Source organism: Marinicella gelatinilytica, assembly GCF_026410405.1.
Taxonomy (GTDB): domain Bacteria; phylum Pseudomonadota; class Gammaproteobacteria; order Xanthomonadales; family Marinicellaceae; genus Marinicella; species Marinicella gelatinilytica.
In genome coordinates, this window is the sequence record NZ_JAPMLN010000004.1 from 1 (window position 1) to 57,671 (window position 57,671).

The following is a 57,671-nucleotide window of genomic DNA, read 5'->3' on the forward strand; positions in this document are numbered from 1 at the left end:
CTGAAATCTACCGCCAACTACCCAACGCCAAAACAGTGGAACAAATAGAACAGTTGTTGCCTGAAAACATCCAGCTCGATTAGACACCCACACACAGCTAAACTAAACTATCAACCATGGGGTTCGCTTGGCGCTTACAATATTTTGCCCTTTAGGCTTTTAAATCATAAAATATGCAATTTGATTAGACAATCAGAATTTAAATCCTAGCCTCATAACTCAATGAAAACTGGTTATTAATAAAAGATAAATTAATGAATTCTATTTTTATTAAATAAACTGACAAATTTTTACCATCGGTAAACCTAGCCATAATAGCTAATGACAATAAGATAATTACCTAAAGACATCACGTTATTCACAGCTTATTCCTAGGTTGTATTTCATACAAAGTGCAAATTATTTGTAACCATCAAGATCGATATTGAAGCTACTTGAAAAATTAATAACAACTCATCTTATATCCAACGGCATACATTCTAGCCCATCGATTATTGCCATTGCATGAAATACATTTTGAAACTACATCTTTTTCTTCTAGAGAGTAGCATCCATTTTTTCCATTTACACACACTGAGCGAAGACCGTTATCATTTGCCCAGTTATCAAGTGAATAACAATTACCTAGAATTATATTTCTGGCATTTTCACTTTTAGTTGAATATGCATTTCCTAAACAAGCTTGTACCGCTGAGTCATTGTCTGAGATTTGATAACAAATATCATTTGATGTATCTCTAGACCTTGCTCTTCTTTTATTTTCTTCTTCTCTATCTGTTATGATTTTTGATACCTTATTTTGAGTTTTTTTACTTTCTTTTAGAAAAGTTTTTATATCAATTGTATTGTTACTGTTATCGTTCTTTTCAACTGGTTCTTCAAATAAACTATCTATATCAATTTCTTGACAAAAAGTTGTAGTAGAGAAAAATATTGATAGGATTGTTAATATTTTCATTTATCTATCAACTCAATATTTTCAAATGATATTTTTGTGTTTATTTTAGTTAATTTTCTGGATGAGCTAATCCCTAGAATGGCACCTTGAGTTTTATTTGTTATAAAACCTAAATCAAACTTTTGTTTTGAAATGTAGTTATTACTACTATTTAAAATTACTTCAAAGGTTTTTCCTATGTGTTTAGTTTCAGGTTGGCTAACCATAAATGCGGTAACTTGATATGTTAATGCAATGTCGAATTTAGCAGTTATTTTATAATCACCATACTTTGGTTGTATTTTTGGTTTTTGTCTTGGTTTGATAATCAATGAAACTTCTGATTTATCACTGGAGGTTATAAACTTTAATAGCTTTTCTGAAACGTCATTCCTAACATCAGATTCTTTACTATTCAACTCGCCTGTTATTGAGAATACTGAATCAATTCCGAAGTTTTTGATAATGCTTATTTCTATTTCTGACTTCTCTTGACTGGTATTTGCTAATTCATAAGCTTCTTTTAAATGCTCTTTATTGCCAGTAGCATTAAATGCAGATAAATAGCCTTTAAAAGTACCCTCCTTAATGAAGGATTTTGATAGCTCTATTTGTTTAACTGCATAAGATTGAACATCTAAAATACAACGAAATGCTAATTTAAAAACATTTCGACATCTACGAAAATCATCTTCTTTTGGATAGTCAGAATCAATACAAAAATTACAATCTCTCATTCCTAATATGCCAAAGCTACGATTGCCGCAATAACCACTTGCAACATAGTCTGATGAACTATTATCAAATCTTGCAATATAAGAAAATAGGTTTGAACTCTTTTCAGGAAGTAAGGCATATTCATCGAGATTTGGAAGCTTCCAATCCGTGCTGCCTAAAAGTTCTAAATTATTACAAATATTTTCTGCTTCACTCTTAGTAACATCTTGAGCATTTATTGGTTGATCTTGCCAAATTATTCCGCTTATATATTTTGCTCCAATAAGTGACTTAGTTTTCAATGCGTCAATTGTCTTGTTAATAATATCATTTTGTTTTGCTATGATACTTTTATTTAAGTCGTTAACCGTTGAATCTGATAACTCGTCATGACTCCCATTTGTATTTTCTAAATAGTTTTTCAAAATATTATGGAAATCATTACTAAAATCAATTTTTTCCTCCATTTTATGTTTTAAATGATTGTTATAAAACCTTTCTGAAATCATGTATTGTTGGGCAGTATTGTTTGATACTTTAAAGGCTCGAAGCAAGTCATCAAAATTAAGTGTTAAATCGTATTTCTTTATTAAATAATCAAAAGTGTTAAAAGTATTATATTTTTCAATTAGTTTATTTTTTATAGCCAATTTTATATTGTTTTTTAATTCTCCTTGATGCATTTTTTCTAATTGTGAAATCGTAAGATTCTCTAAATTGTTATTGTTGTTCAGAAAATTGGCTACTTCTATTTTGGACTCAACAACTGCGATCAGGTTATCAGCATTTACCTTTTGTAAAATTTCTCTTGCTACATTTAACTCTTTAACCCTATTTAAATTATTAAGCTCTTCTATGGTAAAGTTCGAGATAAGATATTCTGGTATTGATTCTAATTCGTCTGTATTCGATTGATTCAAGTTAAGAAAACTGTTTTTGAACTTAGATATTAACTTTCTATAATCAGTTATCTCGATTACGTCTATTAAATGATATTTTCTATTTCTCTTTTGTTCAAATTTAACAACAAACCCATTTTGGTTAAACTTTTTGTTAACTTCATCAAAATTACTTTTAGAAAGATCTCTTATCAGAGGTCTGAAGTTTACAAGTCCTTTTTTATCCACTAAATAAACAAGATAACAAAAATAATCACCCTTTACCATACTGTATGATTGGCAATCCTTTTTCATATAAAACTCATAAAATTCCGGGCTATGCTTTTTTAGTTTAGAGTTTTTATTTAATTTAGGTAAGTATACTTTTCTGACTTTGGCTTTTCTGAAAATGTTATTAACTTTTATATATTTGTCGCCTTTTTCATAGGTAACAAATATCAATTCATTATTAATTTTGTCGAACAAGATAGTATAAAAATCTTCTCTAGTAATACTATTTTTACTGTTTACAAATTCAATAACTCTTGACTCTTTAAAAGACTGAGAAGTTTTCTTTTGTTTGGATAATACACAGCTTGAAAAAATTATTAAAAAAAAGAACAAGATTATTCTATTATAATCAGTCATTAAAATACTCCATACTTTATTATTCAGCTTAGATATGGAGTTCAGGGAAGTAAATATTATTGCATTATTCATAAAGACTACCTTTTAAATATTTATTATTTTATTTTGGTTTGCTAACTAAATACCAAAAAACACCAAACATAATTGGAGGCACAAAAAGCGCAGGTAAAACAAACCACAGATATTCAGATTGATAAAAACACAACTCTTCACTACATTGACTAATCAATCTAAAGTAGACAGCTAAAGTTATAATTAGAGTTGGCGGGATGATGTATGCATACAATAATCTAATATTTTTACGCTGATAGATGATATGCATTGGTATCCCAATTATGATTATGACTATATATGAAATTAGCATCAGCGTAATTCCAAACATTAACAACTTTATTAATAAACTAGCCCCAGAATTATCATTTTTTGCAATAGTCATGAAAAATACCACGCCTATTAAAATTCCTATAAAGAACGTTGGTACAGGGGATAGCAATACTGCCTTAAGTGTTCTAGTGTTTTTTATCATGATTTTTCATTTTTCTAATTCTTATTTGTTTTATCTATGAATATATTTAACATCCGTATTTAAATTACTTACAAAGCACATATATGTTTTTAGTAATAAAGCTTATTATTGACAACCTTAACTTAAATTTAGTTATATTAAACTAATAATTTACCAATTAAACACCCACGAAAAACAAAAACAATTTTTCAAAAAATATTATCTGTTCGAAGTAGGACGGGTAATTTTCTAACAGAATTTTAGCTTTATGCGGATACATGACGGGGTGAAGCTACTGAGAAACCATCTCTAAATTAATTTAAAAATCTTTCATACAATTGCATTTGAGATGGCTAATGCACAGAGTTATTAGTATAGCCAATATTAAATGTTTGAAATCGGATGCGATTTTAGTTGCTAATTGTGCAGTTGACTTGTATCGCGACGTTCGTCCGGTTTAAGCAGAACAGGTAGTAATAATGAAAATTGAAAACAAACAAAATTAAGCAAAAATTTCTTACTTAGATACAGGAGTAAAGATAGTGCCATAACGCTAATATGAAAATTACTTTAATTAGAGCTACTAACATTAAGCAAAAAACTGATAAGCTAAGCATATTATAACTATTATCATGTAGCCAGCATATTGGGAGGCTTTATTCGTGATTTATTTTGAACATAGGATAGAAATCAATGGAGTCATTTCTTCTTATTTTATTAGCACCGCCTTAATTATTTCTGCTTGGATGATACATGAGCAATGACTCCAATTTGACAACTTTATTATTTTCCTGGGCTTCTGGAGACGCTTGTAGTGGTGAACGCTTAAAAACGCTCATCTATCATCATTGTCATGTTATTTGTAAAAATCATATCAACAACAAACGCAGCAAGAATGAGTCCTCTGACAAGGATATTTTAGATTCTTTAAATACCACCTCATTATTACATAATGCCTTGTTAAGCTTAGTACCTCCAAAAGAATTATATGAGAATCGTGACCAACTTTTTGATTACCTTTCAATTTTTATTCGAAACTCGATGGTTGATGAAATCAGAAAGAAATCAGCGCAAAAACGTGGGGGAAACCTTGAGCATATATCTTTAACATCTTTTATGGCCGTAGGTAAGCAAGATGAGTTTCTGCAGTTAGATATGGCGCTCAACAGTTTAGCTAAAGAATCTAAAGAATGTGCTCGAATATTAAATTGGCGTTATTTTATTGGCCTATCAGTTGATGAAATTGTTGAATTAACCGGTAGTAAGAAGAGCCATATTTACAAGCAAATCAAAGCCGGTAAGGCTTTCGTAATTTCTGAAATGAATAGCTCATGACTTTACATACTCTGTACTTATGGTGTTTATGCTTAAACATCCATTCAATCGTTAGATTCTATTATTTTCGCACTATCCAATTAGCACATATAAAAGTGCTTAACCACCATACTTAAACTTTAAACAAAATCTTGTAATTGACTTATGAAAAAATATAAAAATGCATATCAATTATTTCTTCATTTAGTTGATGAAGATACGTCTTTGTTAAAACGAAATTTAGATGAATTGGTAGATAGAAGTGAGCCCTTGTACAACGAGACCCTTAAGTTAATTAACATCCATATCAAACAGAAAAACGACACCCTGATCGCCCCTTTGATACATCGCAATGCAACTCAGTTATTGGGCGATAAAGAAATTGAGCACATGGAGGGACAGCAACTCGGCGTTTATCAGCTTGAAAAAAAACTAGGTGCTGGTGGTATGTCTGTTGTTTACCTTGCGAAACGTAATGATGGCGAATTGGAGCAGATGGTCGCTATAAAAGTTATTAAACCTTCGGTTTTAAAGCTAACAGGAATCAATTTCTTAAATCGGGAAGCTCAAATTTTAGAAAACCTCAAACATCCCAATGTAGCTACAATTCATAATATTGATCGAACTTCAGAAGGTTTACCATTTATTGTTATGGAGTTTGTCAATGGCCTGCCCATTGATGAGTTCTGCGAAATGAATAAATTATCTTTCCAAGAGCGACTTAAAATTTTTAAAACCTTATGTGAGGCCGTTGAAGCCGTCCATGCAAAAGCCATTATTCATGCTGATATTAAACCATCCAACATATTAGTTAATAATAATGGCGTTCTTAAGCTCATGGACTTTGGGATCGCAAGAGGCTTACAACGAGATGAACAGCACGTTGAAATTGCAGCAGCGAGTATAAATTATGCGAGTCCAGAACAGTTACATGGGCTCCCATTGTCTACAGCATCGGACGTGTTTAGTTTAGGAAAAGTTGCAAATAAAATATTTTTAGAATGTGAATTTGAAAATTTTCAATCAAAAAGAGTTTTAAAGTGGCTTATTGACCAGGCAACATCTAAACAGCTTTCAGAAAGAAAAATAACCATTGAAACTTTAATAAAAGCAATCGACGCTTTACAAAAAAATAAACGGGTTGAAAACTATCCATACAATAGACATGAAAAAGTTTCTTTTTTGATAAAAGCTAATCCATTAAAGATAGGTCTTTCTACATTAATTTTTGTGTTCCTTGCCAGCCTGTCCGTAGTAACTTACTCAAAAAATAAAATGATTAGGCATGAAAAAAATATAGCAGAAGAAACAGCAAGCTTCCTGGAATCAATATTTCAATTCGCAGATCCTTCTAATGGGATTGCATACGATGTTTCACTTGAAGAGTTATTAGATAAAAGCAACATTAACTTAGTGACTAAACACTTTAGTGACGATAAGTCAGAACAAAGAATTCGGATTGCACTGGCAAATGCGTATTTAGGTTTAGGAAAGACTGAAAAGACAAAAGAGCAAATTGAGTTGATGGGCAAAGACATAACTTCTCATGATTACCTTAGAACAGTTGGGCGTTTGTATTTAAGAATTGGCGATTATACTGAGGCTGTCAAAATCTACGAAAACCTTTTACTCGAAAAAGATCTAAAGCTTCCAGTACGATTAGATGTATTTGAAGGTTTAATCATAGGACTAACTTATCTTAATGAGTTAGAAAAGGCTGAAAACTATATTACAAAATTAGAAAAAGTAGTTAGAACATACAATCCGGAAAATGGGCGAGAAATCATTCTCAAAGCGTCTGCTTATGTTAGTGTAAAGAAAGCTGACCACCAGTTAACAGTTGAACTATATGAGGAGTTACTTAAGGTTATAGACCCTTCCAATCGTGCTGAGATATCAAAAACACTATTTCATTTAGGTTCTTCTTATGAGGAGCTTGGCGATTTTGAAAAGTCACATGAAATGTATAAACAAGCCATCAAGCTTGACGAAGAAATATTTGGTAAAAATCACCCTGTTACTGCAATGGGATACAGTTCAATCGCTTATTTACATGAAACGATGGGACAATCTGATAAATCAATTTCAACGTATCAAAAAGCAATTGACATATTTAATGATGCTTATCCAGACGGACATCCCGAATTAGCAAATATGTTGAATAATCAAGCGTACTCTTACAAACAATTAGGGCAGTACGAGCTGGCATTTCAGCTGCAACTATCAGCTCTTGAGATGATAAAGAAGTTTTTAGACGAAAGTCATCCACGAATAGCCAATATACAAAACTCAATTGGTGTAACGCTAAATCAGCTAAAAAAATATGATGAATCTGCTAAGTATTACCAGTTAGCTTATCAATCTCGAATTCAATCATTAGGTGCAGACCATTTAGATATTCACATAAGTCATATTAATTTAGCGCAGGCAGAGAAATCCAGGAAAAATTTTGATGAAGCTCATCGTCATATCGATCGCGCTATTGAGATAGTAACAAATAAGCTTGGTTCGGATAATTATAAACTGATCAATCCGTTGTCTGTAAAAGCCAGTATATTTCGAGAAACAGGAAATTTAGACCAAGCGATACAGTTGGAATTGCATGTTGTTGAAGTAGCCAAGAAATCTTTAGGGGAAGAACACTGGCATATTTCATTATATTTCAATCAGCTTTCACTCAGCTATTTTAAGGCCTTAAAATTTGATTTGGCAATAGAGGCAATAGAAATGGCAATCCAAAATTTACAAAAGCAAAAAAAGTATGACGAGACTCTGCTAGGTGATTTTTATGTCAATAAGGGAAAGTACTTATTCAAGCAGGGTAAAACCTCTCAAAGTTTAAGCTGGCTAGAAAATGGCTTAAGACTCTATCAAGCAAACAAATCAAGCAAAATAGAGAAAACCAAAGATTTGATTAACCAGGTTTCTCAAGCAGGGACACAAATTAATAAGATATAAAGATTAACTGATAATGTCAAGATTCAAAAGCACTCCAAACTTTATGATAGTGAGAATTAGTTAGGAATCTGCTGTGATATTATTTTCTTGTCACACACTTTATAGTCAATGATAATTTTTGTAATGTCAGGGTGGTGAAAAATTCACTCAAGATTCTAACTAATAAAGAATGAAGTTCTAAAGTACTGTATAGAAGTGATAAATGGTGCCCGGTGGCGGAATCGAACCACCGACACGGGGATTTTCAATCCCCTGCTCTACCGACTGAGCTAACCGGGCTAAGGTGTGGTCAGGCTGATGCCTGATTTGAGAACGCGAATTATAGTAAGCTGTTATAACGGTGTCAAACTATAATTGTTTTTTGTTGTTTTATAGACTGTTTAGTCTTCACTGAAACCTTCGGGTGTAACGTCTTCGCCTTCAAACAAAAAAGCGCGCATTTTATCTTCTAGAATTTTGCGGTGCTCAGGGTCAATGGGCGATAGATGGTTTTCGTTGATAATCATGGTTTGCAGCGTCAGCCATTCTTGCCAAAATTTAAGACTGATAGTGTTCTTTATCTTTTCGCCCAATTCGCCCGGATAGGGTCGATACGGGATTGGTTCCTGGTCTGCGCCATATTTAAGGCAAGTGATGGTTGTCATAGTAATCCAAAATATGTGTTAAGGCTGTTGGGTGGGGTAATGTTACCAAATTATCGCGTTCAATGGGGGTTTGTCGGGCTTTATCGTCGGCAGAAGTGAACACATGCAGTGTTAAACGGCGATGGGTTAAAACATGCTTTAAACTGGCCAGATGTTGACTTTGGGGGTGCTTGTTTTTAAGGGCTTGTTTGGATTTAAATTCAGGCAGAAACCACATGGCTGACCAGATTCCGCGCTCAGCGCGTTTCACTAATTGCGGTTGATTGCCCACAAAAGACAAATGCAAGAATAAATCGACTTCCTTGATTTTGGATCTTTTCTTTTTCTCAGGGTAGTGTTCAATCACGTCGTCTTGATAAGCCAAACAATGATTTTGGACCGGACATTGAAGACATCGCGGTTGGTGCTTAGTGCATAGGGTGGCGCCTAAATCCATTAGGCCCTGGCTGTAGGCCCGCGGGTTTTCTGATGTTTGCTGTTGCTCAGCCAGTTGCCACAGTTTTTTTAATGTTGGGCCACTGTTGGGCTCGCCGGCCACTTTAAAATAACGCGCCATAACGCGCTTAACATTACCATCGAGTATCGGCTCGGGCTGATTGTACGCCAGTGACATAATGGCGGCGGCCGTGGTTCGGCCAATGCCGGGCAGCGCCATTAATTCACTCATCGTGTCAGGCAGTTGTCCGTTGTGTTTTTGTTGGCACAGTTGTGCGGCTTTGTGTAGATTGCGGGCGCGGTTGTAATAACCCAAACCCGACCACAAGGCCATCACGGTTTGCTCATCAGCAGCTGCTAATTCATCTAAAGTCGGAAAAGCTTTAATAAAGCGGTTAAAGTAATCAATGACTTTAACCACCTGGGTTTGCTGCAGCATGATTTCTGACAACCACACATAATAGGGATTATCGCCTTGCCAGGGCAAATGGTGGCGGCCGTTTTGTAATTGCCAGGCAATAATCCGGGCACTGAAACTGTCATCAGTTACCTTTACCATCAATCTATAATGGCGCTGACGAAGTCCTCTGCCTGATAAGGTTTTAAGTCGCTGCTGCGTTCACCGACGCCAATATAACGTACCGGTTTGCCGAATTCATTGGCCAGATTGAACAACACCCCGCCTTTGGGCGTGCCATCGAGTTTGGTAATCACCAAACCGGTGAGTTTGTTGGCTTCGTTAAAAGCACGGACCTGAGAAATGGCGTTTTGGCCGGTACCACCATCAATCACAATCAGGGTCTCATGGGGTGCGCTGTCGTCGTTTTTCTTGATCACGCGGGTAATTTTCGCCAGCTCCTGCATCAGGTTGGCCTGGGTATGCAAACGCCCTGCAGTATCCGCAATCAGAACATCCATACTACGCGCTTTGGCTGATGTCATGGCATCGAAAATAACGGACGCTGAATCAGCCCCGGTTTTTTGTGCCATCACCGCGATGCCTTCGCGCTCACCCCAGGTTTTTAATTGCTCAACAGCCGCCGCCCGGAAGGTATCACCGGCGGCCAGCATGACATTATGACCTTCGGCTTTATAGCGACGGGCCAATTTGGCAATGGTGGTGGTTTTACCGACACCATTCACGCCGACGACTAGAATCACATAGGGTTTTTTACTGACATCAATAACCAGAGGTGCTTCCACTTTTTTGGCCATGACCGTTAATTCTTCACGCAGGGCTTCCAGCACCGCATCAGAGTCCGATAAATTACGCCGCTTTAAAGATTTACGCACCTGTTCCAAAATCTCCATGGTGGCATTGGCGCCAACATCGGCCATCAACAATGTGGTTTCCAAATCCTCAAACAGGTCTTCGTCAATTTTCTTTTTAAAAGAAAACAACTGTTTCATCTTTTTGCCGAAGTTGGCTTGCGTCTTTTCCAGTTGTTTTTCTAAATCCTGCGTACCATTCGCTTCATTATTTTTAAGCGGTTCGGCATGCCGATCAGTTTCGCAATTATCTGTAGCCAGTTCGTCTGTGACCGGATTCACTGATTGACCTACATCTGCTTGATCTTCAGTGACTTCTTGGGTTGATTGCTCTTGAATAGACTCGCCAGGTGATTCATGTTTGTCGTGCTTTGGCGGCTTATTTTTGTTTTTTCGTTTAAAAAATTTCATGGTTTGGGGTTATGCTGCAGATTCCGTTAAAATATGGCGTTTAGTTTAGCAGATTCAAGTCAACCAAATCAGGCTTTCATAATCAATTCATGCACAGAAAAACACAAGGAAAAATCCGCATCATTGGTGGCAGTCACCGCAGCCGTTTGATTACAGTGGGAAACCAGGACGACTTACGGCCCACAGGTAATCGCATTCGAGAGACCTTATTCAATTGGTTGGGTCCGAATTTAACCGGTTGCCGGGTGCTGGATCTGTTTGCCGGCAGTGGAATTTTAGGCTTTGAATCTTTATCACGCGGGGCGCAAGAAGTGACATTTGTTGACAGTAGTCATCGGGTCATTAAGCAATTACAAGAAAATGCCCAAGATCTGACATTTGATCAGGTGAACATTGTTCAGAGTGACGCCCTGTCGTTTTTAAAAAACACCCGGCAACATTATGACATAATCTTTCTTGACCCGCCGTTTAGCAGCGATGCAATAGCAGCAATCAATGTTATAATGCCTGATGTAACGCAACCAGGTGCAAGGATTTACCGTGAATTTGCAAAACAACAACAGCCGCCACCTTTGGACGCCGCATATTTTACATGTTTAAAACAAAAAACCAGTGGTCAAGTCAATTACGAACTTTGGAAACGATATGAATGATAAAATCGCAGTTTATCCGGGAACATTTGATCCCATTACCAATGGCCATTATGACCTAATCAAACGCGGCTCTGTTTTGTTTGATGAATTGATTGTCGGCATTGCTGACTCGAAACGTAAAGGCCCTTTATTTTCTCTGGCAGAACGCATTGAATTGTCAGCGGAAATATTGCATGATTTTAAAAACGTTCGGGTGGTTGGTTTTGATATTTTATTGGCAGATTTTGCCACTGAGATGGGCGCCAAGGTGATTTTACGTGGTCTTCGAGCGGTGTCAGATTTTGAATACGAATTCCAATTGGCCAGCATGAATCGCCACCTGATTCCTAATATTGAAACCATGTTTTTAACACCTGCAGAGCAGTACAGTTTTATTTCTTCCTCTTTGATTAAAGAAATTGCCATGCTCAACGGTGATGTCTCTGAATTTGCCCACCCGATTGTGCAGCAAGCCTTAAAAGATAAATTTTCCAAGCGAGCGTAATCATGGCTTTAATCATCACTGATGAATGTATTAATTGCGATGTCTGTGAACCGGTATGCCCAAATGAAGCGATTTACATGGGCCCGGAAATTTTTGAAATTGATCCGGATAAATGCACCGAGTGTGTGGGTCATTTCGATGAACCACAATGTGCTGAAATTTGCCCGGTTGAATGCATCCCCAAAGATCCCAACCACGAAGAGACTGAAGAACAACTTTTACAAAAATACCGTCAATTGACCGAGTCACTATGAATAAAACTTTATTGTTAATCTTGCTACTGGGCAGCCCCTTCAGTTTTGCCGAAAAACCCCAACAAGCCGGTATTGCCAGTGCCCACCCTTTGGCTACGGCAGCCGGTCATGAGATGTTAGCCCAAGGTGGCAATGCCTTTGATGCGGCCATTGCCATCAGCGCCACTTTGGCCGTGGTTGAACAACAGTCTTCAGGTATTGGTGGCGGTGGCTTCTGGTTACTGCACCGTGCTCAAGACGGTAAAAACATCATGATTGACGGTCGCGAAACCGCACCTGCGGCGGCGCACAGGGATATGTACCTCGATGAAAATGGTGATGTCAATCGCGATCTGATGCTCTATGGGCCGATGGCTGCGGCCATTCCGGGAGAAATTGCCGGTTTCGCACATATTGCTGATCATTACGGCAAGTTGCCACTCAAACAATCTTTACAACCGGCCATTCGGGCTGCAGAAGATGGTTTTAAAGTCTATCCTAGATTAGTTAAACACATTAACAACAAACAAAAAGTGCTGGCGCGCTACCCCAGTTCCAAAGCCATTTACCTGCCACAAGGACAGCCTTTAAAAGTCGGTGACATTCTGGTACAAAAAGACCTGGCTGAAACCTTAAAACGCGTTGCAGAAAAAGGTCCTGAAGGTTTTTATGAAGGTGAAACTGCTGAAAAATTAGTGGCCGCAGTCAAAGCCAATGGTGGTATTTGGACCTTAGATGACCTGAAAAACTATCAAGTCAAAGAACGCGCTGTGATTACCACCAATTATCAAGGTCAACAGCTGATTACCGCACCGCCACCTTCCTCCGGCGGTATTGCGCTGGCCACCATGCTAAATATTTTACAGCCCTGGGATTTAGCGACAATGGCTCAAGCAGACCGTGTTCATTTGGTTACTGAAGCCATGCGCCGCGCTTACCGCGATCGCAGTCTCTACTTAGGTGATCCTGATTTTGTCAGTATTCCGACACAACGCCTAACCCACCCTTATTACGCCGCCGGATTACGCGCCGCCATTAACCCTGACAAAGCACTGCCATCTGAATATTTACCGGGTGTTGGTGATTCGCCCAAAGGTGAAAATACCACCCACTTTTCGGTGATTGACGCCGAAGGCAACCTGGTGGCTGCCACCTTAACAGTTAATACCGGCTTGGCTTCGGGCTTTATTGCTGAAGGTACCGGGGTATTATTAAACAACGAAATGGATGACTTTTCAGCCAAGCGAGGTGTGCCAAACGCCTATGGATTGACCGGTGGCGAAGCCAACCAAATTGAAGCGGGTAAACGACCCTTGTCCAGCATGACGCCCACTTTTGTGGTCGGCGATGATGGTGTGGCGGTGTTGGGCACACCCGGCGGTTCACGTATTATCACCATGGTGATGCTGGGTATTCTCGATTACTTTGATGGTCATGATGTTAAGTCATGGGTCACAAAACCACGTTACCACCATCAATATTTACCGGACGCACTGTCATCAGAAAAAGGCACGTTTGATGCCGATACCCTCAAAGCCCTCAAGGCCAAAGGCCATACTGTCAAAGTTTATGATGGACAATGGGGTAATATGCATGCCGTACATTGGGATAAAAAAACCGGCGAAGTTAACGCCGCCAGCGACCCCCGTACTGAAACCGGCTCGGCGGTTGTTAAATAAGAACCCATTCATATGGACATCTTATTGGTGTTTAACGATAATAATCTGACTATTTAACAGGATAAAGACCATGCTTATCGTCACTGCTTTATACGCTTCTTTACTGGCGCTTATTGTTTTATGGCTGAGTTATAACGTCGTTAACTTCCGGCGCAAAAAACAGGTCGATTTGGGTGATGGCGGCCACGATGAAGGTATTCGTCACATCCGTGCCCACCAAAACACCTTGGAATATGTACCCATTATTATAATTTTAATGGCTGTTTATGAAATTAATAACGGATTACCCTTACTTTTGCACATCTCAGGCATTGTGTTAGTCATTGCGCGTATTATTTACCCGCTTGGACTGGTGGCTAAAAAAGGCGCCAGTTTTGGCCGCTTTTATGGCACCTTATTCACTTGGCTGGTACTCTTAACCCTTATTATTGTTAATTTATTCAAAGTAATTTCAGCATGGCTATAAAACAAAAATTCATCCGTATGAGTATCGTTTGTGTCGCATTAATGGCCTTAACAGCCTGTGCCGGCGCTGAAATCAAACCAAATTTAAGCAATACAAAAGCAGTCACGCAAACCAATAATAACTGGTATCAAGCCGGTGAAGCTAAAATCAAAGCCTTACAATCGATTCCAACATTTCCCAAACAAGCCAAAAACGTGATTTTCTTTGTCGGTGACGGCATGAGCCTGGCCACGGTCAATGCCGCCCGTATTTATGAGGGCCAGCAAAAGGGACAGCCCGGTGAAGAAAACCTACTCAGCTTTGAACAGTTTCCGCATACTGCACTCTCCAAAACCTATAACACCAACTTACAAACACCGGATTCAGCCGGTACCATGAGCGCCATGATCACCGGCGTCAAAACCAAAGCCGGTGCCATCAGTGTTGATGAACGTGTCGCTATTGGTGTGTGTGGCGATAAAAAATACCCTGTCCTTTCTTTGTTATCCCGGGCTGAAATGGCCGGCATGAATACCGGCGTGGTGACAACCACCCGATTAACCCACGCAACTCCGGCGGCGACTTATGCCCATGCCGAAAGTCGCAGTTGGGAAGCTGACAGCGATTTACCCAAAAACGCTGATAACTGCCAAGACATTGCTGCACAGTTAATCGATTATCCCCATGGTAATGGTTTGGAAGTGGCTATGGGAGGTGGTCGCCGTAACTTTATCCCAAACACCTATGCAGATCCCGAATACAGTATGCTAAAACCCGGCAAACGTGGCGATGGCCGTGATTTAACGCAGGAATGGTTAAACAAATACCCCAACGCGGCCTATGTCTGGAACCATCAGCAATTTAAAGCCCTTGATTTAAGCCAAACCGACCACCTGCTCGGTTTGTTTGAACCATCACACATGCAGTATGAAATGAACCGTTCTAAAGACGAAGCCGGTGAGCCTTCGTTAACAGAAATGACCGAGACTGCTATCAAAATGTTGGCACAAAAAGACAAACCGTATTTCCTGATGATCGAAGGCGGTCGCATTGATCATGGCCACCATGCCGGCTATGCCAAACTGGCATTAACGGAAACCGTGGAATTTTCCCGGGCCATTGAAGCAGCTTTAGCGCATGTTGATCTCGACGAAACCCTGATTATCGTCACTGCCGATCACGCCCATACCATGACGTTCAGTGGTTATGCGCAACGCGGCAATCCGATTTTAGGTAAAATTGTGGTCCCTGATGATGAGGGCAATCCATCGAATCAATTACAACTGGATGCCCAAGGCAAACCCATGACCACACTCAGTTATGCCAATGGTCCGGGTTATGTCAACGGCGATCAACGTCCCGATTTAACCCATGTGGACACCACGGCCGATAACTACAAACAGGCGGCCACCATCCCATTAAAATCTGAGACCCATTCCGGTGAAGATGTTATTATTTATGCCACCGGTGCCGGCAGCCAGCTGGTGCGCGGCGTGCTGGAACAAAATATGATTTATCACATTATGAAAACTGCCTTGACCGAACAACTCAACCGTAATCTAAAATAATACCCATCAAGCGGCTCATGTGCTAAATTATAAAGACCCTCACATGAACCGAGATCATGGAATGGTTTTTTAAAAGCCCCGAGCATGCCGCATTTAAGAAAAAGTTCATTGAAAGGCAACTGAACTATGCTCGAAAAATGGCTATTTTTGCAGCCTGTTATTACTTCGTTTTTGGTTTTCTGGATTTTTACCTGGCCGATGAAACCACCTGGCAACTTCTAAAAATCAGACTGCTTGTCACCCTCATATTATTGCTACTGATTCTATTAACCTTTCATCCACGAATAAAACACCATTGGCAAACAATTATTGGCTTACTGGTATTTATTGCCGGATTAGGTGTTGTCTTTATGTCCGCCTATGTACCTGGTATTTATAAACCCATTTATGCCCAGGGTTTACTTCTGGTTATCTTCTACGGCTATACCATGAATAAGCTCATGTTGAAGCCGGCTATTTTGGCCGGTTCTGGTGTTACACTGGCCTACTTTATCAATACCTTTTACTTTTCCGACGTGGCTTCAGAGTTTATGGTCACCAGCCTGTTCTTCCAGATTTCCACCAATACTTTCGGTGTGTTTGCTGTTTATTTTATGCAAAAGAATGCTTTTGATGTCTATGTTAAAAATGAGGATTTAAAGAACCACAATAAACGATTATTAAAACAAAGTGAAACCGATGGTCTCACCGGCATTGGTAATCGGCGTTATTTTAACAATCATTTTGAGCGTTTATTTGACGCCAAGATCAGATCACTGGATTACCTCAGTTTAATGTTATGCGACATTGATTATTTTAAAAATTATAATGATGCTTATGGCCACCTCAAAGGTGATGACGCTTTAATAAAGATTGCTAAAATCTTGTCGCAGCAAGTGCCTTTAGAGAAAGGTTTTATCGCTCGCTTTGGTGGTGAAGAATTTATTTTGGTGCTGTTTAATCATGATTCACAACAAACCCATCAGTTCATCAAAAACATTCAACAAAAAATTAAATCCGAGAACATAGAGCACCTCGATAATAAAGCCGCTGATTGGCTTACCCTCAGTTTTGGCTTTGTCACATTGGACGTGAATAAAACATCACCCAATCAAGCCTACCGACAATTAACCAAACGTGCCGATCGCTGCCTCTACCAAGCCAAACAACAAGGCCGCAATCAAATTGTCGGTACTGAATTTAATTAACTTTTAACCAATTCTGATAAATCCGCAATCGAACCGGTTAAACGACTAACTTGAGTCAGTTGAGCCAAACGGTTTAAACGAATTTTTTCATCCTCAACATTCACCATCACGCCTTCGAAATAGTCATCCAACGGTTGTGCCAAGGTCGCCAATAATTGATAAGCCTCACTGTATTTTTTATCATCGACCAATACCGTAAATTTCGGTGCGATGACCTTAATTTTTTCATCAAGTTGTGTTTCCAAAGGCGAATCAAAAAGACTGACATCGACCTTTTCTAACTGCTCTGCCGGAACATTTGCTTTCGCCACAATATTGGTGGCGCGTTTATTGGCTTCAATCAGTGATTTGGCATAATCCTGCTGTTTAAAATCTTCGGTGGCCTGAATGCGCTGATCTAAGTCGGACAACACAGTCGCATCTAAGGTATGAGCGGCATTAAAGACATCGTGCGCCACGCCCTGATTAATATAAAAATGGCGCAAGCGTTCAATAAAAAACTGCCGGACACTTGTTTTCGCTACCTCACCCGCCGCCAAATCACTGTTTTCCGCCAATACAGCGAAGCAATAATCAATCAACTCCGTATAACTGACCTGAATCTGTTTATCTTTTAGAATACTGATAATGCCCAAAGTCGCACGCCGTAAAGCAAACGGATCTTTTGAACCGGTGGGTTTTTTACCGACCGCAAAAATCCCCACCAGGGTATCCATTTTGTCGGCCATCGCCAACGCCTGACCCAGCGCATTTTCCGGTAATTGATCACCACTAAAACGTGGTAAATATTGATCACGAATGGCGTTGGCGACTTCCCTGTCCTCACCCTGGGCAGCGGCATAATAACCACCCATCAGGCCTTGTAAGTCAGGAAATTCGCCCACCATATCAGACATTAAGTCGCATTTCATTAGCCTGGCAGCTTGTTCACCTTGCTTCATGCTAAAGCCCATTTTTGGTGCCAGCCAATCCATAATATGCTTAATACGATCGGTCTTATCAGCATAAGAACCCAGGGATTTCTCAAAGGTCATTTTCGCAAGCAACGGTAAGTTTTCGGCAAGTGGCCTGGCTTTGTCTTTTTCCCAGAAAAATCGCGCATCCGCTAATCGTGGTGTAATGACTTTCTCAAAACCTTTTTTCACCAATTCCGGTTGTTTTGAATCGATGTTCGCCAGCGCCACAAAATGCGGCATTAACTCACCCTGATTGTTTTCCACTGGAAAATATTTCTGATGGGATTCCATCGAAGAAATCAGCGCTTCTCTCGGCACCTTTAAAAATTCTGAATCAAAATCGCCCAATACAGCCACCGGTTTCTCAACGATACTGGCCACTTCCTGCAGTAAAGCCTGGTTAATTAAAGCCCGGCCTCCGACCGCTTCGGCCTCCGCGTTTACCTGTTGTTTAATCAACTGCTCACGTTCTAAATGATCTACCATCACGTCAGCTTGCTGTAAAACCGCTTTATAATCCAAAGCACTGTCAATACGCAGCCAACCCGCGTGGTGAAATCGATGTCCTTTCGTTTTGTGATCACTTTGATGGCCGAATAAGTCCATTGCAATCACATCCTTGCCATTCATTAATACCAACCAATGCACCGGTCGGATAAAAGCGTAATCATGGTTACCCCATCGCATCGGTTTTGGAATCGGTAGTTGCTTGATGGCTTGCTCAATCATTCCGGGCAACACATCATTAATATTCAGGCCTTTTTCCACCACCTGATAAACCAAATACTCGCCTTTGTCGGTTTTAAGGGTCTGCAAATCATCCACTTCGGCACCCACGGATTTGGCAAATCCGCTGGCTGCCGGTTTCGGCTTACCATTCTCATCATAAGCCACCGCCACCGATGGGCCACGTTTTTCGACTTTTTGGTCGGCTAATTGCTCACTGACATCACGCAGTAAAAACGCCAAACGTCGCGGTGAGGCAAACCACCTGGAATCCTCGGCAAACGCAAAACCCTGTTCGTTTAATTGTGCACAGACACCGTCGAATAAGGCTTTTGATAAACCATATAAGGCTTTTGGTGGTAATTCTTCACAGCCCAATTCAAATAAAATATCAGCCATGGTTAAGCCTCCTTGCGTGCTTGATTATGATCTTGACAACCCGGGAAACCCAGAGCTTCACGGGATTGATAATACATCGTTGCCACTGATTTTGACATATTCCTGACCCGTAAAATAAACTGCTGGCGCTCAGTGACACTGATGGCTTTACGCGCATCGAGTAAATTAAAAGTATGCGAAGCTTTTAACGCTTGCTCGTACGCCGGCAAGGGTAGTTTTTCTTCAATCAATAAAAGACACATTTTCTCAGCCTGATCAAATGCCTGAAACAAAGCCGGTACATCGGCATGCTCGAAGTTATAGGTCGATTGTTCCACTTCATTCTGATGAAAAACATCCCCATAAGTCACGGTGCCGTTCGGTGTCTCTGCCCACACCAAATCGTATATCGATTGTTTATTTTGCAAATACATGGCCAAGCGTTCCAAACCATACGTAATCTCACCCATCACCGGCTTGCAGTTTAAGCCACCCACCTGCTGAAAATAGGTAAACTGAGTCACTTCCATGCCATTAAGCCAGACCTCCCAACCCAAACCCCAAGCGCCCAGAGTCGGCGATTCCCAGTTATCCTCAATAAAACGAATATCATGCACCAAAGTATCGATACCAATGGCTTTTAAGGAGGCTAAATACAGCTCCTGAAAATCATCCGGTGACGGCTTTAACACCACCTGGAATTGATAATAATGCTGTAAACGATTTGGGTTTTCACCATAGCGGCCATCCGTCGGCCGCCGACTGGGCTGTACATAGGCACTGTTCCATGGCTCCGGTCCAATCGCCCGTAAAAAAGTCGCCGGATGAAAGGTCCCCGCACCCACTTCTAAATCCAGAGGCTGAATCACGACACAACCGTTTTTCGCCCAAAACTGCTGCAAGCGAAGTATTAAATCCTGAAAAGTCAGTACCTGTTTATCCATGTGAACATTGGCATGTAAAAGAACGGCTTATTATAGTGGAATAAGTTTATGAGTTCATGCAATTTAAACCTAAATCCACAAGTAACCTGAGCTTGTCGAAGGCGTTATAACAGCATAGATATTCCTCCAATGGCTTCGACAAGCTCAATCGTCTTTTTACTTTATTTTCATCCACCACGACTTATGTCCAAAACGTTATCTACTACCTTATAAGTTCCACAATTAGAATCCCTAATACCCACTTAAGATAAGTTATACAACTAAAGTTTTAACTTGTTGCGCCTTAGACAAACTGTTCATTTAAGCCCCCCGCTAAGATTAAACGATCAACATAGCTTAAGCTCGTAGCTATTGTTACAAATAATACCTATATTTCAGTGCACCACAATGTTTTAAAGAATCACCAATCCATGACTTTCGACCCCGTCGTTTTGATGGGGTGTTTGGTAGAATTGATGGTTGAATTTTAGATTGGAGCTGTTATGCCTTTTTTGTTGCTTATTGTTACTTTTGTTTTCAGTTTTTCTGCCCTGGCGCAGGAAGCCCTGGATTACCAGAAACCACCGCAGGAAATACTTGAGTTGGTGGATATAGATCGGGCACCTTCGGTGCGTATTGATTCTGCTGCTGACACTTTGTTGCTGTTATACCGTGATACCTATCAGTCGATTGATGAATTATCGGCACCTGAAATGCGTTTGGCGGGTTTACGGATTAATCCGGACACGAATATTTCCAGTCGTATTCGGTATTATAACAACATTAAAATTCAGGATATCCATTCTTCACAAACCCACGAATTATCCGGCTTGCCGCAAAATCCTAAATTGGCCTATGTCAGTTGGTCACCGGATGAGCAAAAGGTCGCGTTCACTCATACCACTGATAAAGGCGTGAGCTTATGGGTGGCGGATATTAAAACCCGGCAGGCGAAATCTTTAAGTCAACCCAATCTGAATGCCAATCTGGGTCAGCCCTATACCTGGCTGAAAAACAGCAACCAATTACTGATAAAAACCTTACCCGAAGACCGCAAGGCACTAATCGATACAGATCAAGCTGTACCCACCGGACCAACGGTGAGCACCAGTGATGGTGCCAAAGCCCAGAATAGAACATATCAGGATTTGCTGAACAATCCACAGGATGAATTTAATTTTGAACAATTGGCTCTATCTGACTTGCAGTTAGTGAATTTAAACGGCAAGCAAAATCCCTGGGCGGACACCGCCATGTATCGTGATTTAACTGTTTCACCGGCTGGCGATTACGTCATGGTGACACAAATTCAACGGCCATTTTCTTATTTGGTGCCTTATTATCGATTCCCTGTGCAAACGGATATTCTGAAAAAATCCGGCCAACAGGTGAAAACCGTGAATCAAGTGCCCTTGATTGAAGATCTACCGAAGGGTTTTATGGCAGTTCGCACCGGTAAACGTGAGATGCAATGGCGCAGCGATAAGCCGGCGACTTTGGTGTGGGTGGAGGCTTTGGACGGTGGTGACCCTGAAAATAAAGTAGACTTTCGAGACGAAGTGTTTCAGCTGGCTGAACCCTTTAAAGCAACGCCGGAATCAATGCTAAAAACAAAAGACCGTTTTTATCAGTTAACCTGGGGTGATGATCAGCGGGCACTGATTTTTGATTATTGGTGGAATACTCGACAAATCAACACCTCATTGTTTACTCCCAGCGATTTATCCAAAGCACCGCGCCTGATCGACAGCCGCAATTATCAGGATGTCTATGCCGATCCCGGTCGTTTTATGTTGGTTAAGAATAAATACGGTGAAGAGGTTTTGCGGATTCATGATGGTAAAGCCTATTTATTGGGCGATGGCTTTAGTGATGCCGGTCAATTTCCTTTTTATGATGAATTTAATTTAAGCAGTTTTGATAAGAAACGGATTTATCAATCATCTTATAAAGATAAACTGGAAACCTTGGTTGATGTGATTAGCGATGATGGCCAACAATTATTGGTTCGTATTGAAGCACCGAATGAATTTCCCAATTATTATATCCGTGATTTAAACCAGGATAAGTTAAGTGAAATCACTGACTTTGAGAATCCGTTTAAATCACTGACTAACATTCACAAAGAAGTGATTAAATACAAACGCGCGGACGGTGTGGACTTATCGGCCACCTTATATTTACCGGCCGATTATGATTTTGATCAAAAACCGAAATTACCGATGATTCTGTGGGCCTATCCCACTGAGTTTAAAGACCAGGCCAGCGCCTCGCAAAATCGCCAAAACCCGAACGAATTCACCTATGCTTATTACGGTTCCATGATTTACTGGGTAACCCGTGGTTACGCGGTACTTGATGATGCGGGTTTTCCTATTGTTGGTGAAGGTGACGAAGAACCTAATGACAGCTTTATCCAACAATTAGTCGCCAATGGCGATGCGGCCGTCAAAGCGGTGGCTGATATGGGCTATATTGACGCTGAACGGGTGGCCGTGGCGGGTCATTCTTACGGTGCTTTTATGACCGCCAATCTACTCAGCCATTCGGATACCTTTGCTGCCGGCATTGCCCGCAGCGGTGCCTATAATCGCACGCTGACACCGTTTGGTTTTCAGGCTGAAGAACGTAATTACTGGGAAGCACCTGAGATATATTACAACATGTCGCCGTTTATGCACGCCGATAAAATGAATGCGCCGTTACTACTTATTCATGGTGCCGCAGACAATAATTCCGGCACCTACCCGATGCAGTCAGAACGTTACTTCAACGCCTTAAAAGGCCTCGGCGCCACCGCCCGTCTGGTGATGCTGCCAAAAGAAAGTCATGGCTACCGCGCCAAAGAATCCATCCTGCACGTGCTGTGGGAACAAGATCAATGGCTGGAGAAGTATGTGAAGAATAAGACTACTGAGTAACAAAATAACAGGCGACCAGCTGTGTTACTAGGTCGCCTCTTTTACTCGTTCCCACGCAGAGAGACTGTGAAATAACCGAAACCTGGTTGTCTATTTAACGTTATAAATATCTATTGTTTTTAAACATTAGTTTAAACTATCATCAAGTTTAGTTGTTTTTGGTATTTTATTGAATTTTGGTAGAGTAAATCTGCTTTGAGGGCTTAAGTAGCCCTAATCATGGCTCTGAAACCGTTATTTCCTAAGATGTTCAGTACTCGTCTAAAATTATAAGCGAACATTATGAGGGCATTTTCGCCTGACACCTTCTCTTTGCCTCGAACCAGGAAATGATCCCATCCAAGGGCTCTTTTTATGGTGCCAAATGGGTGCTCCACGATTGAGCCTCTTTTTTTGATTAGTTCCTTGGCGTTGGCTGTTTCCATTTTAAGTTTATGGGCATCAATGACTGCTTCATGTTCCCATCTGTAAAGTTGTTTGTAACTGGATTTTTTTGAAAGGCATTGGTCTTTTAATGGGCAGGTTTTGCAAATCGCCGATGGTGATACATATTTAAAATATGTTTTTCCATTTTTAACTTGCTTGCTGTTGGTTCTTTTTATTATGACTTCATTAGGGCAGGTGTAGCAATCTGATTCTTGATCATACTTATAGTGATCTCTGCTGAATTTTCCTTGTGATAGCTTCTGTCTGGTTCTGTTGGCCTCAGGCACGATAACATCAATATCTTCATCCCTGCATTTTTTAATTTCTTTGGCGCTGTAATAGCCTGTATCAGCCACCACATTCATTGAACTGCTTTCCAATGTGGCTTTAGCTTGTCGCGACATTTTATGAAGTTGTTCATTGTCGTTCCCTTTTGATGATATGTCTGTTGCTATAATTAACTTTTGTTTATCATCGACGACTATCTGGGTGTTATAGGCCATGAGGTTATGGCCCGGCTTTTTCATTAATGAGGCATCGGGATCTGTGTAGTTATGTTGCTTTTTATTGAGTCGATTAAGGAGCTCAAGACCTGCGTTTATTTTTTCTTGCTTGGCTTTGAGCTTCTTTAAATCTTTGGGAATTTCCTTGCCAATATCTATGGGCTGACGTTCATTATCTGTGGCATCTAATGTGGCTAAATACTGATCTATTTTCTCATCAACCTTGATCAAGTCCTTTTCAAGATTGTTCTTCATTAATAATTGGTTTTTAGAAGCGTTGGCTTTAAAAAAAGCACCATCGACAGCTTTGATGCCATCGCCTATTAATTCGAGCTTTTTACACAATAGAACAAACTCTCTAAATACCGCTTTTAATGCTTTAGGATTGTCTTTTCTAAAATCAGCAATGGTGTGATAGCTTGGTACTAAATTTTGAGTCAACCACATCATTTCAACATTGCGTTTACACTCACGTTCCAACATTCGGCTGCTTCTAATTTTGTTTAAGTAACCGTAGATATAGATTTTTAGTAGTAGCTGCGGGCTATATGCTTTTTGGCCATCAGATCGGGGACTTTGCCGGGTATCTTTAAACCCTAACTTTTTAAGGTCTAATATGCTGACATAATCATCAATGGCTCTGACACTATTTTCCTCATCAATAAACTCATCAAGGCTTGGGGGGAATAAAAGATGTTGGCTTCGGTCAGTGCCAGCTTTATAAAAAGAGTCCATAAATATGGTAGGATTTAATGTAATATAATTATATCATTTTTAGTGCCTGGCTGAGTTATTTCACAATCTCAGAGCGTGAGAACGAGGTTATAGAATCAGGTTTATTCAAACCCATCTTTAAAAATAAGATCGCTTAACTCAAAACCATTTTCAAAAATTAAATCAGCCAAGATTTGGCAGTTGTCGCAGACTAAAGCGAAATCCTGGCGGTTGGTGCTTGGGTTATGGGGATTAAGGGCGTCGCCCATGATATTGGCCGCCATGACTTGTATTGTAAACCGATTTCCTTGGTGTTGTGCTGGATTTAAAAACACGGCTTCCATATTATTTTTTTCATCAGGACTGCCACCGGTGGTTGAAAAACCGTTACCGGCGAATTGATTACCGAGGTAGGTATTGTTATTGTTTTTCACCATTAAATCCAAATCATTAACCCAAGCCGGAGTGGAGGTTCCTGAAGGAAAACCTGGCGCATCAGTCCAGACCAGCATGACTTTAACCGGTTCATTGGGGTTTTCAGCCACCAAAGGAACTGACCATTGCTCACCACTGGTAGAAAACATCACTTGTTGATCTTTTAGCCAGACGGCATTCGCGGGATTAATAATGGTATCTAAATTAAGTCGGCCCCAGCCTTGCTTTCGGTTTGGGGCGTGGCTCATTACATGACCATCAGCGTCATTATAGCCGTTCAAGTCATCGGCTTTAACCGTGAACAGTGCTTTGATCAAAGCGGAACTGGGATCGACACCGTGGTTGTTTTTGTACTGCTGCCAATACAAAGCCACTGCACCGGAAACCACCGGTGAGGCCATGGAGGTCCCACAATTCATGCCATAGCCAGTGCTGGTTAATGGCGCATCAGTATAACAACCCGGTGCCACAATATGCGGTACCAAACGACCGTCACAAGCCGGACCATGGCCGCTGTTTGAAGACACATCAAAAAGTGCATTTTGCTGGCTTCCGTTGCTTCTTTGTAGCTTGGTTGAACCCACTGCAAATAAATTTTTGGCTTCATCGGGTGCGCCAAGAGATGATGGCGCGCAACTACCGCCTGAATCACCATTGCCGTTCATAATCGACCATACCGGCATCACCGGCTGATTGCCCGGAATATCGGGATTGGCATCACGGGCAATCATATCCAACTCCATGGTAGGAATATCGTAACCTTGTGGCGTGCCACTCGGACCCCAGGAATTATTGGCCAGTAAAACACCACTGGTTTGTGAATCTTTAAAAATAGACAACATACCGCCGGCCACCATGCCACCGGGACCTGAACCCATTAAAGGGGCATATAACTGTTCAACAATATGAACACCCGGCGCCACACCCAGACCACGGTTAAAACCACCTAACATTGAATTATTAACACCGGTGCCACCAATCGCACCTGCCACATGAGTACCATGCGTATCGGTGCTGTTGCCACAGCTCGGACCCGAACCTGAACAAGCCGCAAACTGACCGACCAAATCGGGATGATTATTTTGAATACCACCATCAACCACACCAACCGTCACACCATTGCCATTGACACCGGCAGCCGTTAGCCAACTCTGATAACCCGGCGCCACGGTTAAATTATTATTAAAAGCACCCACGACCGATTGCTGGCTCATTTCACCCCGTGGCCCGCCGTCGGTGGCGACTTTTTGAATGGTTAGTAAACCAGGGATGGCGGCGGCGGCTTGGTATTGTGAGCCGGATAGACTGAAATTTATCGCCGATAAATTTTTGTCAATGGTAACTGTTGAGTCGATTATGGCACCTAATTGAATCAACGTGTTTTGACTGTCCTGTAATTGATCAGTAACAACCAGAGCCATGGTCGGCAAAATCGCAGAATCCAAATTTCGATTAACTGTAGCCACCCTAAAAGCACTGTACATATAACTGACCGATCTCAATGCCGGCAGTTGACTTAGGCTGTTTCGCTGTTCGGGATTCGCTAAAACAATCCAAGAAAAAGGTGCCAAGGGCTTAATAAGCTGGACATTCTCAGCCTGCAAGGCTGTTAACCATTCCGCTTTGATGGGACCTTTGAACTGCACGATATAAAGTTGAGTTGAACCACTGCTGCGTCCCAGAGACAAATCTTGGAACCATATATTATTGGGTAATTGCGCATCATTTAAGTCTATTCTTTGGTTATCAATATTGACGTGAAAGGGTTGCGCGATTACGTGAACCGAGGCATCAGAAATGGATGAATTTTGTGGTAATTGATTTTCCGACAACCATAAAAAATGGTCATATTCAATGGCGACACCTGACATTTGCCGCCTTAATTCCTGACTTGGATTGTCGATTCTTAGCCAGTTATCTTGTTCTTTAGCTGTTGCCGTCAACGAAAAACAGCAAAACACAAGCATAAGCGATGACCACATTTTTTTCATTAAAACAATAACTCATAAATAATAGACTTAATATTGCCTGTTTAAAAATTCAAATACAAGTTGTATTTATACGATAACGACCCAATAATAGCCCATGAGTTGGTTGGGCAATCGCGGGTGCTTCATGCATTCGAGGAAAGTCCGGGCTCCACAGGGTAAAGTGCCGGATAACGTCCGGGAGGCGTGAGCCTACGGCCAGTGCAACAGAGAGTAGACCGCCCGACCACTCAATTTTTAATGCTTTTGAGTGTTAAAAATTGAGTGGTCGGGTAAGGGTGAAAGGGTGCGGTAAGAGCGCACCGCGACTTTGGTAACAAAGTTGGCATGGTAAACCCCACTTGGAGCAAGACCAAATAGGAAAACTAATGGTGTGACCCGCACTTGTTTTCGGGTAGGTTGCTTGAGGTCGGCAGTAATGTCTGATCCAGATGAATGATTGCCACGATTTATCGTACAGAACCCGGCTTACAGACCAACTCACTTTTTTTAGCGCTTAAAAAAAACAACAAACCACATGAATGAACACGCCACTCAAGCAAGTGAAGATTTCTGGTTAGATGACAATCACTGCTCAAAGGACCACAAAAGCAAAACCTTGCATCTACTTGACGCGTTAAAAGCCGATCAAGACATTAAAGAAATTTTTGTGTGTTTTCATCAAATCAGAAACTATCCCGATAGTCGCACCGAAGTCATCACTGACTTGACCGACGCACAGCGGGAAACATTGGATGATTTATTGAAAATTCATCAGGCCGATTGGTTACGCAATCCGAAATCCAGTAATGCCGAAGGTTTACGCCGCTTATTATTTGCCATGTTGAATGATGTGCGTTTAGTACTCATTTTACTGGCCGAACAATTAGTTTTAATGCGCGCTGCACTGAATTTCTCCGACGATATTCAAAAACAGCTGGCAACATCAACCATGACTTACCATGCTGCCTTAGCCAATCGCTTAGGTGTCTGGCAAATCAAATGGGAGTTAGAAGACTTATCGTTTCGTTTTTTAGACACCAAAACTTATCGCATGATTGCCAAAAAACTGGCAGAAAAGCGTGATGATCGAGAACAATTTATTAGCCGCTGTTCAACAGAATTACAACAGGTCCTCAAGGACAATAACATCGCCGCTGATATCGCCGGCCGGCCCAAGCATATTTACAGCATCTTCAAAAAGATGCAGCAAAAAAACCTACAATTTGAAGGTTTATACGATATCCGCGCCATTCGCGTATTGGTTGATACCGTGGCTGACTGTTACGCTGCTTTGGGTTTGGTGCATGCCATGTGGCCGCATGTTCCGAAAGAATTTGATGATTACATTGCCCAACCGAAAGGTAACATGTACCAATCTTTACATACAGTGGTGATGGTATCCGGTAAAACCTTAGAAGTCCAAATTCGTACCCACCAAATGCACGAACATGCGGAACTCGGGGTGGCCGCTCATTGGCGCTATAAGGACGGCAGCCGCGAAGACAGTGGATTTGACAAAAAAGTCAACTGGATGCGTGAATTACTCAATGAAAACACCCATAGTGATGACTTATTAGGGGCTTTTCAATCAGACACCCAAGAAGAACGTGTCTATGTATTTACACCTCAAGGTGATGTTATTGACCTGCCCCAAGGCAGCACTGCGGTGGATTTTGCCTATCAAGTACACACTGAAGTGGGGCATCGCTGTCAGGGCGCTAAAATTAATGGCGCCATTATTCCTCTGACCCGTCCTTTAAAAACCGGTGAACAAATTGAAATTCTCACCGCGAAAGAACCTAAACCATCCAAAGATTGGCTTTACGAGCAATCAGGCTACCTACAAAGCGCCCGAGCCCGAGCAAAGGTCAGACAATGGTTTCGAGAAAATAACTTTGATAAAAATTTAACCGTTGGCAAAGACATGTTGGAGCGGGAGCTCAATAAATATGCGTTACAACATGCAGACATTAATAATTTACTCAGTTCTTTTAACTTACAGAGTTTAGATAAGTTATATACCATGATTGCCACGGGTGATATCACGGTATCACAAGTGCTGCGTCGTGCTGATCAACAACTTAATCCAAAGAAAAAACCTCAAAAAGCAGCCAGCAAAAGTATTTCCAAAAAAGCCAGTCCAAACGACCTGGTGGTGGAAGGTGTTGCTGATTTAAAAACCACTTTTGCCAGCTGTTGTAAACCCATGCCCGGTGATTCGGTGGGTGGATTTATTACCCGAACCCGAGGCATCAGTGTCCATCGCCGCGGTTGCGATAACTTTATTCATATGATTTCAGAGGAGCCCAACCGCTTAATCAATGTTCGCTGGCGAGACAGTGCCACTGATCACAGCACCAGCGTCCTTAATATTATTGTCGAAGACCGTAAAAATGTTATTAAAGACATGAGTCACTTATTGGCACAATTGGACAGTGATATTGTTGCGCTTAACACAGACAACAGCACACACAGCGATGCCATTACCATCGAAATCGCCATTCAAACCAAAGATTTTGACCACCTCAACCGCGTTATTAATCGTTTATCAACACTACAATCGGTGAAAGACATTAGACGGAAGTTCTAAGTCGGTATATTTTAAGCAAAAAAAACCGGTCACTGGGACCGGTTTTTTTCGCTTAGTTATTATTACTCAGCTTCTTGTAGCGCCAGCGCTTCAGTGACTTTTATGATGTCATCACGTGAACGCATTTGTTGAGAGTTGGGGGTATATTTGCCGTTTACCACCAATGTTGGCGTTGATGTAATATTCATGGCCTGCATCATTTGCATGCCTTTACGAATCTGACCATCCACCATAAATGATTTTGCAGTGGATAGGAATTTATCCTTATCCACATTAAAAGAAGCCGCCGCCCAATCAGCCACATCTTCTATGTTGCGAAACTGTTTTTTATGTTGATGAATGGCTGCAAAAAACGGCCCATGCGCTTGATCCAGCATATTCATGGCTTCAAATGTGTAAAAGGCCTGTGCATGCGGACGCCATTGTGGGTAAAAAACCACCGGCACACGTTGTACCTTAATATTTTCGGGTAAATCACTTTCCAGGCGTTTCATATAAGGCTGGAAGCTATTACAGTGGGTGCACATGTAACTAAAAAACTCATACACAACCACATCATCACGACCGGTATCCCAGGCAGGTGTTATTACATTATAGTGAATGCCTGCTTGGTAGTCTGTGTTCGCGCTCGGTGCTGATTCTTGAGCCTCATCGTGACTGTGGTCATGACCATCTGTTAACTCATCAGAAACTTGCTCAGCAACTTCTTTGGCTTGTTCCTTGGCTTTTTCGCTTTGTTCAGCAACAACTTCTTCCACTTCTTTCTTAATTTTGTCTTGTGTTTCTTGCTTAACGGCTTCAGTGGTTTGCTTAGCTTGTTGCTCAACTGCCGCCTCCGAATCGGAATCATTGGCTTGAGAGCAACCCCAAATCATGGTTACCGCCAAAAGTAAAATCAGTTTTTTCATGTGTAATCCTCGTTTATTGATTTAATTATGACCGGATGTCCGGGGCAAAGTTCAGTTAGATTGCGCTTGCAAACCTTGCATGTAACTGGCTACAGCTTCTATTTCCTCTTGGCTCATATATTTCGCGATGTCGGCCATGATTTTACCATTGACCTCGTCTTTACCTGGAACCACGCGACCTTCTTTAAATAGTTTTAACTCGTTAACCAGATATGGGGCATGTTGGTTAGCAACCACAGGATATCCGCTCAATGGGTTGCCCTGACCGGTTGGTCCATGACATGCAATACAAGCCGGAATATCTCGGTCTTTCAGGCCACCTTGATAAATCGCTTCACCCAATTCAACTTGGGCCGGATCTGCCGCCAACAATTTGGCTTCTTGCTGGCCAAAATAAGCCGCTAAATCGGCCATATTCTCTTCAGTCAAGCCCATCGTCATTGGCATCATAACGGCACTGGGCCGATCACCGCTTTTAAATAACTTTAATTGTCGCTCTGTGTACTGTGGATGCTGACCTGCAATGGTTGGCCAAATCGGATTAACACTGTTACCATCAGTACCATGACAAGCCACACAAGTGGCCGATAAGGCCTGTCCTTTTTCGGCATCACCTTGTGCCAATAGTTGACCGGAAAATATAGCCAAAACAACAAAAACAATCTGTTTCATAACAACCCCTAATCGGTTTATTGGTTAACAAAGTGCGCTATTATAACGCAATATCAGCAGTCAAACATATCAAATTTGAACCCAGTCCATTAAAATACGGCACCATAAAACAGTCTCCAAGCATCAATGATTAGCTGGCTGGTTGACTGTCCACACATTTTTCGGATTAAGCAACACCCTATGAGTCATTTATTCAATCAAAGCCAATATTTAGTCAGTGCTTACCGCTATGACCAATTACCTGAAGACAGCGGTCAAGAAATCGCCTTTGTCGGTCGCTCCAATGCCGGTAAAAGTACCACCATCAATGCCCTGACTAATCACCGCGGACTGGCCAAAGTCAGTAAAACCCCGGGTCGCACCCAGCTATTTAATTGTTTTGAGTTTGCACCCGACAGACGATTGATTGATCTACCCGGCTATGGTTACGCCAAAGTACCGGAAAAAATGCGTAAACATTGGCAAAAGGAAATTGACCATTACTTAATGCACCGCAAAAGCCTTATTGGGGTGGTCATTATTATGGATATTCGTCATCCGATGAAAGCTTTTGACGAACAAATGATTAACTGGGCTGCGCAATCAGGCCTGTACAGTCATGTGTTACTGAATAAGGCCGATAAATTAAGCCATTCACAGGCAACCACAACCTTACTTCAAACTAAAAAGGCGATTTTAGCCATCAGTGAATCAACCACCTGCCAAACCTTCTCAGCCTTACGTAAAGAAGGCGCAGATGTTTTATCGAATACCATTAAACCCTGGTTCGAGCACCATGATTAATTCTCAGCATTATTTCGGGGTCATCAGTTTAGAATGCCAAACTGCTTTAAAAAACACCCTTGATAAATCCCAAGCGGCTCAGCTTGGTGAACAAATGGCGTTGGAGCTTAGTAAAGTTTTGCATTTAAGTCCCGAAACTTCTCTGGTAATAGCCGCCGCCAGTTACCCCACAGAAGCCTTGTTAAAACCAGGTTTTGCTGTACACAATAATTTATTGAAATACGCATCTGCCGCTTTTCAAGGCGAACAACATCAGCACAGGGTCTTATCCATAGGCGCACATCATGGCAATATGCCTGAAGGCTTGCAGCCACCGAAAACACCTGCACCCTTGATGCATGTTCCATTTGTTTTAATCACTGAAGACAGTGATGTCGGATATCGATTTGAGCATAAATTACTGGATAAAGGCATGGTCTCGCCACCCACTTATCAGCTGTTAAGTAAATTATTCCAGGGCCAAATTGTACACGCCAATTACATGACGCATTTAGATTTAATCGCGATGATGCACAACCACTATAACCAAGTGGGTATGCATCATTTATGGCAGGTCATTGAATCTGCATTATTGTCAAAAAATCAAAGTGCTGATATCAACCACAACCGGCAGGGTTTCCATCTACGTGGACAACAGGTTTTTATGCCTTTTTACACGCTCAAATCTTTTTATAATCAGCACCCAAAAAGCACTGAACAAGATTATATTGTCTGGCTGATGGCGCAAAGATTAGCTGATGAGGTATTTCATAGTCATGGTCTTGAAACGGGTTATTTTTTGACAGATAGTGATCTTGAATTGCCGATTGATAAGACCATAGAGAGCAGGCTCATTGAGGGTGACTTTTATTATCATAATGAACCTTCGGAATTACAGCCCGAAAAGCCGCAGTTAGAAGATTATATGCACCCGGATGCCGGTTATGTCTGGACTGTACTCACTGAAACCAACGGTCATCAACATTGGCTTTATCCGCTCAACAAATTCGGTCAAGCGGCCATTGATGACTTCCTGGAATCACAATACGGCAATGTTTATCAAGCCGCTATCAAACTAAAACGACGTCTGGATGGGCGATTACAGGAGTCATCGGGATGCCATTAGACCCACACAGTATTATTGAAAACCTCAACGAAACCCAGGCGCAAGCAGTCACCACAGATGCCCAGCATGCATTGGTCTTGGCCGGCGCCGGCAGCGGTAAAACCCGGGTGTTAGTTCACCGCATTGCCTGGTTAATAACTGCTGAATTTGTCTCCCCATTTAGTATTCTGGCGGTTACTTTTACCAATAAGGCTGCTGCGGAAATGCGAAACCGCATTGGTCATATGTTGAATCGTGAGGTACGGGATTTATGGATTGGTACCTTTCACAGCATTGCTTTAAGACTATTGCAAATAAACAATGAGGCCGCGGGCTTACCACGAAATTTCCAGATTTTAGATAACGACGATCAATACCGTTTGATCAGACGTTGTCTAAACGAACTGGAACTGGATGAAAAACAATGGCCACCACGGACTGTACAGGCTTATATTAACGACCAAAAAAATGAAGGCCTGCGACCACATGAAATTGATGATATGGGTGATTACAACATCGGTGTGTTTTTAAAAGTCTATGCCCATTACGATGCCCATTGTCGTCGCGCCGGCTTGGTGGATTTTTCCGAGATGCTGATTCGAGCCCATGAATTACTACTGGATAACGCTGATTTACAAGCAAAATATCAACAACGCTTTTCTCATATCCTGGTGGATGAGTTTCAAGACACCAACGCCATTCAATCGGCTTTTATTCAAGTTTTAGCCGGTGGCGATAACAGCGTTATGGTGGTGGGTGACGATGACCAATCCATTTATGCATGGCGAGGTGCTCGCGTGGATCATATTTTAGATTTCCAGAACCTTTACCCCAACGTTGAACAATATAAATTAGAACAAAATTACCGTTCCACCCAAAACATTCTGGATGCCGCCAATGCAGTGATTGCCAATAACCAAAAACGGTTGGGCAAAAACCTCTGGTCTGCACAATCTGCCGGTGAAAAACTACAAGTTTACGGCGCCCATTCTGATTACGATGAAGCTTATTTTGTGGCCGAACAAATTGAACGCATGTTGGCCAACACCACCAAAGCCAATGAAATTGCAATTTTGTACCGCTCCAATGCACAATCACGACTGTTAGAAGAAAATCTTTTAAAACGCGCCATTCCATACCAAATATACGGCGGCCTGCGTTTCTTTGAACGTATGGAAATTAAAGATGTACTGGCTTATGCCCGTTTAATCAATAATCGCCAGGATGATTTAGGCTTCGAGCGTGTCATTAACACACCAACCCGAGGTATCGGTCAAACCACCGTTAATCGCATTCGCAACCAGGCGCAAATGGAGACCGTGAGTTTATGGCAAGCCGGCACGCAACTCAGTCAAGCCGGTAAACTGAGCAAACGTGCCGCCGGATCCCTGGTACATTTCACCACTTTAATAGATGAATTAGAACATAACAGTCAAAATCAAAGCTTGGCGGAATTATTCAGCGACATCATCGAACGCAGTGGTTTAAAAGACCATTACCTCAAAGAACCACCCGAAAAAGCCCAAACCCGCTTAGAAAACTTAGACGAATTGATTAATGCCGCGGAAAGCTTCAGCATGTCAGATGAGGAAAGCGCGCTGGGATTAACGCCCTTATCTGCTTTTCTGTCACAAGTGAGCTTAGATGCCGGTGACCGTGACAATTCCGATGAACCCCATGTGCAACTTATGACCTTACACTCCGCCAAGGGCCTGGAGTTCCCGGTGGTCTTTATTGTCGGTCTCGAACAGGGTTTATTTCCCCACATTCAATCCATGGATGATCCGGTGAAATTACAGGAAGAGCGCCGTTTGGCCTATGTCGGCATCACCCGCGCCGAAAAACAACTCATCCTGTGTTATGCCACATCACGGCGCATTCGCGGCAAGATGTCCGCCTGTCTACCCTCACAGTTTCTGCGTGAAGTACCCAAGGAATTAATCAACCAAATTCGCGGCAACATCCATCCACCGAAACCACAAATGAGCGGCTACCACCGGCCGGGCAGCCATCGCTTTAACCCGGGGCCGTCAGAATCCCTGCCCTATCAAATCGGTCAGACCGTGCGCCACAGCCGATTCGGCGAAGGCGTGGTCACAGACATGAACGGCAAAGGGGATTATCTGCAGGTACTGGTACAATTTAACGACGCCGGACCTAAAGTGCTGGCCGCTAAATACGCCAAACTGGAAGTGGTTTAATCACGCATTGTTGGCAAACTTGTTGGTGGCATCCACCAGTGCTTCAGCAAGCGTTGGCTCAAAGGCAGAATGTCCGGCATCGGGGACAATCACCAGTTCCGAATTATTTAATCGCTGATTGAGTTCATAGGCCGACTCCACCGGACAAATCACATCATAGCGCCCCTGAACAATAATGGTGGGAATATCAGCAATTTTGTCACAGTCATCCAGCAACTGGTTTTCATGGTCAAAAAAGCCTTTATTCATAAAATAATGATTTTCTAAGCGGGCAAAGGCCAGCGCAAATTCAGGTTCGGCATTGTCCTCAATATGTTCTAAATCGGGGTATAAATGACAGACCGAACCTTCCCACACCGACCAACGCTCAGCCGCTTTTAACTGCACATCTTTATCGTCGCTGAATAAGCGTTTTTGGTAAGCGGCCATGAGATTGTCGCGTTCATCTTCGGGGATATGTTCATAAAACGGTTGCCAGGCATCCGGGAATATCCGACTGCAGCCATCCTGATAAAACCAGTGCATTTCTTTTTCACGAAATAAAAACACGCCACGAACGACTAATTCAGTGACACGATCAGGGTGAGTTTGCGCATACGCCAAGGACAAAGTGCTGCCCCAGGAACCGCCGAATACCTGCCATTGATCAATATTCAAATGTTCACGAATACGCTCCATATCGGCCACCAGATCCCAGGTTGTGTTGTCTTCCACACAAGCATGGGGCGTGCTTTTACCACAGCCACGTTGGTCAAACTGGATGATATGGTACTTATCCGGATCAAAAAACTGTAAGGTTTTTTCAGATACACCACCGCCTGGACCACCATGCACAAATATAACCGGTTTACCCTGTGGATTGCCTGCAGTTTCCCAGTAAATGGTGTGGATATCAGAAACCGGCATTAAGCCACTTTGCAGAATTTCGGGTACTGGAAATAATTTAGCCATCCGCTTACCTTTTATTTGTTAAAGATTTATTATAAACAGCCTTTTTGAAAACATAAACCCTCTTTTAACGGTTCCCAATCCCTGTCTTTTTGCGTTACAATTAATAAAAAAACACACAAATAATATGTCACAAGAACGACCAGTCAATTTAACCCGTTTGGCTTTAAAAATTCCGCCCGCCTTAATTTTTGTTATCTGGCTGGCGGCCATGGCCTCTCTGCGCTATATTTTTCCGGGCCTGAACTATACGCTTTTCTTAACGCCTTTTATCGCCGGCTTATTTTTTTTACTGGGCTTATTTTTGACGTTGTCTGGTTTTTTCCATTTCAAAAAAGCACAAACCACCATTGATCCCAGATACCCGGAAAATACCACAACCATCGTGACAACAGGTATCTATCGCTTCTCTCGAAACCCCATGTACCTGGGTTTTCTGATGTGGCTGACCGCCTGGGCCTTTATTCTGTCCAATCTGGTGGGTTTTGTATTTTTACCGTTATTCGTATTCTATATGAACCGCTACCAAATTATTCCAGAAGAGAAAATTTTACACCAACAGTTTGGTGATATTTACTACCGTTATTTAAAAAAGGTCGGGCGCTGGCTGTAAGTCTTAATGATTAATCCGGTTAAAAAATCCCTGCATTTTTTTGTCAAGCTTGAGCGGCAAATCGCTTTTTATCCCAGCGTCATGGCTTTAGCCGGTTTGTTTCTGGCATTGGTGATGATTTACTTAGAACAACTGGGCTTGTCACAATTCTTCATTAAACATGTACCGATTGTCATGGTGCAAAGCTTTGAAACAGCACGCACCATTCTGGGCACCTTTATCGGTGGCTTCATTTCCATATTGGTCTTCAGTTTTTCCATGGTCATGATATTACTGAATCAGGCCGCTGCTAATTTTTCACCGCGCTTATTGCCCGGTCTGGTCTCCAATAAAAAACATCAAATCATTTTAGGCATTTATCTGGCCAGTTTGTTTTTCTGTCTGCTGGCCTTGATGCTGATTCAATCCGAAGGCAAAGAAGTTACCACACCAGGCAGCATGATTCTGATGGCCATCTTAATGATGGCGACCTCGTTGACGGCCTTTATTTATTTTATTCATTCCATCTCAAAATCCATCCAGGTGGATCATATTTTACACCGTATTTACCATGACTCAGCCGATCAGTTTATTCGCCTACTTGAAGCCGGTAAAGACAATGACAAGTCACCAATTTTAACTAAATCGCCGGCTGACTTTTCTGCGGACGACAAGTGGACCTTATATCATTCCGAAACCACCGGCTATCTCAGTGCGGTCGACACCGGCGCACTACTTAAACTAATGCAAAAAGATGACAACCAAATGCAGATTTTGGTTGGTCGCAGCTATTACATGTTAGCCGGCACACCGCTGTTTAGAACCCGAAAACTGGTGGAAGATGGTTTGGCAAAAGATATTCACAAACAATTTTTAATCGAATCTTCGGTCTCAGTCAGTGACAACGAAGATTTAGGCTTTAAAGTGATTACCGAAATCGCCGTTAAAGCCATGTCTCCGGGTATTAACGACCCGGGAACCGCCCTCACCTGTATCGATTACCTCACCCAGTTACTGGCACTTCGCTTGCGCTATCAGCCACGGCAATGGTTTCAGGATAAAGTCGATGACGATGAGAACAACAACACAACCACTCGCGTACAGATTAAAACCCTGGATTTCGAAGATCTACTGTTCCAAATCATGGCCCCCTTTCGAACCTACTGCGCCCATGATATTTTGATCGTTTTAAAGTTATTGTATATGCATAAAAATCTGATTCAGATAGCACCCACCGACTTTACTGAAAATAACCGTCTGAAAAGCAGCGCCAAACTACTCACTGAACATGCGTTTAAGCACATTCAATTGACGGAAGATAAACGAAGAATTGAGTATTTGTACAGCACACTGTAAAAATCTGAAAAAGCGGAAAAACACTTACGACACCCAAACAAAAAAACAAAAAAATCCGAAAATCGCCTTAAATTCGCCAATTTAATTTCAATTCTGTGAACCAGTTCCGAGTTCTAAACCCAAAACACAAATAGAGATATATATAATTATCCTCGGATTGAGTTTACAGCTAATGTAGCTAACTCTTTCAACTTTTAACACGGAGGACAATCTCATGAAAAAATTTTTAATCAGCGGCTGTTCGATGTTAATGCTGACATCAATGGCTCACAGTAACTCAGAATCACTCAGCGACAAAGAAATCGATCTAATCATGGAGCAAGCTGCCTTTTCAGGCTTACTTGATACCAAGCAAGCATCAACCAAAGCCGGTTCTAACTTTGTCACAGTCGGCAGCAATTCAAACTGCGATTACCGCATTGGCAACACCAAAATTCAGGATGCCATCGATGATGATAACACAGAAATCCGGATTGCTCACGGCACCTACGAAGAGAATCTTTTTATCAACAGCAAAAATGTCAAATTATTAGGCGGTTATACAGATTGTACCGCGGCCAACAATGATGATTACAGTGTTACATCCACTTTTACCAAAATTATTCCGGCCACGGGTAGCGGATTACCGGTGATCCGGGTGACCGGGGACAGCGCCAGGCATAACCTTACCTTGCGAAATCTAAGCATTGAAAATGGCGAATCTACGTCGACTAATTATTCAGGTGGCGGTGTGGCTTTTTATAACGCGGATTATGGTGTGAACATTCAAAAAGCCAACATCCAAAACAACAATGGCAAATGGGGCGGCGGCGTTGGTATTCGCGGTGGCAAAACCAACATTAGTCTCATTGGCTCAATAATATTAGGCAATGATGCAGAAGTTGGCGGCGGCCTATATTGTTTAGGTTCTAACAGCTCATTAGTGATGGATAATTCGAGTTATTTCATGTTCGGTTTTTACGAGCCCATGATCGTTGCCGGCAATAATGCAGTCACCAATGGCGGTGGTGCGTACATCACCCAAGGCTGCCAGTTGACCAGCTATGTGGGCGGCTCACTATTAGATGGTGGTGGCTTTTATGTTAACAAGGCCGACAGACATGGTGGTGGCATTTATGCCAGTGGAGGTGCAAACATCAGCCTCATAGGTGAACGAAGGTGCTCAAATGTGGGCCCTATCACATTTTGTAGTGGCAATAACACGCAGCCCAATACTTTTTACGACAATACAGCAGACAATAATGTGGATAACGATGGGAATGGTGGCGCGGTTTATGCCACCGGTAACAGTACCAAAGTGACGGCAACCAATGTCAACTTTATCACAAACCAAGCCTTTAAGGGTGGTGCAGTTTATGTCACAAATGGCGCTGAATTTGATACCTATGCTGTGAACCATCAAAACTGTTGGAAGAACGGCCGCTGCAATCAATTCACTAGTAATAGAGCCTCCACGGACAATGGCCACGGCGGGGCTTTTTATGCCAGAGACGGTGGTAAAATATCGGTTCTGGCTTCGCATATAGAACGCAATCGTGCTGACTTTGGATCAGGGTTTTACATTTATGGAACAGGTTCAGAGCTTTATTTAGAAGGTTCCTATGTTGTCGATAATGGCGAACCGGGATCAACTAATTATGAAAACCTGTATCCTGTGCGCGTGACCACAAATGCAAATGCAGTCGTTCATTATAGCACCATTGCTGATAATAATGTGCCAATCACTAATGCATCTGTTGCCAATTCATCGGGTTCATTAGAATTACTGGCTAATATCATTCATGACACATCCGGAGCGGTGGCACTGAAGTCTGTTTCACCGGTTTCAACCACTCAAGAATGTAATATTGTAAATTCTTTTGGCGATATGTTCAGTGCGATAACAAATATTGAAGACAACCCAAGATTTGTTGACCGGGTTAACAATGACTATCACATTGATGCCGCCTTTTCACCGGCTGTGGATTATTGCCTGGGAAATCAGGGTCACGTTAACAACAAAGACACCGACGGTGACACCAGAGCTTGGGACGATTACACCGTCTCCAATATATACGGCCCCTTCGATGCCGGTGCCGATGAAACATACCAAAATGATGTTATTTTTGAAGACGACTTTCAATAATAACCAGACAACTCCCAAGAACAAAAAGCCCCGAATTCGGGGCTTTTTCTATGACTGCACCTAAAAACAAGCAGCTCTGCAAAGCCACTTATATCCTAATCTGTGAACCAGTTCCGATGACCATCCTTACATACAGATTGTGCTTACCTATAATAATGCCGTCCTAACATAAATTATAAATCAGTCTCTTATAGCTGTTTTTTTTTACCTGAGAGAACATAAATATGAAAAAATTACTAATCACCGGAATACTTTTTACCGTCAGCTTCACCATCAACGCACAGGTTCTCAGCGAATCTGATCTGGCTGCGGTTAATGTCGATAACATCAACATAATTGAACAAATGAGGCTGGAAAGTGAGAACACCTTCAGTGGCGGTTCGCCTTTTGTTACGGTGGGTGATAACTCCCAATGTGATTATTTTATTGGTAGCACACGAATTCAGGACGCCATAGATGACAACCATACAGAAATTCGCATTGTTGAGGGCACGTACAAAGAAAATATTGTGATTGACAATAAAAATGTTCAGCTACTCGGCGGCTATGAAACCTGTTCAGATGCGAATAATGACATTTATAATTTAGACCATGTTTATATCTCGCCAAATTCAGGCAGTGGCAAACCTGCCATTAAAATCACTGGAGACAGCACCCGAAATTTTGTCAGAATGCGTAGTATCTTCTTATCTCTTGGTGAAGCGCATGGTGGCTTATATATCCCGGATGCTGATTTAGGCTTAGAAATTGAGAGCAGCATTATTGCCATCAATAAGGGTGGCTATGGCGGTGGTTTGTCCGTGGTCAATGGCCGCACAGATATCTATACAGATGATTTACGAATCTACCTTAATCGGGCCAGCGTGGTCGGTGGTGGCTTATATTGCAGTGGCTCTAATAACCATATTATTATGGAGACTAAAGACATCATCGCACCCATTATTTTTCAGAATGAAGCCACCAATGGTGACGGTGGCGGTGCTTATATTTCAAATGGTTGTAATTTCACCAGTTATTCAGGCAATGATGATGATACCTCAGGCATTTCTAATAACGAAGCCGCCGGTGATGGCGGCGGCTTGTACGCGACTTCAGGCGCTAAAGTCTATTTAAATGGTAACCGCTATTGCAACACGAATAATATCTGTTACGGCGATAATGAAAGACCAGTTAATTTGAGCGGCAATACAGCTGACAGTGATCAAAGTAATATCGGCAGCGGTGGTGCCATTTATGCCACCGGAGTCAACACTGCGGTCTATGGCAATAACCTTAAAATTAATTTAAATGATGCGAATGGTGGAAATGCCGCTACCATTGCTGAGGGTGCTTTATTTCAAACCCAGACAACTTATAACAACGGTGCTTACGGACATTCAAATTCTTGCTGGGCCAATGGTCGCTGCAATCAGTTTGTCGGAAATAATTCAACGAACATTAATGGTGGCGGTGCCTTTCAGGTCAATAGTGGTGGCCAGTTAGACATTAAACGCAGCCATATCGAAGGTCATTATGCCTATGGCTCGGCTGTTTTCGATATAAGCAACGGATCCAATTTAAATTTAGAAAGTAGTTATGTGACCGGCAACGGAGACAACACAAAACCCGGCAACAGCTATCCCATTGGAGTTTATTCCGGGTCTTCAGCGCGCATCGCCTATTCCACCATTGCTGATAATTATGCACCTGATAACAATGCCACAATTGTTAACAACTCAAGTCACCTGGCCATTTATTCAAGCATCATTCATGAGCAATCAAATGCCATGGCTTTAGTTAACAGCAATGTGCTGTCAAGTGAAATCGATTGCCTAATTGTCAACAAGCGCGGCTATATCAACGACCCAAGAACAATCGAGGCTGACCCTGAATTTGTTGACCGAGCGAACAACAACTACAAACTGAATGCAGCGATCTCTCCGGCAGTCGATTATTGTGACAACAGCCATGTTCAAACCTCTTTACCGGACACCGATCGTGAACACCGGGGCTGGGATGATTACTCCGTAACGAATGTCTATGGCGCCTACGATGTCGGCGCAGATGAAAGCTATGATAATGACATTATCTTTAAAGATGATTTTCAATAATAACCAGTCAACGCCCAAGAACAAAAAGCCCCGAATTCGAAGCCCCGAATTCGGGGCTTTTTTATTACCTTAATATTATTTTCGAGCCTTTTTAAAAGCATCAGCCATGGCGCCGCTGAAAGCGTTGTCTGATCGAGATTGTGGGCGTTTATTGCCCTGAGCTGATTTTTTTCTGGCTGATTTTCTTACGGGTTTTGCCGAATCTTTTTTGGCACTGACTTGGCTCGGGGCTTGTTCGGATTTGGCACTTAAAGCAATGCGCTTGCGCTGCACATCAACATCCAGTACCCGTACTTTAATGATGTCGCCGGCTTTAACCACATCGCTTGGGTCTTTAACAAACTGATCCGCTAATTCAGAAATATGTACCAAGCCATCCTGATGCACACCAATATCCACAAAAGCACCAAAAGCAGTGACATTGGTGACCACCCCTTCTAAGCGCATACCCGACTCTAAATCGGTCATGGTATGGACTTTATCATCGAAGGTGGCGGTTTTAAATTCACCGCGTGGATCACGCCCGGGTTTTTGTAATTCCGCCAGAACATCTTTAATGGTGGCCAGACCAAACTGATCATTGGCGAAATCTTGGGCATCAATATTTTTTAACACCCCAACCTGCCCCATCACTTGTTCAATGGGCTGTTTAATTTGGGTTAAAATTTGCTCAACCAAAGGATAGGCTTCGGGATGAACCGCTGACTGATCCAAAGGCTGCTTACCACCCCGAATACGTAAAAAACCAGCACTCTGCTCAAACATTTTTTCGCCTAAACGTGGCACCTCAAGCAATTGTTTACGGTCACTAAATCCGCCGCGCTCGGTTCGAAAGTCAATGATGTTCTGAGCCACGCTGTCGCTGATACCGGCCACATATTTCAAAATATCCGGCGAAGCGGTGTTGAGGTCCACACCCACTGCGTTCACACAATCTTCCACACAGGCCTGTAAAGCTTTATTAAGCCGGCTTTGATTGACATCATGCTGATACTGGCCGACGCCAATGGCTTTGGGGTCAATTTTGACTAATTCTGCCAAGGGATCTTGCAAACGACGAGCAATTGAAACTGCACCACGATATGAGACATCTAAATCCGGAAACTCGCGAGCTGCTGATTCTGAGGCGGAATACACCGATGCCCCGGCTTCTGAAATCATTAATTTTTGGGCTTTAATGTTTTTATTGGTTAATAATTCAGCGGCTAATTGATCAGTTTCTCGCGACGCGGTACCGTTGCCGATGGCGATCAAGCTGACCTGATGCTTTTGGCACATTTTGGTTAACGTTAATAAGGCCTGGTCCCATTGCTGTTGGGGTTTGTGCGGATAAACGACGGCTTTGTCGATGAGTTGACCGTTATTATCAATCACAACCACTTTAACACCGGTGCGGTAGGCGGGATCCAAACCCATTGTGACGTGGTTACCGGCGGGCGCAGCTAAAAGCAAATCTCTTAAATTACGGCCAAAAATTTCAATCGCAGCTTCATCGGCCTGATGCCTTAGTTCTGAAGTAAGCTGCAAGGAAAGTTTTAAATGTAATTTTACTTTCCAGGCCATTTCAATGGTACGCATGAGCCAATCTGAGTTCTTCGCCGGCCATCCCGTAAAATCAATCATTCGACCCAAAGCCGGATGTGTTTCTTGCGTCTCATCCAGGACACTTGGATGGTCAATACTGACCTGCAAATAACCTTCTTTCTGACCTCGAAGTAATGCCAACATTCGATGGGACGGTATATTTTTAATGGGCTCCTGAAAATCAAAATAGTCTTTAAAGCGTTCAGCTTTGGGGTCTTTTTCTTTGGTTTTAGGCAACTTTGAAATAATCACGGCAGTTTGTTGTAACCAGTCACGCAGCAACTGCACCAAATCAGCATCTTCCGCCAGATTTTCCATGGCAATTTGACGGGCACCTTCTAACGCATCTTCCTCTGAATTAACCGCTTTGTCCTGATTAATAAACGCTTTAGCCAATAATTCTGGCGATGTGGTCGGTTGTTGAATTAATTGTTCTAATAATGGTTCCAATCCGGCTTCACGTGCCATCTGCGCCTTGGTTCTGCGTTTTTTCTTATAAGGTAAATACAGGTCCTCAAGTCGGGTTTTACTGTCCGCTTCCAGTATAGATTGCTTTAATGTCGGTGATAATTTATCCTGCTCGGCAATGGCATTTAAAATGGTTTCGCGGCGTTCATTCAACTCACGCACATAGACCAATTTTTCTGCCAACAAGCGAAGTTGATTATCATCCAAACCACCGGTCATTTCTTTTCGGTAACGGGCGATAAATGGTACGGTATTACCGGCATCCAGCAATTCAATGGTTTGCTCAACCTGTTTTCTGTTAGCGGAAATGGTCAAAGCCATTTGTTCAATCTGTGAATCTGTTAGTCCGTTTTGGCTCATATTTGCATGGTACAATTTAAAAAAAGCGCATTTTAGCATGAACATTGGTGACATAAAATTTCATGCTAAGATGTGAAACCGCTGCCAATGTGAAAAACAGCGCATCAGCTTTCAATTATTTAAGAGACTTGTATCATGAAACGTTATTTGCTTAATCCTTTACTCAAAGGTGCCATGGTGGTACTGCCGTTATTAGTCACCGTGTGGATTTTATGGACAGCTTTTTTATGGCTAAACAGCTTAGGTGTCTCAGCCCTCACTGCTTTAAATTTAAATCAGCTTATTTTTCCGGGCAGCGGTTTAGTTATTATGTTGGTGTTACTGGTTATTATTGGTTTGTTATTTCAATTCAGTATCATCAGTTGGTTTTTTCAACGCATGGAAAAAGAGTTACTTCGATTTCCTTTGGTTAAAACCCTCTACGGCGCGGTTAAAGATTTGGCCAACATGTTTGACAACACACAACACAAATCACAACAAGTGGCTTTAGTGGATTTAAGCGATAAGGGCTTAGGTATGGCTGTCGGCATCATTACAGCCGACTCAATCCCAACCGTCATAAAGGATGTTCGTAATAACAGCGATGATTTAGTCACGGTTTATTTGCCGATGAGTTATATGGTGGGTGGATACACGGTCTTTTTACCCAAGGACAAAGTCACACCCTTAGACTGGACATTTGAAAAAGCCATGCGCTTTGCCCTCACCGCCGGCGTCTCTCAAGACAAAGATGAAGAGGAACTCTTACCATAATTTCGTTTTAATTGTCTAACGGCATCAGCTTTAGACAGATTGTTCAAAGATTGCGCAGACTTAAAATGTTGGCCACAAAACCAACCTAAACCTTTGGGGTGGCCCACCATTCCTGGTGGCAAATCCTGATAATCCTTAAACCAGACTAAACCGCTTTCGCCCAAACAATCTTCGTTTAAATGTTTTATACATATTTCACAGATGGGTGGTTTCATAACTTCTATAATAACACTTAAACATATAGTCAAGATAGACTTTTACCGTGCCTTTCAAGTAACATTAAACCTTTTAAATTCTGACTTTATTTATGGCTGAATACATATACACCATGATGGGCGTGAGCAAAACGGTGCCGCCTAATCGAGAAATCATTAAAGACATTTCTTTATCATTTTATCCGGGTGCTAAAATTGGTGTTTTAGGCTTGAATGGTTCCGGTAAATCAACGGTTTTACGGATTATGGCCGGCATCGATAAAGATTATAGCGGTGAAGCTCGACCGCAGCCGGGAATTAGTATTGGATACTTGCCACAGGAACCTGAATTAGCAGAAGATAAAACCGTTCGTGACAATGTAGAATCTGGTATGGGTGAAGTCAAAGCCTTACTCACAGAATTTGATGAGATTAATGCACAATTTGCGGAACCTATGAGCGATGATGAAATGACTGATTTGCTGGCGAAACAAGCTGAATTACAAGAAAAAATTGATGCCGCCAATGGCTGGGACATGGATCGCACCATGAACATGGCTGCCGAGGCTTTACGCTTGCCGCCTTGGGATGCCGTGGTCAAAAACCTTTCCGGCGGTGAAAAACGGCGCGTGGCTTTATGTCAATTATTATTGTCCTCTCCTGATATGTTACTACTGGATGAGCCCACCAACCATTTAGATGCCGAAACTGTGGCCTGGCTGGAACGTTATTTGCATGATTTTAAAGGCACCATTGTGGCAGTTACCCATGATCGCTACTTTTTAGACAATGCCGCTGAGTGGATTTTAGAACTTGATCGGGGTCATGGCATTCCGTGGAAGGGTAATTACAGTTCCTGGTTAGAACAAAAAGAAAAACGCTTAGAACAAGAGTCTAAACAAGAACAAGCCCACATGAAAACCATCAAACATGAGCTGGAATGGGTACGCACCAACCCCAAAGGTCGTCGCGCTAAATCCAAAGCCCGTTTACGTCAGTTTGAAGAGTTGCAATCTAAAGACTTCCAAAAACGTAATGAAACCAATCAAATCTATATTCCACCCGGGCCGCGATTGGGTGAATCTGTAATTGAATTTAAAAACGTCAGCAAGGCTTTTGGTGATAAATATTTAATTGACGACTTATCATTCAAAGTACCCCAAGGCGCCATTGTCGGCATTATTGGTCCCAATGGTGCCGGTAAAAGTACATTATTCAACATGATTGCCGGTGATGAGCAGCCCGATGAAGGCGAGATTACAGTTGGCCCCACTGTAGAACTGGCGTATGTGTCGCAATCTCGTGAAGACCTCAATTCTGACAAACAGTTGTGGCAGGAAGTGGCTGATGGTGAAGAAGTGATCAAAGTTGGCAATTACTCGGTGCCGGCACGCGCTTGGCTATCCCGATTTAATTTTAAAGGTGCCGACCAGCAAAAACAGGTTAAACACCTCTCCGGTGGTGAACGTAACCGCCTACAACTGGCCAAAGTGTTAAAAACCGGCGGCAATGTCCTGATGCTCGATGAGCCCACCAACGATTTAGACGTTGAAACCTTACGGGCACTTGAAGAAGCGATTTTGAACTTTGCCGGTTCGGTTCTGGTGATCTCCCATGATCGCTGGTTCTTAGATCGAATCGCCACCCATATTCTGGCCTTTGAAAATAATTCCCATGTGGAGTTTTTTGAGGGCAATTACACAGAATACGAACAAGATTACAAAAACCGTCATGGCAAATCATCTCAACCCGAACGCATTAAGTATCGACCTTTAAAGGATTAAACAAAGATTACCGCTGTTATTCAATGCAGAATAACAGCGGTGTGACTTTGCTTTGGTGCGCAAGCACAGTAAAATATAAGTAAGCCGCCGACTGAATGATTATGCGTTTACTGTTTCTATTACTTGTACTGCTGTCCCTAAATGGCCAATTATGGGCCAAAGAAATGCCCGAAGCTTATACCGACTTCCACCACGACGATGTTATTCCGCTGTCGTTAAACCCATTAAAATCCGGCCAGCTAAGTTTTACTGTACAAGGTCAAACCATTCAATTGCCGAAAAACCTGACTAAATCAGGTAACCACACGCATAGCTTTCATCAATCCTTCAGCAATGGCGAACTGAATGCCACATGGGGTGGTGGCGGTTTATTTGGCCAGTTGCGCTTAGCCAACAACAACTACATTATCACCACCGAAGGTCACGGTATGTGGGCGGTAAAAATGCCTGACAATGCCAGCTATAACAGCTGTGGCGTACAACACAACCAAGTTTTCGAGCATGATTTAAACCTTAAAACCATTAATCGTAACAACCACAAAAAAGCCGCTGGCACAGTGATTGATTTACTGGTTGTTTATGACCAAGCCATAGCTGATCGGTATCCCGGCGAGTTACTGAACGCCCGGGTGCAGCAATATATTCATGTGGCCAACCAAAGTTACGCCAACAGTCAGTTGGACTTGAGCTTGCGCTTAGTCGGTTTAAAACAAACCGGTTATAACGCTAATAATGCCAATGCCACGCTTCTTGATCAATTACGAAAAACCTTAGCCAATATCAGCCGCTATCAAGGTCTTACTGAAGTGCCTGGCTGGCGTGCAGCCACCGGTGCCGATTTGGTTATCTTCTTACGCACCCATGATATTTTAACCCGTGGCAACTGTGGTATTGCTTATTTTCCGGCGGGAAACGGTCAACAATTTAACACCTCTTACGGTATTAATATCATGGCTGATGGCGCCAGTAGCTGGTCAGTTTGTACGGATCAACTGATGGTTCATGAAATCGGCCACAACTTAGGTGCGGGTCATCATAATGCCGCACTCCAGAACCGTTACCTGCCCGATGCTGCCGGATTTGCTAAGCCAGGACAATATGGCACCATTATGGGTTCTTTCGGCACCGGCGACCCCAATCGCTTTTTAGAACTCAATTATTTTTCCAGCCCGTATGTACAATGTGGAGGTGACGCCTGCGGTGTACCCGGACAACGTGACAATGTTCATGTGATGTCACTCTTAAAAGGGCCGGTCAGTCAGTATTTTCAGTCACAATCCAATGCCCCCTACCCGGATGCCTTGACACCTTCAAAAACGGATTCTGATGGTGATGGTATCATTGATCAAGATGATGAATTTCCCTTTGATTCCGGCGAAAGCAAAGACAGTGACGGTGACGGTGTGGGCGACAACCAGGATGTTTTCCCCCATGATCCCACAGAATGGGCTGATTTCGATGGCGATGGTGCTGGTGATAACAGTGATCCGGATATCGACGGCGACGACCATCTCAATAACGTGGATGCCTTTCCCTTCGACCCCAATGAATACAAAGACAGTGACAGTGATGGCGTTGGTGATCATCAGGATGCTTTTCCGGATGACCCGACAGAATCATCAGACACAGATGGTGATGGTGTCGGTGATAATGCCGATTTAGACAGCGACAATGATGGTTATCCGGATATTGACCCCGACAAAGAAGATATCTTAGTCATCAGCGTGAATAACAATCGGATTCTACGTTTTGATGCAGAAACCGGCCGCAGTAAAGGCATTGAAGTCCTGCCCGATGATGGTCAACTGACATTTCAATCAGATTTGGTGTATGACAGTCACAGCCAACGACTTATTTACAGCACCGCCAGTCGGATTAAATCAATACCGCTAAGAAATCGTGAACAAGAACCCACGACGCTTGTTTATCCCTATGCTCAGGACAAAACTCAGCTTAATTCAGGTTTTCCCACAGCCTTGGCTTATTTGCTGAATAACAAATTGCGCGTGGCAAAAACACGCAGCACCAACGACAGTCAGTCTCAGCACGATTACATGGCTGAGTTTTCGATACCGCTGGTCGGGCAAGCAAAACCTCTGGGCTTGAAATACATTACCACCGAGGAAGAAAGCATTTTAGACTTTTACCAGCAGCAGGACACGCTGTATGCATTGGGATATAACCAGGCACTTTACAGAGGTCATATCTCCGACTCACAATTACAAAATTTCACACCATCACCCGCTTATTGGCTAAAAAACAGCCGAGCTTTTATCGTCACAGAATCGGGGCAAATGATTCACACCAAAAGTAATCAACTGGCGATGACAGATGCCGGAACAGGCCAATCTTTAGGCGTATTTGCCCGCACTGCTTCCCTTGGCTATCGAAACTTAACCGGCATCACACAAACCCGTGATAATCGCATTATCGTGGCTGATGCCGACAAAAATACCCTGCTCCAATTTAACATGGACGATGAGTTTATGGGTGAACTGGTAACAGGCTATGGCATGGACGGACCGCATAAAATCATCGCAGTACCGGCGTTAAAAGACCGCTTTTATCAAAACCAGGACAGGGTTATGAGTCCCAATGCCGGTAACTGGTTTAATCCCGCGAGCTCCGGCCGTGGCTTTAATATCGGTATTTTTAATAAACGTTTACAAGTGCTGTGGTTTACTTATGATCAGGCCGGATTACCCGTGTGGTATTTTTCTGCCGGTCTACTGGATGGCTTTCATTATCAAGATACTTTACTAAAAGCCACCCAAATTTCTGACAGTGAAGTCAGCTTTGAACAGGTGGGCGAACTGGCTGTGGTTTTCAGCAACGAACGACAGGCCACAGTCCAATGGCAGTTACATGAGCTGAGTGGTTCTGAAGACATCCAGTGGCAACAATTTAGTTATGAGCCGGAAGAGGATAATTACACCGGTATGTGGACCCGAGAAGATGCGCCCGGTTGGGGCACCGCTGTGACCACCATTGGTGAAAAAACTGTGATTACACCTTTCTTGTATGATGCTGCAGGCGAGCCTCGCTGGTTAAGCAGTGATGTGGCTTTGGGCACAAGCCCCTTACAATTTAATGTGGGCTTTTTCACCAGCACCACGTTATGCCCGGGTTGCAGTGGTGAAGCCGCCGTTGATTTAAATTATATCGGTGAAATGATTTTGGATTTTGAGCAACAAACCTGGCAAAGCGATATCAGTTGGCCAACACCATTAAGTCATAAGTGGCCGATAAATGATACCAATATGGTACGTATTTCTGATGAGCCCACCAGGCCGCGGTAAATTGACGAAATCTGATTAACTCTCAGCTTATCTGTTCATGCTCATCACGATAATGACAGCCACTGCTCGTGGTGTTTGACCATGCCGCCAAAGTCACAATAATGGCGGTACGTACTGCATTGCGTAAGCCAATCAGATCGTCTGATACTTGGCAGTTGCGATAAAATTGTTCGATGTCGGTTTCCAGATGACGCAGTTCACGCAAAGCCCGTTGTAGTCGCTCGGATGAGCGACTGATACCCACGTAATTCCACATAATGGTTTGAATACGCTGTAAATCATGGCGTATTAAAACCTTATCGGCCCGCTGTTGGCTGTTCATTTGCCAGGGTGGAATTAACTGTTCATCATAATGAGCGGTGTCTGATGATTTACCGACAATGGAACGGGCACTATCCAAACCGGTCACCACCCCCTCTAATAAAGATGTGCTGGCTAAGCGGTTAGCACCATGTAGGCCGGTACAAGCGACTTCACCAATGGCATACAATTGCTGAATATCGGTAGACCCATCTGAATCGACCCATATTCCACCACAGGCATAATGCGCAGCCGGTGTCACCGGTATGGTCTGCTTGGTTATATCCACGCCATGACTTAAACAGAACTCATAGATATTCGGGAATCGTGCAATAATTTGTTCAGCCGGTAAATATGAACAGATATCCAAATAAACACAATCACTGCCCAAACGCAGCATTTCCTTATAGATACTGCGGGAAACCACATCTCTAGGTGCTAAATCCCGCCATTGTGCATCATAACGAGTCATAAAGGCTTCGCCTTGGGCATTAATTAAACGTCCACCGGCACCACGCAATGCTTCAGATATCAGAAAATTAGGTGCACCTTTTTTATGAAAGGTGGTTGGGTGAAACTGCACATACTCGGTATTTATCATCCGTGCACCGGCACGATGTGCCATCGCCAATCCATCGCCTCGAGTACCTTCGGTATTACTGGAATGTAAATACACTTGTCCAAAACCGCCACTGGCTAAAATCGTGTGCCCGGCAATGACTCTTTTCACACGCTGCTGTTGACTATCTAACACATAAGCACCCACACATCGTTTCGGTTCGTACAGACTGCGCCGATCAAGGCTATGATGATCAGGTGTAATCAAATCAATGGCAGTATGCTGTGTGAGTAAAGTGATTTTTTGAGATTGTTTAGCAGCCGCCAAAAGGGCATCATGGATGGCTTTGCCGGTGCTGTCCTTCACATGTAATATACGCGATATTGAATGCGCCGCTTCCTGACAAGTGGCTAAATTATCTTGTGAATCACGGTCAAATTTAACCGGCACTTTCTGCATTAATAAATAACGCAAATAATCGGGACCACATTCAGCCAAATAATGCACAAAAGAGTTCCGGTTTAATCCACCGCCGGCCGCCATAATATCTTCAGCCAAATGTTGCGCAGAGTCTTTTTCTCCTCGATAAACAATGCCACCTTGCGCCCAGTGGGTATTACAATCCTCAGGTACTTTTGAGCGCGTAATAACGGTGACCGACACGCCCAAAGTAGCCAATTCTAAAGCCGCACTTAAACCGGCAATACCGCTGCCGATAATAAGCACTGTGTCTTGATGTAATTCCGATACCACTTTAGCCGATTTGTAGCATTCGATTGACTGCCTGATAAGCCCGCTGCCTGATGTCTTCCGGAATGGTGATTTCATACTGATTGAACAGTAAAGCATTATACGTGTCTTTCAGTTGAATCTGGTTCATATAAGGACAGCGCACATGGCACATGCGAAGCATTTCCCGGTTGGGGTTCTCAGCGTGGATGTTATCGCCCATGGCACATTCGGTGAGCAACAAATAACGCGGCAATTTGTTATCTCGAATATAGTTAATCATGGCCGTGGTGCTGCCGGAAAAATCCGCGGCATCGACCACTTCTGGTTTACATTCAGGATGCGCCAATACTTTGGCATCGGGATAAGTCGCACGCACATGTTCAATGTCTTCCACGGTAAATTGATCATGCACTTCACAACGGCCATGCCAGCCAATGAGTTGCACATCTACATCATTATCGCTGCCTTTATTTTTACTCGGGAAAATAATGTGCTTACCGGTTTCCCGGGCGATATTACCGGCTAAATACTCATCAGGTAAAAATATCACCGTATCCGAATTCAATGATTCAACCACTTGCTTGGCATTACCGGAGGTGCAACAAATATCTGTTTCGGCTTTAACATCGGCATAGGTATTGATGTACGTGACCACCGGAACCCCCGGAAACTGCTGTTTAAGTTTTCTGACATCAGCCGCGGTAATCGATTCTGCTAAGGAACATCCGGCTTTACTTGAGGGCACTAAAACGGTTTTATCCGGACTTAGAATCTTAGCCGTTTCTGCCATAAACTCAACGCCACAAAAGACGATAATGTCTTTATCGGTTTCTGCCGCTTTTCTCGATAACTCCAGCGAATCACCGGTGAAATCAGGCACCGTATGAAACAGCGCCGGCTCCATGTAGTTATGACCTAAAATCAATGCGTTTTTCTGTTTTTTTAGGTCAATAATTTGTTGCGCCATTTCGGCTTTTAAGATCAATTCAGCTTCACTGTACTGATCACTGAGTTTTTGGGTGAGTTTATCAAGGATTGGATTGGCTAACATGGTTGTTAAATATTGTTGAGTTAAAGACGGGGCGCTGTCTGTGCGACAACGCCCATGCGACAGGCATTATATTTAAAAGTGTAAAGTAAATTTTTGATGTAGGTCAGGTTTTTAGCTCGAATATTTCATGTAAGAATGGAATTTAGATATAACATAGCTGGCTATTTTGCACCGTTTACATGAATTTTTCGGGCTAGAACTTTATACCTGCAAGCTTTAATAAAAAGGCATAGTCCTGTGCAGTTTCCTTATAGTAACTAAAACGTCCCGAAGCACCGCCGTGACCGGTATCCATATTGGTGCGCATTAATAGCAGATTATCATCGGTTTTCATATCACGCAGTTTCGCCACCCATTTAGCCGGCTCGAAGTATTGCACCTGCGAATCATGTAATCCGGTGGTGACCAGGATATTGGGATAATCCTGGGCTTTGACCTGATCGTAGGGCGAATAGGACAACATGTAATCATAAGAATCTTTGTTTTTGGGATTGCCCCACTCTTCAAATTCACCGGTGGTTAGCGGTAAACTTTCATCCAACATGGTGGTGACCACATCCACAAACGGCACACTGGCAATCATACCGTGATACAACATACCATCCATATTGGCCACCGCACCCATCAGCAAGCCGCCGGCACTGCCGCCCCAGGCATAGATACGCTCAGGATCGCCATAGCCTTTGGCCAATAAGGCTTTTGAGGCGTCAATAAAATCAGTAAAAGTATTCATTTTATTGAACATTTTACCGTCTTCATACCAGGCGCGGCCTTTGGCCTGGGAGCCGCGAATATGCGCCACCGCATAGACAAAACCACGATCCAATAAGGACAGACGACTGACAGAAAAGCTGGGATCGATGGAATAGCCATAGGAGCCATAGCCATACACCAACAGAGGTCGTTCAGATAAGGCTGTGTCTGATTTTTTATACACCAGAGACACCGGTACCTCAGCACCATCTCTGGCGGTAATTAACAGACGTTCAGATTGGTATTCCTCAGGATTATGTTCACCGTTAATTTCATCCTGTTTTAGTAAGGTTTTTTCACCACTGTTCAAGTCGACTTCGAAGACACTGCCGAGCTGGGTAAATGAATCATAACTGTAGCGCATGGTGTTGGTATTTTGTTGCGGGTTGTAACCCACCCACATGGTGGAAACAGCCTCATCACCTTGAATAAGCTTTTCATCACCTGTTAACCAATTTTTGGCTTTAATGTGCTTAATGCCATTACGACGTTGATCAACCACCAGCCAGTCTTTAAAGGCATCGGCATCATAAATCAGGGTTTCCTCATCATGGCCAATAATTTCTTGCCATTGTTGCTTATCTTGTGAAGCACCAATCGGGGCACGCATTACCCGGGAATTTAAGGCCTGCCAATTACTGACGATAATCCAGTCACCGTCAAAATCTTCCACTGAATATTCATGCTTTTCTTCTCGTGGTAGCACCAATGAAAATTGGCCGGTGGGATTCGCTGCATCTAAATACAACACTTCACTCTGGGTGGTGGATTCAATCTGAACCATAATATAATCACCGGAACGTGAGGTGTAGCACGATAAATAAAAGGTGTCATCAGACTCTTCATAGACCAACACATCTTCACTGACAGGCGTGCCTAAACGATGGCGATAGACCTGATATGGCAGAAGTGTAACGGGATGTTTACGGGTGTAAAAAAAGGTTTCACTGTCTTTCGCCCAGGCGATGGAGCCGGTGGTGTTTTTGATGACATCCGGCAGCATTTTGCCACTAGCCAGATCTTTAAAGCGCAAATCGTATTGACGGCGGCTGACGGTGTCTTCGGAAAAGCCATAGATCTTATGATTGGGGCTTGGTTGTTGGTAGTTGCTGGCATAGTAGGCATAATCCTTGGCCAATTCATTGACATCCAAAAGCACTTCTTCATGGGCCTCGAGACTGTCTTTTTTACGGGCATAAATCGGATACTCCTGTCCTTCAGAATAACGACTGTAATACCAATAGTTATCCAACTGATAAGGCACTGACTCGTCATTTTGTTTTATGCGGCCGGTAATCTCCTGATACAGTGTTTCCACCAGGGGCTCAACATCTTTTAACTGCGCTTCGGTGTAATCGTTTTCAGCGTTCAGATAAGCCAACACTTTTTCATCGGTGCGCTCATCATCACGTAACCAATGATATTGATCGACACGGGTATCACCATGCAGGTTCATTTCGTAAGGTATTTTTTGAGCTTTAGGCGGTTGTTGTTCAGCCATGGATGACTCCTTTTGAGGGCTTGTTTGACAAGCAGACAGTGAAAAACAAAAAAGTAGTATGAATAATCGTGACATTATATTTATTCCAGTTAATTAAGATTGGGGCAATTCTTTATTTTCAAAGTCTTGTGCCTCATTTTCTGAAGAAATATCATCTTCTCCGGCATCGGATTTTTGAGAATCATCCATGGGTTTGTCCCTGCGTGGTAAATAACGTAACCAAATGAGCCAAACAATCAAGGCATCTAAAATAATCAACGCTTGCCATAAATACAAATGGAACCATTCAAACCAGGTATGATTCCACTGTAATAAATAAAACAAAGAAATAATTCGCACCATGTTCAGTGACTGGATGGCTAAAAACCCCCAGAACAGTCCTTTGATTTTATACCAAAGTGGAGATGGGAAAGCGACGATGGCAGCCAACAATATAATCATGGCTTCCACACCATTACAACCCGGCGCAATTTGTATCGCAGCCATTGTTTTGGTGTCCTGGATAATATCACCATAGGCATGAACATTGGCATCAAATAATTGCACAATCCAAGAGCTGACAGTGGCAATCAAACCCGTAAATGGCAACACCACAGCTTGACGAACAGGTTCGTAAATTTCCAATAAAAAAAGTGATATTAAAATCACCAAAAACAACACAACAAAGCGAATCATGGTTTTTTATCGCTGGCACTAAAAGAGCAACGATTCTATCACATATCCATTAAATCCAAAGAAATCCATTTATGATAATTCACAAACTTTTAATTAAGGATTAACAGCTTCTTAACAGAAATGTTAGTATGATGAACACATAGTCAAGGTTCTCCAAAAACAAGTTGACTTAAATCTGGGCATCTATTTCCCAAGGAGTTTTTAAACTTCTTGGGATTTTTTTTATCAAATGAATATATAGAAAACTAAAGAAGGAACCACGCTTATGAAAATTTTAGTTGTTGAAGACAATACAGATATTGCCGCTAATATTGTTGATTATTTTGAGGAAAAAGATCACATTGTTGATTACGCCGGTGACGGTGTAACCGGATTACATTTAGCTGTTAGCAATGATTTCGATGTGATTATTTTAGATTTGATGTTGCCCGGCATGGATGGATTGGATTTGTGTAAAAAACTTCGAACGGATGCAAAAAAAAATACCCCGGTGATTATGTTAACCGCCCGCGATACATTGAGTCAAAAGCTGGAAGGTTTTGAATATGGCGCTGACGATTACATGGTTAAACCGTTTGCTTTACAGGAATTAGAAGCCCGCGTTAACGTTCTTGGCACCCGCAAAAAGAAAAATCTCAACCGCACTTTGGTTGTGGCTGATTTAGAATTCAATTTAGACAGTTTAACCGTAAAAAGAAATGGTCAAAGTTTAAAAATGAATCCAACCGGGCTGAAGCTGTTACAAATATTAATGGAATCCAGTCCTTATGTGGTGCCTCGAGAAGAATTAGAGGTTAAAGTTTGGGGTGAAGAAATGCCTGATTCTGACTCTCTGCGTGTTCATATTCACGGCTTGAGAACCACCATTGATAAACCGTTCGATAAAAATCTCATACACACCAGACACGGTATTGGATATCACATATCCGATCCTGATGAACTGTCGGATTAAACTCAGCCGATACCGATGAATTTTCGGAACAGTATAAAAAGTCGGATTATTATCGCTTTCTTGGCATTCAGCAGCCTATTGACCTTGCTGTTTGCCGTAGCTTCCTTGAGCATTAGGCAGAACTTACAGACTGAACTCATTGAACAAACCATCAAACAAGATTTAGATGGATATATGACAAAGCTGGCGGCTAATCCCCAGGATGTATTGGGTCAATCTCTATCAAGCAATGTACAAGGCGTTATCACCACACCCGATAATTTTCATACAGATTTACCTTTGAGCTATGCTGATTTAGAAGACGGCACCCACATCATAACGGAAGGTGATAAGACCTATATTGTGGCAGTGAATAAACAGAATAAGCTTAAAGGGCAGCCTGTTTGGGGTTATATCAAATATGACATCAGTCATATGAAACAAAATGATCGGGTGTTGTG

Annotated in this window: 41 protein-coding genes, 1 tRNA gene and 1 other RNA gene (1 of these 43 running past the window's edge); 24 read left to right on the plus strand and 19 right to left on the minus strand. The window is 42.4% G+C overall.

Annotated elements, in window-relative coordinates:
• Nucleotides 1–442: 442 nt before the first annotated feature.
• From OS173_RS03395 to OS173_RS03405, 3 genes are all read right to left on the minus strand, one after another.
• Nucleotides 443–958: a hypothetical protein gene (locus tag OS173_RS03395; protein WP_267182872.1), complete on the minus strand. Its 516-nt coding sequence runs from the start codon at nucleotides 956–958 to the stop codon at nucleotides 443–445.
• Nucleotides 955–3,180: a hypothetical protein gene (locus tag OS173_RS03400; protein WP_267182873.1), complete on the minus strand. Its 2,226-nt coding sequence runs from the start codon at nucleotides 3,178–3,180 to the stop codon at nucleotides 955–957. Before OS173_RS03400 ends, OS173_RS03395 begins: the two co-directional genes overlap by 4 nt.
• A gap of 100 nt (nucleotides 3,181–3,280) precedes the next feature.
• On the minus strand, nucleotides 3,281–3,706 hold the full coding sequence (locus OS173_RS03405) for a hypothetical protein (RefSeq protein ID WP_267182874.1): 426 nt from the start codon (nucleotides 3,704–3,706) through the stop codon (nucleotides 3,281–3,283).
• Between the two features lie 732 nt (nucleotides 3,707–4,438).
• Here OS173_RS03405 and OS173_RS03410 point away from each other — a divergent pair.
• Nucleotides 4,439–5,020, plus strand: a complete 582-nt coding sequence (locus OS173_RS03410) for an ECF-type sigma factor (protein WP_267182875.1) — start codon at nucleotides 4,439–4,441, stop codon at nucleotides 5,018–5,020.
• Between the two features lie 144 nt (nucleotides 5,021–5,164).
• Nucleotides 5,165–7,957, plus strand: coding sequence for a serine/threonine-protein kinase (locus OS173_RS03415; RefSeq protein WP_267182876.1), 2,793 nt, complete (start codon nucleotides 5,165–5,167; stop codon nucleotides 7,955–7,957).
• Nucleotides 7,958–8,160: 203 nt separating this feature from the next.
• Here the strand turns inward: OS173_RS03415 and OS173_RS03420 are convergent.
• From OS173_RS03420 to ftsY, 4 genes are all read right to left on the minus strand, one after another.
• Nucleotides 8,161–8,236, minus strand: a tRNA-Phe gene (locus tag OS173_RS03420).
• Nucleotides 8,237–8,337: 101 nt separating this feature from the next.
• The gene (locus OS173_RS03425) at nucleotides 8,338–8,601 is read right to left on the minus strand and encodes an oxidative damage protection protein (protein WP_267182877.1); all 264 of its coding nucleotides are present in this window, start codon (nucleotides 8,599–8,601) and stop codon (nucleotides 8,338–8,340) included.
• Nucleotides 8,579–9,595: an A/G-specific adenine glycosylase gene (gene mutY / locus OS173_RS03430; protein WP_267182878.1), complete on the minus strand. Its 1,017-nt coding sequence runs from the start codon at nucleotides 9,593–9,595 to the stop codon at nucleotides 8,579–8,581. The genes OS173_RS03425 and mutY overlap by 23 nt, the downstream gene beginning before the upstream one ends.
• On the minus strand, nucleotides 9,595–10,716 hold the full coding sequence (ftsY, locus tag OS173_RS03435) for a signal recognition particle-docking protein FtsY (protein ID WP_267182879.1): 1,122 nt from the start codon (nucleotides 10,714–10,716) through the stop codon (nucleotides 9,595–9,597). The genes mutY and ftsY overlap by 1 nt, the downstream gene beginning before the upstream one ends.
• An 89-nt stretch (nucleotides 10,717–10,805) precedes the next feature.
• Between ftsY and rsmD the strand changes: the two genes are divergently transcribed.
• The 7 genes from rsmD to OS173_RS03470 all read left to right on the plus strand — a co-directional run bounded on the left by rsmD (nucleotide 10,806) and on the right by OS173_RS03470 (nucleotide 16,965).
• Nucleotides 10,806–11,369: a 16S rRNA (guanine(966)-N(2))-methyltransferase RsmD gene (gene rsmD / locus OS173_RS03440; RefSeq protein ID WP_267182880.1), complete on the plus strand. Its 564-nt coding sequence runs from the start codon at nucleotides 10,806–10,808 to the stop codon at nucleotides 11,367–11,369.
• Nucleotides 11,362–11,853 carry a pantetheine-phosphate adenylyltransferase gene (coaD, locus tag OS173_RS03445; RefSeq protein ID WP_267182881.1) on the plus strand — a complete coding sequence of 164 codons (492 nt, stop codon included), beginning with the start codon at nucleotides 11,362–11,364 and terminating at the stop codon, nucleotides 11,851–11,853. Before rsmD ends, coaD begins: the two co-directional genes overlap by 8 nt.
• Before the next feature lie 2 nt (nucleotides 11,854–11,855).
• The gene (locus OS173_RS03450) at nucleotides 11,856–12,107 is read left to right on the plus strand and encodes a YfhL family 4Fe-4S dicluster ferredoxin (protein ID WP_267182882.1); all 252 of its coding nucleotides are present in this window, start codon (nucleotides 11,856–11,858) and stop codon (nucleotides 12,105–12,107) included.
• Nucleotides 12,104–13,765, plus strand: coding sequence for a gamma-glutamyltransferase (ggt, locus tag OS173_RS03455; RefSeq protein ID WP_267182883.1), 1,662 nt, complete (start codon nucleotides 12,104–12,106; stop codon nucleotides 13,763–13,765). Before OS173_RS03450 ends, ggt begins: the two co-directional genes overlap by 4 nt.
• 70 nt (nucleotides 13,766–13,835) lie before the next feature.
• Nucleotides 13,836–14,231, plus strand: a complete 396-nt coding sequence (locus tag OS173_RS03460) for an MAPEG family protein (RefSeq protein ID WP_267182884.1) — start codon at nucleotides 13,836–13,838, stop codon at nucleotides 14,229–14,231.
• A 17-nt stretch (nucleotides 14,232–14,248) separates the two neighbouring features.
• Nucleotides 14,249–15,778: an alkaline phosphatase gene (locus OS173_RS03465; RefSeq protein ID WP_267182885.1), complete on the plus strand. Its 1,530-nt coding sequence runs from the start codon at nucleotides 14,249–14,251 to the stop codon at nucleotides 15,776–15,778.
• A 56-nt stretch (nucleotides 15,779–15,834) separates the two neighbouring features.
• Nucleotides 15,835–16,965 carry a GGDEF domain-containing protein gene (locus OS173_RS03470; protein WP_267182886.1) on the plus strand — a complete coding sequence of 377 codons (1,131 nt, stop codon included), beginning with the start codon at nucleotides 15,835–15,837 and terminating at the stop codon, nucleotides 16,963–16,965.
• Here the strand turns inward: OS173_RS03470 and glyS are convergent.
• The gene (gene glyS / locus OS173_RS03475) at nucleotides 16,962–19,046 is read right to left on the minus strand and encodes a glycine--tRNA ligase subunit beta (protein ID WP_267182887.1); all 2,085 of its coding nucleotides are present in this window, start codon (nucleotides 19,044–19,046) and stop codon (nucleotides 16,962–16,964) included. The genes OS173_RS03470 and glyS overlap by 4 nt on opposite strands.
• Before the next feature lie 2 nt (nucleotides 19,047–19,048).
• Nucleotides 19,049–19,969 carry a glycine--tRNA ligase subunit alpha gene (gene glyQ, locus OS173_RS03480; protein WP_267182888.1) on the minus strand — a complete coding sequence of 307 codons (921 nt, stop codon included), beginning with the start codon at nucleotides 19,967–19,969 and terminating at the stop codon, nucleotides 19,049–19,051.
• 482 nt (nucleotides 19,970–20,451) lie between these two features.
• Here glyQ and OS173_RS03485 point away from each other — a divergent pair, with 482 nt between their 5' ends.
• Nucleotides 20,452–22,869: a S9 family peptidase gene (locus OS173_RS03485; RefSeq protein ID WP_267182889.1), complete on the plus strand. Its 2,418-nt coding sequence runs from the start codon at nucleotides 20,452–20,454 to the stop codon at nucleotides 22,867–22,869.
• A gap of 203 nt (nucleotides 22,870–23,072) precedes the next feature.
• Here the strand turns inward: OS173_RS03485 and OS173_RS03490 are convergent, their stop codons facing one another.
• Together OS173_RS03490 and OS173_RS03495 are read right to left on the minus strand one after the other, a co-directional pair.
• Entirely contained in the window at nucleotides 23,073–24,533 is a 1,461-nt protein-coding gene (locus OS173_RS03490; protein WP_267182890.1) for an IS1182 family transposase, read from the minus strand.
• A 101-nt stretch (nucleotides 24,534–24,634) separates the two neighbouring features.
• Nucleotides 24,635–26,938 carry a S8 family serine peptidase gene (locus tag OS173_RS03495; RefSeq protein WP_267182891.1) on the minus strand — a complete coding sequence of 768 codons (2,304 nt, stop codon included), beginning with the start codon at nucleotides 26,936–26,938 and terminating at the stop codon, nucleotides 24,635–24,637.
• Between the two features lie 95 nt (nucleotides 26,939–27,033).
• Between OS173_RS03495 and rnpB the strand changes: the two genes are divergently transcribed.
• Nucleotides 27,034–27,422, plus strand: an RNA gene (gene rnpB, locus OS173_RS03500) — RNase P RNA component class A.
• Nucleotides 27,423–27,452: 30 nt separating this feature from the next.
• Nucleotides 27,453–29,507, plus strand: coding sequence for a RelA/SpoT family protein (locus OS173_RS03505; protein ID WP_267182892.1), 2,055 nt, complete (start codon nucleotides 27,453–27,455; stop codon nucleotides 29,505–29,507).
• A gap of 62 nt (nucleotides 29,508–29,569) precedes the next feature.
• On the opposite strand, the gene OS173_RS03510 is transcribed toward OS173_RS03505, so the two are convergent.
• Both OS173_RS03510 and OS173_RS03515 read right to left on the minus strand, forming a co-directional pair.
• A complete protein-coding gene (locus OS173_RS03510; RefSeq protein WP_267182893.1) occupies nucleotides 29,570–30,415 on the minus strand; it encodes a thiol:disulfide interchange protein DsbA/DsbL in 846 nt (281 codons plus the stop codon).
• A 51-nt stretch (nucleotides 30,416–30,466) separates the two neighbouring features.
• Nucleotides 30,467–31,087, minus strand: coding sequence for a c-type cytochrome (locus tag OS173_RS03515; RefSeq protein WP_267182894.1), 621 nt, complete (start codon nucleotides 31,085–31,087; stop codon nucleotides 30,467–30,469).
• A gap of 180 nt (nucleotides 31,088–31,267) precedes the next feature.
• Between OS173_RS03515 and yihA the strand changes: the two genes are divergently transcribed.
• Genes yihA through uvrD form a run of 3 tightly spaced genes read left to right on the plus strand, consistent with a single transcriptional unit; the run spans nucleotide 31,268 to nucleotide 35,155 of the window.
• The gene (yihA, locus tag OS173_RS03520) at nucleotides 31,268–31,870 is read left to right on the plus strand and encodes a ribosome biogenesis GTP-binding protein YihA/YsxC (protein WP_267182895.1); all 603 of its coding nucleotides are present in this window, start codon (nucleotides 31,268–31,270) and stop codon (nucleotides 31,868–31,870) included.
• Nucleotides 31,863–32,975: a hypothetical protein gene (locus OS173_RS03525; RefSeq protein WP_267182896.1), complete on the plus strand. Its 1,113-nt coding sequence runs from the start codon at nucleotides 31,863–31,865 to the stop codon at nucleotides 32,973–32,975. The genes yihA and OS173_RS03525 overlap by 8 nt, the downstream gene beginning before the upstream one ends.
• Entirely contained in the window at nucleotides 32,966–35,155 is a 2,190-nt protein-coding gene (gene uvrD / locus OS173_RS03530) for a DNA helicase II (RefSeq protein ID WP_267182897.1), read from the plus strand. The genes OS173_RS03525 and uvrD overlap by 10 nt, the downstream gene beginning before the upstream one ends.
• Here the strand turns inward: uvrD and pip are convergent, their stop codons facing one another.
• Nucleotides 35,156–36,106, minus strand: coding sequence for a prolyl aminopeptidase (gene pip / locus OS173_RS03535; protein ID WP_267182898.1), 951 nt, complete (start codon nucleotides 36,104–36,106; stop codon nucleotides 35,156–35,158).
• Between the two features lie 124 nt (nucleotides 36,107–36,230).
• Between pip and OS173_RS03540 the strand changes: the two genes are divergently transcribed.
• The 4 genes from OS173_RS03540 (at nucleotide 36,231) to OS173_RS03555 (ending at nucleotide 42,266) form a co-directional block, all read left to right on the plus strand.
• The gene (locus OS173_RS03540) at nucleotides 36,231–36,716 is read left to right on the plus strand and encodes a methyltransferase family protein (RefSeq protein WP_267182899.1); all 486 of its coding nucleotides are present in this window, start codon (nucleotides 36,231–36,233) and stop codon (nucleotides 36,714–36,716) included.
• Between the two features lie 6 nt (nucleotides 36,717–36,722).
• Nucleotides 36,723–38,051, plus strand: a complete 1,329-nt coding sequence (locus tag OS173_RS03545) for a DUF2254 domain-containing protein (RefSeq protein WP_267182900.1) — start codon at nucleotides 36,723–36,725, stop codon at nucleotides 38,049–38,051.
• 214 nt (nucleotides 38,052–38,265) lie between these two features.
• The gene (locus OS173_RS03550; RefSeq protein ID WP_267182901.1) at nucleotides 38,266–40,176 is read left to right on the plus strand and encodes a right-handed parallel beta-helix repeat-containing protein; all 1,911 of its coding nucleotides are present in this window, start codon (nucleotides 38,266–38,268) and stop codon (nucleotides 40,174–40,176) included.
• 224 nt (nucleotides 40,177–40,400) lie between these two features.
• On the plus strand, nucleotides 40,401–42,266 hold the full coding sequence (locus OS173_RS03555) for a hypothetical protein (protein WP_267182902.1): 1,866 nt from the start codon (nucleotides 40,401–40,403) through the stop codon (nucleotides 42,264–42,266).
• A gap of 75 nt (nucleotides 42,267–42,341) precedes the next feature.
• Here the strand turns inward: OS173_RS03555 and OS173_RS03560 are convergent, their stop codons facing one another.
• A complete protein-coding gene (locus OS173_RS03560) occupies nucleotides 42,342–44,678 on the minus strand; it encodes a Tex family protein (protein WP_267182903.1) in 2,337 nt (778 codons plus the stop codon).
• Nucleotides 44,679–44,813: 135 nt separating this feature from the next.
• On the opposite strand from OS173_RS03560, the gene OS173_RS03565 reads away from it, so the two are divergent.
• From OS173_RS03565 to OS173_RS03575, 3 genes are all read left to right on the plus strand, one after another.
• Nucleotides 44,814–45,431, plus strand: coding sequence for a DUF502 domain-containing protein (locus tag OS173_RS03565; protein WP_267182904.1), 618 nt, complete (start codon nucleotides 44,814–44,816; stop codon nucleotides 45,429–45,431).
• A 307-nt stretch (nucleotides 45,432–45,738) separates the two neighbouring features.
• Nucleotides 45,739–47,409, plus strand: coding sequence for an energy-dependent translational throttle protein EttA (gene ettA / locus OS173_RS03570; protein ID WP_267182905.1), 1,671 nt, complete (start codon nucleotides 45,739–45,741; stop codon nucleotides 47,407–47,409).
• A gap of 101 nt (nucleotides 47,410–47,510) precedes the next feature.
• Nucleotides 47,511–50,708, plus strand: a complete 3,198-nt coding sequence (locus OS173_RS03575) for a M12 family metallo-peptidase (protein WP_267182906.1) — start codon at nucleotides 47,511–47,513, stop codon at nucleotides 50,706–50,708.
• 22 nt (nucleotides 50,709–50,730) lie between these two features.
• Here OS173_RS03575 and nadB read toward each other — a convergent pair whose 3' ends face one another.
• The 4 genes from nadB to xrtH all read right to left on the minus strand — a co-directional run bounded on the left by nadB (nucleotide 50,731) and on the right by xrtH (nucleotide 56,279).
• Nucleotides 50,731–52,395, minus strand: a complete 1,665-nt coding sequence (gene nadB / locus OS173_RS03580; protein WP_267182907.1) for an L-aspartate oxidase — start codon at nucleotides 52,393–52,395, stop codon at nucleotides 50,731–50,733.
• Nucleotides 52,322–53,350, minus strand: coding sequence for a quinolinate synthase NadA (gene nadA / locus OS173_RS03585; protein WP_267182908.1), 1,029 nt, complete (start codon nucleotides 53,348–53,350; stop codon nucleotides 52,322–52,324). Before nadA ends, nadB begins: the two co-directional genes overlap by 74 nt.
• Before the next feature lie 193 nt (nucleotides 53,351–53,543).
• Entirely contained in the window at nucleotides 53,544–55,604 is a 2,061-nt protein-coding gene (locus OS173_RS03590) for a S9 family peptidase (protein WP_267182909.1), read from the minus strand.
• Between the two features lie 93 nt (nucleotides 55,605–55,697).
• Nucleotides 55,698–56,279 (minus strand): exosortase H, encoded by a 582-nt coding sequence (gene xrtH, locus OS173_RS03595; RefSeq protein WP_267182910.1) that lies wholly within the window; start codon nucleotides 56,277–56,279, stop codon nucleotides 55,698–55,700.
• Between the two features lie 265 nt (nucleotides 56,280–56,544).
• Here xrtH and OS173_RS03600 point away from each other — a divergent pair, with 265 nt between their 5' ends.
• Together OS173_RS03600 and OS173_RS03605 are read left to right on the plus strand one after the other, a co-directional pair.
• Nucleotides 56,545–57,231, plus strand: a complete 687-nt coding sequence (locus OS173_RS03600; protein WP_267182911.1) for a response regulator transcription factor — start codon at nucleotides 56,545–56,547, stop codon at nucleotides 57,229–57,231.
• A gap of 15 nt (nucleotides 57,232–57,246) precedes the next feature.
• Nucleotides 57,247–57,671: the 5' end (the start) of a sensor histidine kinase gene (locus tag OS173_RS03605; protein WP_267182912.1), read on the plus strand. Its footprint extends 874 nt past the window's final position; the window shows 425 of its 1,299 coding nt (coding positions 1–425); the start codon lies at nucleotides 57,247–57,249; the stop codon falls past the right edge of the window.

Coding starts and splice junctions, on each gene's coding strand:
- OS173_RS03395 (WP_267182872.1), bottom strand. CDS start 958: ATGAAAATATTAACAATCCTATCAATATTTTTCTCTACTACAACTTTT.
- OS173_RS03400 (WP_267182873.1), bottom strand. CDS start 3,180: ATGACTGATTATAATAGAATAATCTTGTTCTTTTTTTTAATAATTTTT.
- OS173_RS03405 (WP_267182874.1), bottom strand. CDS start 3,706: ATGATAAAAAACACTAGAACACTTAAGGCAGTATTGCTATCCCCTGTA.
- OS173_RS03410 (WP_267182875.1), top strand. CDS start 4,439: ATGAGCAATGACTCCAATTTGACAACTTTATTATTTTCCTGGGCTTCT.
- OS173_RS03415 (WP_267182876.1), top strand. CDS start 5,165: ATGAAAAAATATAAAAATGCATATCAATTATTTCTTCATTTAGTTGAT.
- OS173_RS03425 (WP_267182877.1), bottom strand. CDS start 8,601: ATGACAACCATCACTTGCCTTAAATATGGCGCAGACCAGGAACCAATC.
- mutY (WP_267182878.1), bottom strand. CDS start 9,595: ATGGTAAAGGTAACTGATGACAGTTTCAGTGCCCGGATTATTGCCTGG.
- ftsY (WP_267182879.1), bottom strand. CDS start 10,716: ATGAAATTTTTTAAACGAAAAAACAAAAATAAGCCGCCAAAGCACGAC.
- rsmD (WP_267182880.1), top strand. CDS start 10,806: ATGCACAGAAAAACACAAGGAAAAATCCGCATCATTGGTGGCAGTCAC.
- coaD (WP_267182881.1), top strand. CDS start 11,362: ATGAATGATAAAATCGCAGTTTATCCGGGAACATTTGATCCCATTACC.
- OS173_RS03450 (WP_267182882.1), top strand. CDS start 11,856: ATGGCTTTAATCATCACTGATGAATGTATTAATTGCGATGTCTGTGAA.
- ggt (WP_267182883.1), top strand. CDS start 12,104: ATGAATAAAACTTTATTGTTAATCTTGCTACTGGGCAGCCCCTTCAGT.
- OS173_RS03460 (WP_267182884.1), top strand. CDS start 13,836: ATGCTTATCGTCACTGCTTTATACGCTTCTTTACTGGCGCTTATTGTT.
- OS173_RS03465 (WP_267182885.1), top strand. CDS start 14,249: ATGAGTATCGTTTGTGTCGCATTAATGGCCTTAACAGCCTGTGCCGGC.
- OS173_RS03470 (WP_267182886.1), top strand. CDS start 15,835: ATGGAATGGTTTTTTAAAAGCCCCGAGCATGCCGCATTTAAGAAAAAG.
- glyS (WP_267182887.1), bottom strand. CDS start 19,046: ATGGCTGATATTTTATTTGAATTGGGCTGTGAAGAATTACCACCAAAA.
- glyQ (WP_267182888.1), bottom strand. CDS start 19,969: ATGGATAAACAGGTACTGACTTTTCAGGATTTAATACTTCGCTTGCAG.
- OS173_RS03485 (WP_267182889.1), top strand. CDS start 20,452: ATGCCTTTTTTGTTGCTTATTGTTACTTTTGTTTTCAGTTTTTCTGCC.
- OS173_RS03490 (WP_267182890.1), bottom strand. CDS start 24,533: ATGGACTCTTTTTATAAAGCTGGCACTGACCGAAGCCAACATCTTTTA.
- OS173_RS03495 (WP_267182891.1), bottom strand. CDS start 26,938: ATGAAAAAAATGTGGTCATCGCTTATGCTTGTGTTTTGCTGTTTTTCG.
- OS173_RS03505 (WP_267182892.1), top strand. CDS start 27,453: ATGAATGAACACGCCACTCAAGCAAGTGAAGATTTCTGGTTAGATGAC.
- OS173_RS03510 (WP_267182893.1), bottom strand. CDS start 30,415: ATGAAAAAACTGATTTTACTTTTGGCGGTAACCATGATTTGGGGTTGC.
- OS173_RS03515 (WP_267182894.1), bottom strand. CDS start 31,087: ATGAAACAGATTGTTTTTGTTGTTTTGGCTATATTTTCCGGTCAACTA.
- yihA (WP_267182895.1), top strand. CDS start 31,268: ATGAGTCATTTATTCAATCAAAGCCAATATTTAGTCAGTGCTTACCGC.
- OS173_RS03525 (WP_267182896.1), top strand. CDS start 31,863: ATGATTAATTCTCAGCATTATTTCGGGGTCATCAGTTTAGAATGCCAA.
- uvrD (WP_267182897.1), top strand. CDS start 32,966: ATGCCATTAGACCCACACAGTATTATTGAAAACCTCAACGAAACCCAG.
- pip (WP_267182898.1), bottom strand. CDS start 36,106: ATGGCTAAATTATTTCCAGTACCCGAAATTCTGCAAAGTGGCTTAATG.
- OS173_RS03540 (WP_267182899.1), top strand. CDS start 36,231: ATGTCACAAGAACGACCAGTCAATTTAACCCGTTTGGCTTTAAAAATT.
- OS173_RS03545 (WP_267182900.1), top strand. CDS start 36,723: ATGATTAATCCGGTTAAAAAATCCCTGCATTTTTTTGTCAAGCTTGAG.
- OS173_RS03550 (WP_267182901.1), top strand. CDS start 38,266: ATGAAAAAATTTTTAATCAGCGGCTGTTCGATGTTAATGCTGACATCA.
- OS173_RS03555 (WP_267182902.1), top strand. CDS start 40,401: ATGAAAAAATTACTAATCACCGGAATACTTTTTACCGTCAGCTTCACC.
- OS173_RS03560 (WP_267182903.1), bottom strand. CDS start 44,678: ATGAGCCAAAACGGACTAACAGATTCACAGATTGAACAAATGGCTTTG.
- OS173_RS03565 (WP_267182904.1), top strand. CDS start 44,814: ATGAAACGTTATTTGCTTAATCCTTTACTCAAAGGTGCCATGGTGGTA.
- ettA (WP_267182905.1), top strand. CDS start 45,739: ATGGCTGAATACATATACACCATGATGGGCGTGAGCAAAACGGTGCCG.
- OS173_RS03575 (WP_267182906.1), top strand. CDS start 47,511: ATGCGTTTACTGTTTCTATTACTTGTACTGCTGTCCCTAAATGGCCAA.
- nadB (WP_267182907.1), bottom strand. CDS start 52,395: ATGAAATCACCATTCCGGAAGACATCAGGCAGCGGGCTTATCAGGCAG.
- nadA (WP_267182908.1), bottom strand. CDS start 53,350: ATGTTAGCCAATCCAATCCTTGATAAACTCACCCAAAAACTCAGTGAT.
- OS173_RS03590 (WP_267182909.1), bottom strand. CDS start 55,604: ATGGCTGAACAACAACCGCCTAAAGCTCAAAAAATACCTTACGAAATG.
- xrtH (WP_267182910.1), bottom strand. CDS start 56,279: ATGATTCGCTTTGTTGTGTTGTTTTTGGTGATTTTAATATCACTTTTT.
- OS173_RS03600 (WP_267182911.1), top strand. CDS start 56,545: ATGAAAATTTTAGTTGTTGAAGACAATACAGATATTGCCGCTAATATT.